Origin of the sequence: Streptomyces rubellomurinus (assembly GCF_000961885.1) — a bacterium.
Taxonomy (GTDB): Bacteria; Actinomycetota; Actinomycetes; order Streptomycetales; family Streptomycetaceae; genus Kitasatospora; species Kitasatospora rubellomurina.
Window position 1 is genome coordinate 56,200 of record NZ_JZKH01000020.1, and the last position, 42,643, is coordinate 98,842.

The following is a 42,643-nucleotide window of genomic DNA, read 5'->3' on the forward strand; positions in this document are numbered from 1 at the left end:
GCGTTGGCGGCCGGGGCGGCCCTGCCGCTCGGCCTCGCGGCGCCGGCCCGGGCGGACTCGGCCGGCACCGGAGCCGCGGGCACGGCGGGCTCGGCGGGCTCGACCGGCCCGGTGCGGCCCACGCTGCCCGCGCCGACCGGGCCGTACCCGGTGGGCACGGTCGAGCTGCACCTGGTCGACACCACCCAGCCGGACCCGGTCGCGGGCCCCGGCAAGCACCGCGAGCTGATGGCGAGCGTCTGGTACCCCGCCCGGGAGGTCGAGCGCGACGCCGCCGAGCGCTACCCGGTGGCGCCCTGGGTGCCCGCCGGCACGATGGCCGCGCTGATGGCCTCGCTGGGTGTTCCGGCGGGCCTCGTCGAGGCGCCGCTCACGGCGGGCCGCCAGGGCGCCCCGGTCCGCCGGTCGGGCCGGCCGCGGCCGGTCGTCCTGTACTCGCACGGCGCGCACAGCTACCGCGCCGACCACACCGTCATGGTGCAGGAACTCGCCAGCCACGGCTACGTGGTGGTGACGCTGGACCACACCTACGACGCCGTCACCGAGTTCCCGGACGGCCGGGTGCTCACCCCGCTGCACGACCGGAACCACCAGATGGGCCCGGCCGACTTCGCCGACGACATCCGCTACCTCCTCGACCGGATCGAGGAGTTGGCCGCCGGACACAACCCCGACGCGGACGGCCGACCGCTGCCCGAGGGCCTGAGCGAGGCGATCGACCCGCGCCGGATCGGCATGTTCGGCTGGTCCAAGGGCGGGACGGCCACCGCCCGCCTGATGCTCGCCGACCGGCGGGTGCTGGCCGGGCTGAGCCTCGACGGCCCGATGCTGCCCGACATCACCGACGACCTCGACCGGCCGTTCATGCTGATGACGGCCGTGAACACCCCCGCCGCCTCGCCCAGCGTGGCCGGCTTCTGGTCCCACCTGCGCGGCTGGCGGCTCGCCGTCCAGGCCGAGGGCGCGGCCCACCCGTCCTACGGCGACACCCAGGTGCTGGTCCCGCAGCTGGCCAAGGTGGTCGGGATGAGCGACGAGGACCTGCGCGACTGGACCGGCACCCTGGACCCGGCCCGCGCCGTCCGCATCCAGCAGGCCTACCCGCTCGCCTTCTTCGACCTCCACCTCCGGCACCGCCGAGGCCACCTGCTGGACGGCCCGTCCCGGGCCTTCCCGGAGGTGCACTTCCTGCCGTGACGGCGGGGGCCTGCCGGTGCGGCCGCGCGCCACGAGGGGTGCGCGCGGCCGCACCGACCGGCTTCAGTGTGGCTGGTCGGCGGCGGCCCGACGCAGGGACTTGACGAGCAGACTGCCCGGGTAGGCCGCGAACTCCGGGTACCGGCGCCGGTAGTAGCAGGCCCAGTAGCTCACCACGCGGCGCTCGGTCCGGCCGAAGAAGCGCGGGTTGCGGGCGATGAAGTCCCCGTAGAGCCGCCGGTGGGCGGAGGCCGGGTCGGTGAGGCCGGGCAGACCGGCCCGGACGGCTTCCAGGATCTCCAGGACGTACTCGCCGACCAGCTGGAGCACGAACGGGACGACCCAGGGCTCGGTGGAGCCGAGGACCTGCTCCAGGTGGCGCTGGCGGACCCGCCCGTCACTGTTCCGGGTGTAGAGGCAGTGCAGGATCGCCCGCTGCGTCCCGGTGAGGGACTGCTCCGGGGCGCCGGGCGGCTCGGGCAGGTGGATCCGGTACGGAATGGCGACGCGCTCGCCGCACACCTCGACCGAGAACGGCTCCATGGACGCGTACGTGGGGCTCGGGAGCCGAGCGGCGACCGCCCGCACGTCCTCCGCGAGGTGGGCCGGGAACGCCGCCACCAACTCGGCGAAGGCCTCGGGCGCGGTGGGGGGATTCTGCACAGCGGGAGCGTAGAGGACGTGGCCTCCGACCGTGGGAGCGGCCCCCGGCGCCGGGGGCCGCTCCCACGGCAGGGGCCGGGCCTACGCGGCGGCCGGGGTGAGGACCGCGAACAGGCCCCGGGCGCGGGTGCCGTCCGGGAGCTGCCAGGCGCCGGCGAGGTGGCCGGTGGCGTGCGACGGCGGGAGCGCGTCGCCGTCCTCGGCGGGGCGCAGGACACGGCGCAGGCGCAGGGTGCCGCCGTTCGGGGCGGTCAGCGCGGTGCCGTCCCGGTCGTCGGTGGCCCGCGTGGCCCCGATGGCGCCGGCGGCCCCGGCGGTCGGGGTGCCGGTGAGGCCGGGGCCGCGGTAGGAGCGGGTGACCTCGCGGCACGGGGTGTCGGAGGCGTTCTGGTCCTGGGCCGGCGCCCGGCCCTCGATCAGGGCGAGCAACTCGGCGACCAGCACCGGGTCCTGGCAGCCGTCGTAGGCCCAGCGCCGCCCGAGCACCCCGTGCTCCATGGTGCCGACGAGGGCGTGCTCCGCGCCGTCCAGCGGGGCGCCGCGGTAGCTGAGCGGCACCAGGTAGGTGACCGGCTCGGCGCCGGAGCCGTCGGTGACCGCCAGGAACTCGATCCCGACCTCGCCCTGCGGGTCGTCCAGCCGGAAGCCGCCGGCCTTGGCGAGCTCCGGCCCGCCCTCGCCGCCGCCGACGTACCAGGGGCGGGTGGGCAGCCAGGCGGTGAGCAACTCGAGCTTGGTGGGCCTGAGTTCGGTCTGGTGGATGACGGCCATGCCGGGGGTTCTCCTCCGTTGAGCTGGAGCTGCGGGGCGGGCGGTGCAGCTGATCGGGCGGTGCAGCTGATCAGGTGGTGCAGCTGACACCCTCTCATCGGCGCGCGCGGCCCCGGTCGTCCGGGGCGTCCGGGGGCCGTCTCACGGCAGGCGGCGGCCGAGCCGTGCCGCGGCCGCGGCGGCGTCGGTGCGGGGCGCCCGCGGGGCCAGGTCGGCGAGCAGGTGCCGCAGCCGGTCGCGGATCGGGCCCGGGCTGTCGGCCACCGAGCCGGTGAGGACCAGCGGCCGGCCGGGTACGGCGGTGGCGCGGACCAGGGCCGCCAGGTGGTCGGCGGCGGCGTGCGCCACGGCGAGCGCGGCGGGGTCGCCGCCGGCCGCGAGCCGGGGGACCAGCGGGGCGAGCGCGGCGAGTCGGCGCGGGGGCCCGGCGTAGGCCCAGCGGAGCAGGTCCTCGGGCGAGTCGGCGGCGCAGTGCGCGCGGACGGCGGCGCCGAGTGCGCCGCCCGGGTCGGCGTGGGCGTACCGGAGGGCCTCGCGGCCGAGCCAGAAGCCGCCGCCCTCGTCGCCGAGCAGCCAGCCGAGTCCGCCGCTGCGCGCCGTCGTGCGCCAGCCGTCGAGGCGGACGCAGATCGTGCCCGTGCCGGCGATCAGCACCGTGCCGCAGCCGTCGTCGACGCCGCCGGAGGCGAGGGCGGGCACGGCGTCGGGCACCAGGCGCACCGGGCAGCGGAGCCGGCAGGCCGTCCGGAAGCGGGCGGCGAAGGCGTCCGGATCGGCGAGGGCGGGGAGCCCGGCGAGCCCGACCAGGCAGGAGGCCACCGCGCCGGGCCCGTACGGCCCGAGCGCGGCCGCGACGGCTTCGGCCAGCCGGGCCTGCGCGTGCTCGGCGCCCTCCCCGGCGGGGTTGGCGCCGGGGGCCTCGCCGCGCCCGAGGACGGTGCCCGCGGCGTCGACGACGGCGGCGCGGGTGCGGCTGCCGCCCGCGTCGACGCCGAGGTGGAGCGCGCTCATCGGCAGGCCCTACGCGGGGTCGGACGCGGCCCGGCAGGAGCGCAGGTCGGCCAGGGCCTCGGCGGCCGTCGCCGGGGCGAAGGGCCGGAGGACGGTCGAGACGAAGGAGCGGAGGCGGGGGAACCCCGTGCCGTCCTCGGTCAGCGACCACGCGTGGTGGGTACGGGCGGTCATCGGCCGGCCCGTGGGGTTGATGCCCTGCCAGGCGAAGTCGATCGCGAGGTCGTAGCGGTCCGCCACGGGCCGGGAGAGCTTCCAGCCGGTGATGGTGTGGGAGGTGACGTCCATGGCGCGGGCCGTGGCGTCGTGCCAGGCGCCGGACTCGGTCAGGGCCGCCCGCAGTTCGGCGAGGGCTCGGGCTTCCGGGGCGGCGTCGGACACGGAGTGCTCCACGAGGATCGGGGACCGGGGATCGGGGATCGAGGCCGGCGGCCGGGCGTCGGCGCGGCCGCTTCCCGGGAGCCTACGGCGCCGAGGAGCAATCGGTGCGGAGGCACCCGGACGGCCCGGTCGGTCGTCCAGGTGCGGCCCCGGTGTCAGCCGGTCCCCGGGGCGAAGCGGGTGACGAGCGGATGACGAGCGGGTGCGCCATCGGCGGTCCGTGCGGCCGCTGCTGGTGCGGAAGGGGGCGCACGGGCCGGCGCGCGTTCTCGGCGCGCGTGATCGGAACGCGCCCTTCCGTGCTACGTCCGACAACCCGTCAAAGTTCCCGATTCGGGCGCGAAGTTGTGTGACGTGCCTTTAAGATTCCGTTAATCAACGGCGGCTTTCCGCCACTTCGCGAACTCCTTTGCGGGATCCGGGCGGTAGGCCCAACGCGGTCATGAGAGCAGGGATGACGACTACGGACGAACAGGAGAACGGCGCCGCGCGCCGGCCGGAGCGGCGGGCGGGCTTACCCGGCCGTCGCGCCGCGGCCCGGGTGGCGGCGCTCGCGGTCGGCATAGCCGGCTGCTCGCTCGCGGCGGCCCCGGCGGCCTTCCCGCAGAGCGGCGACGGGTCGGTCACGGTCAAGGTGGTGCGGGCCGTGGACGCGAGCGGGGTGTGGACGCCCGGGCTGGAGCCGGGCATGGGGGGCGTGAAGGTGGCCCTCACGGACGACGCCGGGGCGGGGATCGAGGGGGTGACGGCGGCCGATGGCACGGTGACGCTGTCGCCGGCCGGATCGAAGCTCACCGGCGGCAAGTACCGGGTGCAGGTCATGAACCCGAAGCCGGGGGTGCTGTTCCCGGCCTTCGCCTCCCGCCAGGGGCTGGCCGGAAAGCCCTACCAGCTGTCCAGCAACGAGGAGTTCGTCGACCTCTCCGGCGGCAAGGACGTGGCGTACACCACCGGCCTGTGGAACCCGGGGGACTACTGCCAGAAGAACGCGACCCTGGTGACGACCTGTCAGCACCCTCCTCGCGAGGGCAAGTCGGCGCGCTCGCTGGTCTCGTTCCCGTACGACACGCGCGGCCAGGACGGCGTCGACGCCCACGTCACGAACATCGCGACGGACGCGGAGACCGGCAACCTCTACGGCATCGCCTGGAACCGGGCCGACAAGCGGGTCTTCTCCGCCGCCGAGGCCAAGCGCACCACCGACTACGGCCCGGGCGGGCCCGGTGGGATCTACGTCACCGACCCGGCGACGAAGACCACCGCGCTGTGGACGACCGTCCCCAACGCCGGTGACACGAAGCACGGTTCGGGCACCGACGAGGGCTTCCTGGCGGCGCCCGGGAAGGAGAGCCTGGGCGGGATCAAGGTCACCGACGACGGCAAGGACCTGTTCGTCGTCAACCTCAACGACCGGAAGCTGTACCGGTACGACGCGAGCGCGGCGACCGCGGCCGCGCCGAAGGCCGCGTACCCGATCCCCGACCCGGGCTGCCCGGCGGCCGGGGACTGGCGGCCGTTCGGCCTCGGACTGCAGGACGGCGTCGGCTACCTGGGCGGCGTGTGCTCGGGCGAGTCGACGGGCAAGGCGGCCGACCTGCGGGCGGTCGTGCTGCCCTTCGACCTGGGCACCGGCGCGTTCCAGAAGCCGGTGCTGGACCAGCGCCTGGACTACAGGCGTGGCTCCACGACCGGCGCCGGCAACCCCTGCGACGGCGCCGGCTGGTTCCCCTGGCAGGACACCTTCCCGGCCACCCAGAACGGCACGAGCTGCGCCACCGGCTACATCGCCAACCCGGAACCGCAGATCGGCGAGATCGGCTTCGAGACCGACGGCTCGATGCTGGTCGCCTTCCGCGACCGCTTCGGCGACATGTCGGCGGCCGACCCGACCGGTGCCTCGATGGCCCGGGTGCTGCCCGGCGGCGACCTCGACAAGGCCTGCCTGTCGGGCGGTTCGTACGTGCTGGACACCAACGGCGGCTGCGCGCTGCCCGGTGGGCCCGGCCGGTTCTTCGACACCAGCAGCCTGGTCGGGCACCGCAACGCCGGTATGGCCGGGATGGCGCTCTCGAAGGTCGAGAACACCATCGCGCTCTCCGGGTTCGACCCGAACAACGCGGCGTTCGGCTACGGCACGATGTTCGTCCAGCGGGACGGCAAGCGCGACCCGAAGTACGGGCTGCAGCTGAACCCGCCGTACCAGACGGGGACGTACCCGCCGTTCGGCAAGGGCGCCTCGATGGGCGACCTCGAAGCGCTGTGCGACCAGGCGCCGCTGCAGATCGGCAACCGGGTCTGGTACGACCCGGAGCGCAAGGGCCTGCAGAGCCCGAGCCAGCGTCCGGTGGAGGGTGCCACCGTCCACCTCTACGACGAGTCGGGCAAGCTGGTCGGCACGACGAAGACGACGGCCCGCGGCGAGTACTACTTCGACGACTCGAACGTCGACGGCGGACTCAAGCCGAGGGCCAAGTACACCGTCAAGCTGGACAATCCGGCGGACTACGCCAAGGGCGGGCCGCTCTACCAGTGGGTGCCCACGGAGGCGAACGTCGGCGAGAACCACTTCGTCGACTCCAAGGGCGTCGTACCGGCGGGCGGGAAGTACCCCGAGAAGGCGCTGACCACCGGCGGGCCGGGCGAGAACAACCACACCTACGACTTCGGCTTCCGCCAGCAGGAGGGCGTCCTCCGGCTGCTGAAGCACGACCAGGACGGCAAGCCGCTGGCCGGCGCGAAGTTCCAGCTGTGGAAGGACTCCAACGGGACGGACGGCCTCCAGCCGACCGGCGACAAACCCGACACCAAGGTCGGCGACCCCTGCACCACCGGGGCGGACGGCCTCTGCCGGGGCAGCGGACTGCCGGGGACGTACTACTGGCAGGAGCTGAGCCCGCCCGCGGGTTACGCGGCGCCGGACTCCACGGTCTTCGGGCCGCTGGTGCTGACGCCGGACAACCTGGAGGCGGGGGCCGAGGTGACGGCCGTCAACCGGCTGATCCCGACGCCCACTCCCACGCCCACCCCGACGCCGACGCCGACCCCGACGCCGGAACCGACCACCCCGACCACCCCGGCACCCCCGGTCGAACCGGCTCCGCAGGCGCCCGCGCCCGGCGGTCGCCTGCCCAACACCGGGGCGGGCGAGGGGGTTCCGATGGCGCTGGCGGGTGCCGTGGCCTTCACCGGCCTCGGCACGGTCCTGCTGGCCGTGTCCCGCAGGCGCCGCTCCCAGCGCCGCTGAACGGGCGGACGGCCGGACCCGGTGCAAGCTGATCGGGTCTGACCGAGGCCGACCGACCCCGCTCGGGCGGGTTCCCGGACCACCGGTCCGGGAACCCGCCCGAGTGCTGTGCGCGCCCGCGCCCCGCCCGAACGTCGAGACCCGTACGACCCCTGAGGAAAGGCACGTCCATGGCCAAGCCCCCGAAGCCGAGCGCGAAGCAGGATCCGAAGCCCCGCGCGACGCCGAGCGCGAAGCCGAAGCCGAAGTCCAGCGCGACGCCGAAGCCGGGCGCGGCGTCGGCGCCGACGAAGGACTCGGCCGCCGACCGGACCCGGCCGCGCCGGCGCCGCCGCTGGCTCGGGGCGCTGGTCGCGGTCGCGGTGTGCGGCGGCGCGGCGGGCGGGCTGGCCGTCTACCGGACGGTCTCCGACGAGGCGGCTGAGCGCCCGGTGACGGTCGACGAGGCCTCTCGGCTCGCCCTGTCCCGGCTGAACCTCTACCAGGCCAGCCCGGTGGCCGTCGCCCTCACCGCCGACGAGGGCAGCGGGGTGCGGATCCAGGTGACGGGCGTCCTGGACTACCGCACCCACCACGGCGTCGGCAGCTACCGGATCACCGGCCCCGGTGGCGCGACCCCGCCCGCCCGGCAGGCCGGGCCGGCCGTCGAGCCATCGACCGGGAGCACGGCCGGAACCACGGCCGGAACCACGCCCGGCCCGCGCACCGACGAGGGTCTGATCGTCTGGGACACCGGCGGCCTCGGCCTGGCCCCCGCGCCGGCCGGGGTGCCGGGGCAGCCCTGGGAGCAGGCCGAGCACGTGCCCCGGCCCGGCTGGTCCCCGCGCTCCTACACCACGGACCCGCTCGACGCCGGCCTCCAACTGCTCGTCCAGCTCGGCGCGGACCGGCCCGACAACCCGCTGCTGCTGGCCCAGTCCGGCGCCCGCTGGCTCGGCCGGGACCGGATCGACGGGCGCGACTACGACCGCTTCGCGGGCCCGCGCGCCCAGGGCTCGGCCCCGGACGGCGGCCGCTCCCCGCTCACCTACTGGCTGGACGGCGACGGCGGCCTGCGCCGGGTCACCATGCGGATGGCGGGCCTGGGCACCCCGACCTCGATCGACTTCGGCGGGCGCGACGCCGCCGCGAAGCTCCCGGAGGCGCCGTGGGTGACGGGCTGACCCTCCGTCGGTCCGGGCTCAGCCCGCGGCGGCGTCCGCGTCCGCCTCGTCGGGGGCGTCGCTGAGCCCCAGCCGCAGGTGCTCGATGTGGTAGACGGCCTGGTCGAGCAGCGCCGCCACGTGGTTGTCGTACAGCGCGTAGACGACCGAGCGGCCGTTGCGCTGCCCGACGACCAGGCCGAGGTTGCGCAGCAGCCGCAGCTGGTGCGAGCAGGCGGACTGCTCCAGGCCGACCTCGGCGGCCAGTTCGGTGGCGGCGCAGGGCCCTTCGCGCAGGCGGGAGAGGATCAGCAGGCGCGAGGGGGTGGCCAGGGCCTGCAGGGTGGTGGCCACCCGGGCGGCGCTGACGGCGTCCAGGCGGGTGTGCGGGACGGCGATCGAGGGGGCGGCTCCATGACCCATGTCGCCAATACTACAACTCATGCATGAAGGAGCGTTCATATGTTCATGTATGGTGGGTGGGTCGTCGGCCCCGCCGTGCCCCGAAGGGTTCCCCGCTCATGTCCTCCTCCACGCTGGCCGTGCTCCCCGCACCCCCGGCCCCGCCCCGCCCGGACGTCGCACCCCGCCGCCGCACCCGGGTGTTCGCCCTGCCCGAAGCCCGCTGGGCCGCCGCCGCGACCGCGCTGTTCCTGCTCGCCCTGCCGCTCCAGCTCACCGGCGCCCCCGGCTGGGCCTGGGGCCCGCTCTACGCCCTCGCGTACGCCGCCGGCGGCTGGGAGCCCGCCTGGGCCGGCCTGCGGGCGCTGCGCGAGAGGACCCTCGACGTCGACCTGCTGATGATCGTCGCCGCGCTCGGCGCCGCCGCGGTCGGCCAGCTCATGGACGGCGCGCTGCTGATCGTCATCTTCGCCACCTCCGGCGCGCTGGAGGCGCTGGCCACCGCCCGTACCGCCGACTCGGTGCGCGGCCTGCTCGACCTCGCCCCGGCCACCGCCACCCGGCTGCTGGACGACGGCACCGAGGAGAGCGTGCCGACCGGGCGGCTGGCCGTCGGCGACACGCTCCTGGTCCGGCCCGGCGAACGGATCGGCGCGGACGGCCGGGTGCTGGACGGCGCCGGCGAGGTCGACCAGGCCACCATCACCGGCGAACCGCTGCCCGTCGCCAAGCGGGCCGGCGACGAGGTCTTCGCCGGCACCCTCAACGGCACCGGCGCCCTGCGGGTCAAGGTCGAACGGGACGCCTCGGACTCGGTGATCGCCCGGATCGTGGCGATGGTCGAGGAGGCGTCCGAGACCAAGGCGCCCACCCAGCTGTTCATCGAGAAGGTCGAGCAGCGCTACTCGCTCGGCATGGTCGCCGCGACCCTCGCCGTGTTCGCCGTGCCGCTGGCCTTCGGCGCCGCGTTCACCGGCTCGCTGCTGCGCGCCATGACCTTCATGATCGTCGCCTCGCCGTGCGCCGTCGTGCTCGCCACCATGCCGCCGCTGCTCTCCGCCATCGCCAACGCCGGGCGGCACGGCGTGCTGGTCAAGTCCGCCGTGGTGATGGAACGCCTCGGCCGGACCGACGCCGTCGCGCTCGACAAGACCGGCACCCTCACCGAGGGCACCCCGCGCGTCACCGACCTGCGCCCCCTCGCGGGCTCCGGCTTCTCCGAGGACGACCTGCTCGCCCTGGCCGCGGCCGCCGAGCACCCCAGCGAGCACCCGCTCGCCCGCGCCGTCGTGGACGCCGCCCGCACCCGCGGCCTCGCCCTGGCCGCGGCCGAGGACTTCGCCTCCACCCCCGGCGTCGGCGTCACCGCCGCCGTCGACGGCCGGATCGTCGCGGTCGGCACCCCGGCCCGGCTGATCAACGGCCGGACCGACTCCGCCGCCGCCCGCGCCGCCGTCATCGCCGCCGAACTGGAGGAGGCCGGCCGCACCGCCGTCCTGGTCGAGGCGGACGGCGTCCCGGTCGGCGTGCTCGGCATCGCCGACCGGCTGCGGCCCGACGCCGCCGCGACCGTCGCCGCCCTGGCCCGCCTCACCGGCCGCACCCCCGCGCTGCTCACCGGCGACAACCCGCGCGCCGCCGCCCACCTCGCGGCCGAGGTCGGCATCACCGACGTGCGCGCCGGGCTGCTGCCGAAGGACAAGGTCGACGCCGTCCGCGAGCAGGAGGCCGCCGGCCGCAGGGTGCTGGTCGTCGGCGACGGCGTCAACGACGCGCCCGCCCTCGCCGCCGCCCACACCGGCATCGCGATGGGCCGGGCCGGCTCCGACCTCGCCCTGGAGACCGCCGACGCCGTCATCGTGCGCGACGAACTCGCCACCGTCCCGGCCGTCGTGGCGCTCTCCCGGCGGGCCCGCTCCTTCGTCGTGCAGAACCTGGCCATCGCCTCGGTGTTCATCACCACCCTGATCGTCTGGGACCTGGTCGCCACCCTGCCGCTGCCGCTCGGCGTCCTCGGCCACGAGGGCTCCACCGTCCTCGTCGGCCTCAACGGGCTGCGCCTGCTGCGCGAATCCGCCTGGCGACGGGCCCGCGCCGACGCCGCGGCCGGGTGACCGGGGAGGTCTGCGGCCGACCGGGCAGTGCGACGAGGGCGAGCGCGGCCGCTTCGAGCGCGACCGGCAGGCCGACGCCGCTGAACGCGTTGCTCGCCGGGCTGTGAGGGGGCCTATACCCGGGCGGCCTCCTCGGTCCAGGCGCCCTCGGGGTGGTCGGTGACCGGCAGGTGCCGAACAGCGGCCCGTGCCAGCTCGGGTCCACCGGCTCGATCCGCAGCCGGTAGCCCTCGATGACGTCGGGCAGCAGCGTGCCCGGTGCGGTCGGCGCGCCGTCCCGCAGCAGCGCGGCGGCGTCGTTGAGCCAGTGCATCATCCCCTGCAGCTCCAGACCGGCCATGACCACCTCCGGGAGCCGGAAGGAGTGCCACAGGCCCACCGTGAAGGCCCAGTCCGGCACCTCCCCGCCGCCGCCCACGCCGACCACGTGCCAGCCGTACTCACGCACGTGCGCCGTCCGCGTGGCCCAGCGCCGCCGCAGGCGCGCCCGTGCGAGCACGGTCGCGGAGGCGGCGGGGTCGCAGAGCACGCAGGGGCAGGGCGGCGAGGCGGTCGTGGTGGTGGTCTCGTCGGTCACCCGGGAATCCCAGCAGACGCCGTGGGCGGGCCCGTCACCTGGGTGGATAGGGTTTCGGGCGGTCCGCGTTCGTCCGAACACCAGCCGAGAGGCACCGATGCGCCAGCTCTTCCTCGACCATGCCGAGCGGGTCGCCGCCCACGCCGGGGTGGCCACCCGGCTCGCCCTGCTCAGCGACCGCCGGCTCGCCGAGCTGGTGGCCGCCGCCGCCCCGGCCGGCTCGGGGGTCGGCGGCCGGTGCGCGGAGCTGGAGGTCGACGGCACGCCGGTCTTCGTCAAGCGGGTGCCGCTGACGGACCTCGAACTGCACCCCGAGCACGTCCGGTCGACGGCCAACCTGTTCGGCCTGCCGATGTTCTACCAGTACGGCCTGGGCTCGGCCGGGTTCGGCGCCTGGCGGGAGCTGGCCGTGCACGCGATGACCACCCACTGGGTGCTGGCGCGCGCCTACGAGGGCTTCCCGCTGACGCACCACTGGCGCGTCCTGCCCGACACCCCGCCGGAGGACTTCGCGGACGAGTTCGGCGGCGTGGACGGCGCGGTCGCGCACTGGGACGGCTCGCCCGCCGTGCGCGCCCGGCTGGAGGCGATCGGGCGGTCCACCCACAGCCTGGTGCTCTTTCTGGAGCACGTGCCGCACACCCTCGGCGCCTGGCTGTACGAGCACCGCGAGGCCGTGGCGCCGGACGGCCGGGGCACCGTGTCCACCTGGGCGGCGGACGAACTGGCGCGCGGCGCCGCCTTCATGAGGGCCCACGGCCTCGTCCACTTCGACGCCCACCTGCGCAACCTGCTCACCGACGGCCGGCGGATCCACTTCGCGGACTTCGGCCTCGCCCTCAGCGCGGACTTCGAACTCACGCGGGACGAACGGCGGTTCCTCGCCGACCACCTCGGCTACGACCACCACCACACCGCGAGCCACCTGATCCGCCACCACCTGCTCGACCGGCTGCCGCCCGGCACCGACCCGGACGGGCTGCTGCGCGCCTGGGCGGCCGGCCGCGGGCCCGCCGGCGTCCCGTCCGACCTCGCCGCGATCCTCGACCGGCACGCCCGGTCTGCCCTCGTCCTGGACGAGTTCCACCGCCGGCTGCTGACCGGGACCAAGCGGGTTCCGTACCCGGCCGCCACCCTCTCCCTTTCCCCGTCCGACGTTGAGGAAGTGACCCCGCGATGAGCGAAGCCCCCGATCCGGCCGTCCTGTACCCGGAGATCGCGCGGCACGGCAGCCTCGCCGCCGCGCTGCGGGCCCTGGCGGCGGAGCAGGGCCTGGTGCTCGACGCCGAGGCCCACGACGGCGATCCGCTGCGGCGCGCCGCGGCCGCCTCCGTGCTGCCGCACCGGGAGGCGGTGGCCGTCTCCGGCTGGGTGCACGAACGGCGCTGGTGGGTCAGCGCGTGGGCGACCAACGGGATGGTGCTCTCGGGGGTCACCGACGAGCTCGGCCAGGTCCCCGCGGTGATGGCGGCGTGGGCCCGTGGGGCGTCGGTCGACGAGATCGGGCGGATCGCCGGCTTCGACGTGCTGACCGGCCGCTTCGAGGTGCCGGACGGCAACGCCGTCGACGTGATCGCCGCGGAGTGGCAGTACCGGCTGAAGGAGGCGCGGGACACCGACTGGCCCGAGCACCTGGCACTCGTCGAAGCCGCCTACGCGGAACCGCGGTTGCGGCGGTTCTACCCCTTCACCAGCCACTGGGCGCTGCGCTTCTCCCGGCTGCCGCGCCCGTTCGTCCCGAGCTTCGCCACCCTGTCGGCGCCGAAGGGAGGCGGCACGTTCCGCGTGTCGGAGTGGGGCGCGGAGGGCTCGGCGGAGACCCGTGTGGCCACGGCGGCGGAGGCGGTCGCGATCGCCGTCGACCGAATCACGGCGGAGTTCGAGGCGGCCGGCTGACCCGCTCAGCCGCCGCCGAGCAGGGCGGCCAGGCCGGCGGTCCCGACGACCTGCGCCCGGGTGGGGAGCACCCGGCGGAGCAGCACCTCGTGGGCCTGCGCGTCCGGGTCGGCGACGCCGTCCGACAGCACGGCCAGCCGGTAGTCGCGGTCCGCCGCGTCGAGGACGGTGGACAGCACGGCGCCGCTGGTGGTGAGCCCGGCGACGACCAGGGCGCTGACGCCGCGCTCGCGCAGCCTCCGGTCCAGGCCGGTGGTGGACAGCGCGCCGAAGCGGGTCTTGCGCACGACCAGGTCGCCGTCCCGGGGCGCCAGCCGCTCGTGGACGGCGGTGGCCGGGTCCTCGTGGTGCAGGGCCCGGTACTCGGCGATCGGGGCGAAGGCCCGGTTGGCGGCCGGGACGGCGTCCCAGTCGGCCTCGGTGAAGCCGGCGCGCACGTGGACGACGGTGCCGCCGGCCGCGCGGACCTCGGCGGCGGCCCGGGCGAGCCGGTCGAGCAGGGCCTCCCGGTCGGCGTCGGCGGGGAGGGCGGCCAGCACGGCGGGCTGGCAGTCCAGGACGAGGAGGGCGGTGCTCATGCGGGGTGTCTCCTTCGTGTGGCGTGGGTGTGCGGGCGGTTGTGCGGGTGGTCAGGCGCGGTGGCCGGCCGGTTCGCGCTCCGGTGCTGACGCCAGGTCGTCGCCGCGCGGGAGCAGCAGCGGACTGGCCAGGATGAGCAGCCCGGCGGCCAGCAGCGCGGTGCGCGGGCCGGTGGCGGCGGCGAGCAGCCCGCCCAGGGCGGTGCAGACGGCGATGGACGCCTGCGAGCCGATCGACCAGGCCGTGAGGGTGCGGGCGAGGAGGTGGGCGGGGGTGCGTTCGAGCCGGTAGGTGGCGACCACCGGGGTGTGCAGGCTCATGTGCACGATGATCGCGAGCTCGACGGCCATCACGGTGGCCAGGCCGACCACGCCCGGCCGGACGAAGGCCAGGCCGATCAGCCAGACGGCGCGCAGCGTGCCGACCGTCCGGAACACCCACCGGCGGCCGTAGCGGGCCACGGCGCGCGGGGCGAGCCGGGAGCCGACCAGTCCGCCGAGGCAGGGGAGGGCGAAGGCCAGGCCGTACTGCCAGGGCGGGAAGTGGAGGTCGCGCAGCAGGAGGACGGCGAGCGGCGGTTCGGTGGCCATGATCAGGCCGGAGACCAGCAGCTGGTTGAGGTAGAGCGGCCGCAGGCCGGGATCGCCGAGGATGTGTCGCCAGCCGTCCAGCAGGCCGGCGGCCCGGACGCCCGGCCTGGTGGACGGGCGCGGCGGCGGCTCCTCCCGGCCGCGGATCGCGGTGATGCCGAGTGCGGACAGCAGGTAACTGAGCGCGTCGGCGATCACGGTGATGACCGGCCCGAGCAGGCCGATCGCCGCGCCGCCGAGCGGCGGGCCGATCGCGATCGAGCTCCAGTTGGTGGACTCGAAGCGGGAGTTGGCGACCAGCAGGTCCGCCGGGGGGACGAGGGCCTTGAGGTGCGCGCCGGAGGCCGCGCCGAACGCGATCCTGGCGGCGGCGACCACCGCCGAGACCGCCAGCAGCTGGGCGAAGCCGAGCAGGCCGAGGGCGTACGCGACGGGGATCGACGCCATGGCGGCGAACCGGACCAGGTCCGTCGCGATCATCACCGGGCGCTTGCGCCGGAACTCCACCCACGGCGCCAGCGGCACCGCGATCAGCGCGCCGACCGCCGGCCCCACCGCGGACAGCGCCGACACCTGCGCCGGGCCGGCGTCCAGCGCCAGCACGGCGATCAGCGGTAACGCCCCGAACCCCAGCCCGGACCCGTACGCGCTCACCGCGTACGCCGCCCACAGCCAGCCGAACTGCCGGCCCAGCGGCCTCCTGCGCACCATGCTCCGCACTCCCGTCCCGAACCCACCCGGACAAACCGACGTTGACCGGGGAGAGCCAACCGCCCGGCACAAGCACAGGTCAAACAACCGACGCGGCCGCGTCCCACAACCGATCGTTGTGCACTAGGGTCGGTGGGCGTGGACCTCGAAGCCGTACGCACCTTCGCCGCCGTCGCCGCAGCGGGCCAGTTCCAGAAGGCCGCCGCCGACCTCCGCCTCACCCAGCAGGCCGTCTCCAAGCGCATCGCGACGCTGGAACGCGACCTCGGCGTCCGGCTGTTCACCCGCACCCCGCGTGGGGCCGAACTCACCATCGACGGGCAGGCGTTCCTGCCGCACGCGCGCGAACTGCTGCGCGTCGCCGAGCGGGCGGTCGGCTCCGTGCGGGCCGGGCGGCGGCCGCTGCGCGTCGACGTGCTCGCCTCGCGCGGCGCGGGGGCGAGCCTGATGCGCGGCTTCCACGGCGCGTACCCCGAGATCGACCTCGACGTGGTGATGCTGTTCGACGTCGAGGCGGCCGTCACCGCGATCCGCTCCGGCGCGGTGGACGCCTCCTTCCGCGCGGTCCGCGCACCCGGCCGGCCGCTGCCCGAGGACATCGCCTCCGCCCGGGTGCTCGACGAGCCGCTGGAACTGCTCACCGGCCCCGGGCACGCGCTGGCGGGCGCGCGGTCGGTCACCCTCGACCAGCTGGTCGGGCACCGGATCTGGATGCCCGGCATCGTTCCCGGCACCGAGTGGGCCGCCTACTACGACGACCTGGTCGCCGAGTTCGGCCTCACCATCGAGGCGACCGGCCCCAACTTCGGCTCCGACGTGCTGCTCGACACCATCGCCGACACCCCGGCCCTGGCCACCTTCATGAGCGAGCGGACCAGGCTGGTCTGGCCCGCCGGCCACGACCTGCGGCGCATCCCGGTGACCGGCCCCGTGCCCGTCTACCCGCACTCGCTGCTGTGGCACCGCGACAACCCCCACCCGGCGCTGGCCACCCTCCGCGCCCACCTGGCGGCGGTCGGCGGCGGGCACGACGCCGCCGGGACGTGGCGGCCCGGGTGGGTGCTGCCGGACTGACGGCCCTTCCGGCGGGCGTCAGCCGCAGCGGTCGAGGAGGGCGTGCAGGCGGGCGGCGGGCAGCCCGGGGTTGGCGGCCGCGCCCTCGGCGGCGTCCGGGTCCGGGCCGTCCAGGAGCGCGTCGAGCACGGCGGGCGCGAGCAGCGGGTTGGCCGCGGCGGCGCGCCGGACGGGCCCGTCCGGGTCGGTGAGCAGCGCGGTGGGCGGCGCGGGGAGGGCGGGGTCGCCGGCGGCCAGGGCGCGGACCTCCGCGTCCTGGTGGCCGAGCAGGTGCGCCAGCCCGGTGCGGGGCAGGCGCGGCAGGGTGAGCAGGTACGGGCGCCGGCGCGGCAGGGCGAGGAAGGCGTCGAGGACGGCGGCGGGCGGCGCCAGCGGGTGGTTGAGCGCCAGCAGGTGGCGGACGTCCGGCTCGGGGTCGGCGGCCAGCCGGTGCACCACCTCCTCGGGCAGCAGCCGGCAGGTCGCGGCGACCCGGCGCAGCAGCGGGTGCGGGGAGTCGGCGCAGGCCGCGTACCAGGCGGTCTCCGGTTCGCGGACCATCTCGGGGACCGGGCCGACGCACTCCGCCGTGGACCGGGCCCCGCAGGCGGTGCCGCAGCCGCGCACCCGGTCGATGGCGCTGCGCTGCGGCCAGGTGCGGGGCAGCGGCTGGACCAGGGCGCGCAGCCGTACGGCCTCGTCCGGGTCCTCGGCCAGTTCGGCCAGCAGCGGCGGGTCGAGGTCGGCCCGCGCGGCGACGCGCTCGCGCACCTTCGGGTCGGGGTCGCGGGCGAGCCGGGCGACGGCGGCGGCCGGCGTGTGCGGGTTGGCGGCGAGGGACCACAGGTTGCGCCGCTCGGCGAGGCAGCGCTCGGCGACGGTGTGGGAGACGGCGTAGTTGACGAGCAGCATGTTCCGGGTGTGCCCGTCGCGGTCCGGGAGGTCGGCCTCCATCGCGGCCGGGTCCAGCTCGCGGTCGCGGCGGCGGGCCGCCGCTGCGACGGCCTCGTCCGGGTCGGCCAGCAGGGCGGCGCGCTGCTCGGGGGCCAGCCAGAGCCACAGGCCGGTGGCCTTGGCCCGCAGGGCCGGGTGCGGGTGGGTGAGCAGCGCGCGGCGGAACGCCTGCGGGATCTGGCCGGAGAACTCCAGCTCCTCGGCGATCTCGCCCGCCGTGAACCTCTGCTCGCCCGGGTGGTCCCCGTCCCGGGCCGTCAGCAGCGCCGCCAGGACGGCGTCCGGCAGCGGCTCGGGCGGGCCCAGCCGGGGCCGCGGACCGGAGGCCAGGCTGATGCGCACGAAGGCCTCCGGGTCGTCGGCCAGCCGGCCGCGCTGCTCGGGCGCGGCGCACCGGCTGCGGGCGAAGGCCCGCCGCACCGCCGACTCCGGGTGCGCCAGCACCGCCTCGACGACGTCCGGCGGCAGGGCGCGCTGCCCGCACAGGACGGGCCAGGCGGGGCGCCCGGCCGGGGCCAGCAGGCGCAGCAGGACCTCGGACGGCGCGGCCGGGTTGGCGGCCACGCCGCGCAGCAGGGCCTCGGCGAGGGGGGTGGCGGACATCGGGCCATCATCGCAGGCGCCCCGCACGGGCGGGGGCGGATATTCGGTGGCCTGCGGCGCGCGGCTGGAGTTCCATGCCCGCATGACTCCTGCCCAGCCGCTGCCGACTGCTGACGCCCCGAAGCGCTACGTCTTCCTCGACCCGGACGGGTGCGGCGGAGGCTGGGTGTTCGTCATCGTGGCCGCGCCCACCGGCGTCGTCTACCAGAACCAGTGCGGCGGCTACAGCTGCGACCAGTACGAGCAGGAGGGGTACCTCGTGCCGCTGTACGGGGCCGACCCGGACGAGGAGTTGCGGAAGATCTTCGTCGGCGAGCTGAAGGGCTGGGGCCACCGCGGCCGGGTGTGGTCGCCCGAGGTGCTGGAGCGGGTGCGCGCCGCCGTCCGGGACTTCGGCATCTACGGCTCCGGGGGCACCGACGAGCCCTTCCCGCCGTCGCTGGTGCTCGACGAGTCCCGCCTCGCCGAGGCCGCCGAGGCCTGGCTCCCGGTCCTGACCCCGGACGGGCCGGGGGTGCTGGTCTGGGAGAACTCGGACTGACGCGGTTCGTTCGGCCTCACCGCGCTTCCTTCAGGCGGCGGCGCGGCCGGTGCCGGTGATCCCGTCGAGCCGGGCCGTGAGCGGGGGCAGGTCCGCGGCGGCGCGGCCGCCGGCGACGGCGCCGCTCAGGGCGAGCGCCGCCGCGCCGAGCTCGGTGAGCGCGCGCCGCTCCCCGGCGGTGAGGCCGGTGCCGGGCAGCACGAAGCCGTTCAGCACCAGCGCGACGTCCGCGGAGACGCCCCCGGTGTCGTGGTCCGCCGGGTCCAGCTCCTGGCCGCAGGTGAGGACGGCGGCGCCGAACTCGGCCAGGTCGAAGTCGGCGGTGCGGGCGGCGAGTTCGAAGACCCACGCGGCCGCCCGTCCGGCCGCCGCCGTCGCCGCCTCCACCGCGACCAGGAGCGCGAGCCGCCGCTGGGCGTCCGGCTGCTCGCTCCCGGCCAGTTCGCGGAGCTCGCGCCGCACCCGGTCCGCGCGCTCGGCGGCGGCCCGGGCCCGGCGGGCGGGGCTCGGCGAGGCGGGCGGCTCGGGGAAGGGATTCGTCATGCCCTGCCCAACTCCCGTTCGGCGAAGCGGGTTACGGCATCGGCTGCGGCGATCGCGGGCCGGTTGTCGGTGTGCCCGGCTAGGGTGCGCGCCATGGACGTGCGCACGCTGACCGACGACCTCTCCGGGACCTTCCACGAGACCCGGGCGGCCCGCGACGCCCTCGTGGCGCGGGGCGCGGCGGTGGTCCCGGCCGTGCTGGGCCTGCTCTGCGACGTCGCGTCGCCCGTCGACTGGATCGTGCCGTCCGACGTGCTGCGCAGAGTCGGCGAGCCGGCCCTCGCGCCGCTGGTGCGGGCGGCCGAGGACGCCGGAACGCGGGAGGTGGCCCGGCGGGTGGCGTTCACGCTGGCGGGGGTGAAGGTGGCCGACCTCGCGGCCTACCTGCCGCTGCTGGACCACCCGCGCAGCGGGGTCCGGGCCTGCGCGCTGTCCGCCTTCCAGGACCGCGGCGAGGCCGCGGCCGGGTTCGTCGACCGGCTGGTCCCGCTGCTGGGGGACCGGGAGGGCACCGTCCGGGACCGGGCCGTCCTGGCCCTCCGGGGCATCGGCAGCGCGGCCGTCCCCGCACTGCGGCGGGTGCGCCGCCGCCCCGCGCCGGGCCCCCGGGTGCGGGCCGGCGCGCTGGAGGCGCTCGCGGCGATCGGCGGGCCGGCCGCGCTCGACGACCGGGACCGGGCCGCCTGGCGGCGGCTGACCGCGATCGAGCTGGCGGCCGAGCTGCCGGAGGCCATGCACGCGAGCGGGTGCTGGTACGCCGTGCCGACCACCGACCAGGAGGCCGTCCTGGCGGCCTTCGACCTCTCCGACGCCGAGCCCGTCACCCTCCGGACCGGCGAGGCGGCCTGGATCGCCGACCAGGGGTGGGTGGACCGCCGCCCGCACGAGCGCTGCGCCCGGGTCTTCGTCAGCCCCGGCCTGGACGGCTGGACGCTGGTCTTCGGCGACACCGCCGAGGACTCCCACCGGGTCGACGACGCGGACGACCCGGAGGCGGCCCTCCCGCCGGTGGTGCGGCAGCGCTGCGCGGAGCTCAGCCGCCGGTTCGGCTCGGCCCAGTGGTACGGGACGAGCTGCGCCGACGGCTGGACGGCCTGGTGCGTCGCCGAGGGCGGCGAGGTGGTGCGCCACTACGACGGGCACCTGGCGGCGGAGGAGGGCGACGACGGCCCCGGGCACCCGGCCGAGGCCGGCTACCTCCTGCCGCACCAGGACGGCTTCCCCGCCGGCGCCTTCGACGGGGTCGACCCGTACGACTCCGAGGCGTTCCTCGCCCGGCGCCGGCAGCTGAAGGAGGAGCTGGGGATCCCCGACACCTGCGACGCCTCCACCATCGCCGCCCGGCTCTCCGTCGACCCCGGCGGCCTGGGCCCGCGGGTCGCCGTCACCGGCCACGGCGTGCTCGCCCTCACCGCCTGCGGGCGGCGGCACGGCCACCCGGCGGGGGCCCTGCCGGTCTGACGCCCGCGGGTCAGGCGGCGGTCCGCAGGCTGGTCGCCTGCAGGAAGTCCCTGGTCAGCCGGGTGAACTCGGCGGGCCGCTCGGCGCGGAAGACGTGGCCGCAGTCCAGTTCGGCGTAGCTGCTGCCGGGGATCGCGGCCCGCAGCTCCCGGGCGTTCTCGACGGGCACCAGGGCGTCCTCGGCGCAGCCGACCACCAGCGTCTCGGCCTGGATCAGCGGCAGCAGGTGGCGGATGTCGAGGCGGCGGACGAGGTCGAGCTGCCGCAGGATGCCGCTGGTGGGCCGCATGACACCGGCGACGTGCTCGACCACCTCGTGGCCGACCGTGCGCAGGTGGCGGCGGCTGAGGGCGACCAGGGCGCTGTACCGGCCGAAGGCCTCGGGGTCGTGGGCGAGGTCCAGCCAGACGCCCGTGGCGGTGCGGAAGTACGGGTCCTCCGCGTGGCCGAGGCCCGCGACCAGCACGAGCCGGCGGACCAGGTCGGGGCGGGTGGCGGCCAGGGCGGCGGAGGTGACGGCGCCCAGCGAGTGGCCGACGACGTCCACCGGGCCGGGGCCGAGGCGCTGCTCCTGGCGCGCGTGCTCGATCACCGCGGCCACCTGTTCGGCGAGGACCTCGACGGTGAGGTCGGCGCCGTCGTCCTCGACGCGGGCGCTGCCGGAGAGGTCGGGCAGCAGCACGGTGTGCCGGTCGGTGAACCCGCCGCTGAGGGCGTCCCAGGTGACCGACCCGGGGCCGGTGCCGTGGACGAGCACCAGGCCGGGCCCGCTGCCTTCGGCGCGGTACTGGACGCGGGCGTTGCCGACGACGATCTCGGTCATGGTGCTTTCCTCCGGCGTGATCTGGCGGACGGTCAGACAGTCGGTGACTCTAATCGTGGCACTCGAATCGAGTCAACACTGATCGAGTGGGCTCCGATCGAGTGGGCTCTGATCGAGTGGACACTGATCGTGGGTCGGCCGCTACGATGGCGGCGTGCTGAGCTTGAGCATCCTTGGATTCCTGGCCGAAGAGCCGCTGCACGCCTACGAGCTGCGGGCCCGCATCTCCGGCCTGTCCGGCCACGTCCGCCCCGTCAGCGACGGCGCGCTCTACCCCGCGCTGAACCGGCTTCGCAAGGCCGGACACCTGGACCGCCAGGAGGAGCCCGGCCGCGGCGCCACCCCGCGCCAAGTGCTGTCCCTCACCGCCGAGGGCCAGGCAGAACTGCTGCGCCGACTCCGCGAACCCGCCGAGGTCGAGATCACCGACCGCAACTCGTTCCTCGTCCTGCTCGCCTTCCTCGGCCGGCTGCCCGACCCGGCCGACCAGGCCCGCGTGCTGCGCCGCCGACTGGAGTTCATGGACCGCCCGGCCAGCTACTTCTACGCGGACGGCAAGCCGGTGCGCGCCACCGAGATGGACGACCGCTTCCGCCGCGGCATGCTCACCCTCGCCGCAGGCACCAGCCGCGCCGACCGCGCCTGGCTGCGGGAGACGATCGCCGAACTCGACGCCGAGTCGGCAGCCCCAGGCGCGCCCTGACGCCGGTCCCGGCGGGCGGGCCCCCGTGCGGGGCCGGGGGCTGCCGTCACACTGGGAGGTGTCGGCGGAGAGTGGGGTGAAGGCGATGCCTCTTGAGGGCGAGTACGAGCCGAATCCGGCGCAGAAGCAGTGGATCCGCGAGCAGGTCGAGCTGTACGAGCGCTCGGGCGGCACGCAGGGCACGACGCTGTGGGACACGGGGCTGCCGGTCGTCATCGTCACGATGCGCGGCGCGAAGAGCGGCCGGATCCGCAAGCTCCCGCTGATGCGGGTGGAGCACGAGGGGCGGTACGCGGTGGTGGCCTCGAAGGAGGGCTTCCCGCGCCACCCGGACTGGTACTTCAACCTCAAGGCCAACCCGCAGGTCGACCTCCAGGACGGCCCCGAGAAGCGGGAAATGACGGCCCGTGAGGTCACCGGCGACGAGCGGGCCCGGTGGTGGCGGCGCGCGGTCGCCGCGTACCCGCCGTACGCCGAGTACCAGGAGCGGACCCACCGCGTGATCCCGGTCCTCGTCCTCGAAGCCCTCGAACCCCTCGAAGCCCTCGAAGCCCTCGGACCGGAATGACCGGGGCTATCCTGTGGCGATGGTGGATCGCTGAAGTCGGGGCGCTGATCCGGTCGTTGGGGTGGGTGGGGGACGGGCTGGGTGGGGAGATTCTCGGCGCTGCTGATCGGGGCCGCCGATTACGGCGAGGGCGAGTCGCTGCACTTCGTGCACCGGGACCTGGAGAAGCTGGGCGAGGCGCTGCGGGAGCGCGGGGTGGAGGTCCTCCGGCCCCGGCCGGTGGCGGGGCGCCAGGTGACGGCGAACTTCGTGAACGGCGAGGTGAACGGGTTCCTGAAGCGGGCGCGGCCGGGTGACCGGCTGCTGATCTGCCTCAGCGGGCACGGGACGCACATCGACGGGCAGGACTTCCTGGTGCCGGAGGACATCCACCCGGAGGTGCAGTACAAGTCGGGCTGTGTGGCGATCGATTGGAAGGAGCAGCTGCAGGGCACCCGGGCCGCGCAGGTGCTGATCATGATCGACGCGTGTCGGCAGGGTGTCCGGGACTACATGGCGGGCCCGGTGGGCTGGGCGTCGGGTGAGGTGCGGGCGGTCGCCGGGCGCAAGGTGGCGCGGCTGTACGCGTGTTCGCCGGGGGAGCTGGCGCGCTTCGCGCCGGCGGCGGAGCCGTCGTGGACGCAGGACGACGGTTCGTTCAGCCTGTTCTCGCGGGCGGTGCGCGACGTCCTGGTCGCGCACGACGGGCCGCTGGACCTGCAGCAGCTGTGCGAACAGGTGCAGGTGAAGGTCGAGGTGCTGCACCGCGAGACCGGGCGGAGCGGCGCGGCCCAGGCGGTCCGGCTGCTCACCGACGTCGTCCAGTCGGAGTTCGTGGTGGTGGAGGCGCGGCGGACGGCCGAGGTGCCGGAGGTGGCGGAGGCCGTCCCGGTGGAACTGTCGGTCGAACCGATCCCGGAACCGCAGTCGGGTGCCACGGACTACGCGAAGCTGGCGGCGGACGTCGTCTACCAGGTGTTCTCCTCCGGGCGGACCGAGTACCTGGAGGAGTTCGCGACCGGAGGCCCGGCGCCCGCGCTGCTCGAACTGAGCCACCGGCTGCCCGGGTGGGCGGTGGAGGCGATGTGGGCGGCGGCGGCGCGGCTGCGGCCCGTCGAGGCGCTGGTCGAGCTGGCGGCCGCCGTCCACGGGGTGGGCCAGGCCGAACTGGCCCGGCGGATGGTGGAGTCGGCGGTCGCGGCCCGCGCCGCCGGCGACCTGCTGGCGCTGCTGCTCGCGGACGACGGCCTGCCGTCCGAGCTGGTGGAGCCGTTGCGGGCGGCGGTGGTCCGGGCGGTGGGCGGCCTGCCCGCGCCGGACATCGCCGGGTTCGTCGGCAGCCTGTACGACGCCGACCGCGCCGCCACGGCGGAGCTGCTGCTGACGGCGGCGCGGCCGCTGGAGGACCTGCCGGACCTGCTGGCCGCGCTGGAGGCGGCGGGCCTGCGCAACCAGGCCGCCCGACTGGTGCTGGAGGCCGCCGAGGGCGGTGAACTGCCGGCGCTGGAAGAGTTGTTGGTCGTCCTGGCCGCGGCCGGGCGGGACCGGGACCGGGACGCCGTGCTGGCGGCGATCGCCGGTGGGGCACTGGATCGGCTGGTCGCGTGGCTGGCGGTCGCCGCGGCACGGGCGGGTGGCGGCGAGGAGGACACCGTACGGGTCCTGGAGAGCGCCGTCGCGCTGCGCGGTGACGGGCACCTGCTGCCGGACGCGCTGCGGGCGTCGGGCCTGGCGGACCACCTGCGGTGGGTGTACGCGGAGGCGGTGCGACTCGCCCCCGCGCGGCTGCACGCGCTGCTGCGGCGCCTGCACGCGGTGGGCGCGGAGCAGGACGTCCGGGCCGTCCTGGGGCGGGCGGTCGAGCCCTTCCGTCCGTTCGAGGCGGCGGCGCTGGCGGGCCTGCTCAGGACGGACGGACCGGCCGGGCTGCTCGACACCCTCTGGGCGGCGCTGCGCCGGGCGCCCGTGGACGAGGCGGCGCTCTTCCTCCGGGTGGCGGGGGAGAGCGATGACCGCCTGGTCGACGAGGCCGTGGCGGTGCTGGCGGAGTCCTGTTCGCTGACGGAGCTCGACGCCCTGGCCGAGGCCCTGGACCGGTACGGCTTCGGCGCCGCACTCGTCGACCTCCGCCGAGCCGTCCAGGTCACCCGCCCGGTGGCCGACCTGCTGACCATGGTGGAGCGCGCCCGGGACGAGGACCGGCCCGCACTGGTCGAGCGGGTGGCGTCGGTGATCCGGCTGCCGGAGGCGTACGCCGAACTCGTGGAGATGCCGGGCCGCCCGGCCCTGCGCGGGCGGATCGGCGCGCAGCTGGCGTCCGGCCTGCTCGCCCACGGCGACGACGAGGTGCGGGGCATGCTCGCCGAGCTCGCCGCACGGGACTGGAACGCCGGGGCCCGGCTGCTGCTCGGGCAGATCGCCGAGGGCGGGGACGTGGAACGGCAGGCCGGGTTCGCGGTCTGGCTGGCGGGCGAGGGGCACGGGTGGCAGGCCCGGTCCCTGCTCGACCGGGTCTGCGCCGCGCGGGATACGGCGTCCGTCACCGGGCTGGCCGCGCTGCTGCTGACGGGCCCGAGCCCCGGTCTGGGCAGGTACGTGCTGGAGGAGGCCGCCGAGAAGTGGTCGGCCGCCGAGGTGGCCGCGCTGGCCGAGTGCCTGGCCCGGGCCGGCGGGTCGATGGTCGACCAGGGCGCCGCCCACCTGCTGACCGAGGCCGTGGCCCGACGCACGCCCGCGTGGGCGGCGGAGCTGCTGCTCGGGTTGGACGCCCGGCCGCAGGAGGCGCTGACGTCGGGCGTGGACGGCGTGGTGAGGACGTACCTGGAGACGGGATCGCTCGCGGAGACACTGACGCGGATCGCGAGCCTGCGGGCCGCGAACCCCGAGCGCGCGGTGGCCCGCTGCGTCGCCGAGGTGGTGTGGGCGAACGCTCCCTGGCTGTTCGGAGCGGCTCGGGCGGACGGGTCGGGCCAGGCCACCCACTGCCTGGTGGCCGTGTTCGCGAACGGTCGGGTCGGTGACGCGATGCGGCTCTGGAACCTGCTGCCGAAGCTGCGGAGTTCCGGCAGCGAGCCCGAGGCGGAGCGGGTGCGCGACGCGGTGCTGCGCGCGATGACGCCGGAGGAAGCGGGCGCGGCTGTGGCGTTCTTCCGAGGTGGTAGCGCGGAGGACTACACAGCGGCCTGCCGGGCAGCGGGCGAACGGCCGCCGGGAGAGGTCGCGGACGCGCTGGTCCGGCTCTCCGGCATGGTGGGCGGGGCGTCGGGGCTCACCGACTGGTTGGGCCACCGGGTCGACCAGGACCGGTGCCGGGCCCTGCTGGTCGAGCTGTTCGGCCGGGGGCAGGACGCGCTGGCCGGGGACGTGCTGAAGGCCGCGCCGTGGTCCGGCTCGGGAGCGGCGATCGGCGACCTGCTCCTCGCCGTGGACGGGCAGGGGCGGGCGGCACCGGCGGTCCTGCTCGACCGGTCCGGCACCCTGGCCCCGGCGGAGGGGATCGCGCTCCTGGAAGGAGTTGTTCGGGGCGGGGCGTCGCACGATCTGCTCTACTTCCTCTTCTGCACTCTCGCGACGGCGCAGCACGCCGTCGCGATCTGGACCGGTCTGCACCGACTCGGCCGGTTCGGACTAGCGGCCCTCCTGCTCGAAAGGGTGCCCCCGGACACCGAGTTGGGGGCCTGGTACCGGGCGCTGTCCGAGAGCTTCCCGGAGATCGACCGGCCGGCGGTTTTGCGGGCGGCGGGGGCCGATCGTCCGGTCCCCGAGCTCGTCGCCTCGGTTCCGGCGGTGGCTGCGGCGTCGGGGCGGGCCAGGGTGGCCCTGGCGACGGCTGTCCTCCACCGGCCGCCCGAGGACGCCGTCGCGCTGCTGGACGCGCTGGCGACGCTGGGCGGTGACGAGGCCGAGCGGTGTGTGGCCGAGCTGTGCAAGGTCCTCGCCGCGGCGCGGCCGGCGGATGAACTCGTCCGGATCGTCGAGTCGTTGATGAACCGGGGGCGGATCGAAGAGTTCCGGATCACCACCCAGCTCCTCTACGGCGAGCCGCTGGCCCGCCTCGCCGGAGTCCTGGAGGCCGCGCCGTGGACGAACGGGCAGGCGCCGGGAGTCGCGTCGAGACTGGTCGACATGACGACCCGGAACGGGGAGGCCTCGGCCTGGCCCGCCGTCAGGTTGGACGCGGCCGGGCACCAGCGGGCCGCCGAGCGGCTGGTCGCCGAGCTGGCGGCCGTGGTGTGCGACAGCGAGTCGGCGGCGCGCCTGGTCGCGGAGCTGGCGGCCGGCGGTGTGGGGCCCGCCGTCCGTGGTCGGCTGGTCGACGTCTTCTGCCGGAGCCGTTCGGGCTGGGCGACCGGTGAATTCCTGCGCCACCTGCACTGCACCGCCGGACTGGACGCGGACGTGCGGACGGCGATCGCGGTGACGGCGGCCAGCCTGGCCGCCGACATGTCCGGACGTCGGCTGCCGGTGGTCAGGGCGGCCGTCGACCGGCCGGGGAGCCGGGAGGTGTGGAAGCGGCTCAGCGCCGAGATCGGGAAGGCGGGCGGGGAGGTGCCGAAGACGCCGCGGTTCTGGTGGCGGTCCTGAGGTTGGGCGGCCTGCGGACCTCACCCCTGGTCGGCGACGCGGAAGGTCACGCCTCGCCGCTCGCGCGGCGGGAGCGGAACGCCGCCGCCTTGACCCGGTTCTGGCAGGCCGTCGAGCAGAACTGGCGTCCGGCGTTGCGCGAGGTGTCGACGTAGACGCGGTCGCAGCGCGGGGCCGCGCAGACGCCGAGGCGGCCGCCGTAGTCGCCGCCGAGGGCCATGGTGAGGCCGGTGGCGCAGCCGGCGCTCCAGCCGGTGGCGTAGGAGTCGTCGGAGCCGTGGAAGTGGACCTGCCACGGTTCGCCGGGGGCGCGGCGGAGCTGGGGGTGGGCGCCGGTCTCGCGGATCAGGGTGTTGAGGGCGAGGGCCGCGTCGTCGAGGCGGTCGGCGGCGGCGCCTTCGAAGACGGCGCGCAGGGTACGGGCGGTGGCGGCGAGCCGGTCGGCCTGGTCGGGGCCGAGGTCCGCCCCGGCGGCGAGGGCCGCGCGGACGGCGCCCACCCGCTCGGCGCCTTCGGGGGCCAGGTAGCTACGGCCGCGGGCTTCGCCGTCGGTCAGCGCGTTGACGAGCGCGACCGAGGCGTCGAGCAGGGTGCGCATGTGACTGTCGAAGAGCACTTGACCGGTTACCTTTCGCCTGCCTACGGTGTGCGTCACTGACATTAGCTCATTCACCAGTGATGGGAGGCGCCGTGTCGCGCCCCGAACCGCTGCCCCGCTCCGTCCGGCTGCTGTTACTCGCCCGGTTCGTCAACCGGCTCGGGGCCTTCTCGCTCCCCTTCCTCACCGCGCTGATCTCCACCGGCCGCGGCGCGAGCCTGACCGTCGCCGGGCTGGTCAGCGCCGCCTTCGGGCTCGCGACCATCCCGTCGCGCCTCGCCGGCGGCCGCCTGGCCGACCGGGTCGGACGCCGGACCACCATCCTGCTCGGCCTCTGCGGTTGCGCCGCCGCCCAGTTGGCGATCGCCGCCTCCACCTCGCTCGCCTGGACGATCGCCGCAGCCGTCCTCCTCGGGCTGGCCTTCGAGCTCTACGAACCGCCGAGCCAGGCGATCCTCGGCGAATCCGTCCCGGCACGGCACCGGGTGCGCGCGTTCAGCCTGTTCAGCGCCGTGCTCGCCGCGGGCGGCATCGGCGCCGGACTGCTCGCCGCCCTGCTCGCGGGCCGGAGCCTGCGCTGGCTCTTCGTCGCCGACGCCGCGACCTGCCTGGCCTGCGCGCTGCTGATCCGGCTGGCCCTGCCCCGCGACCGTCCGGCGCCGCCCGCAGCCGCCTCGTCGGAGCGGGGCGACGCCGCCGTACGGCCGCTGCGCGACCGGGCCCTCCTGGTCGCCCTGGCCACCGGAACCGCCTACGCCCTGATCAACCAGCAGACCGTCCTGACCCTGCCGCTCGCCCTCGTCCACCAGGGCCGGCCCGCCGCGGACGCCGGGCTGCTGTTCACCGCCGCCGCGGCCACCAACGTCCTCGCCCAGCCGCTGGTCCGGCTGCCCTGGACGACCCGGCTCGCGACACCCGTGGCCCTCGCCCTCGCCCACCTCCTGCTGGCCGTGGGTCTGACCGGCTATGCCCTCGCCCGTACCCTGCCGGCGCTGCTCGCCTCGGCCGCCGTGTGGAGCCTCGGCGACCTGCTCGTCATGGGCCGCATCTACGCACTCGTCACCGACCTCGCGCCGTCCGGCGGGACCGGCCGCTACCTGGCGGTCTTCGGCCTCAGCTGGGGATTCGCCGCGACGCTCGCGCCCGTCCTCGGCACCCAGCTCCTCGGCCACGCCGGGACGACCGCGCTCTGGTCCGCGATGGCCGCGCTGTGCCTGCTGCTCGGCGCCCTGCACCTCGGGGTGACGCCGGGTCGGGCGGTCCGGCGGGGCATCAACTCTCCTACGCTTTCGCCCGGATCGCAGTGACACGCGGCTGGCGGGCCGGTCCAGACTGGTGCGCATGAACCCGGTGCGGCCGACCGAGGCCTCGAACCCGGCAGCGGAACCCCCGGACGCGCGGGCGGAGCCGGTGCGATGACAGCCTTCCGGACCGGATCGGTCGTCTCCCGGGACGGCACGGTGATCGGGTACCGCGAGCTCGGCAGCGGCCCTGCCGTGCTCCTCGTGCACGGCGGCGGCCAGGCCGCGCAGAACCTGATGCGGCTGGCGGAGGCCCCGGCCGGCACGTTCACCGCGTACGTGCCCGACCGGCGCGGCCGCGGGCTCAGCGGGCTGGCCGGCGCCGGATACGGGCTCGCCGCCGAGTGCGAGGACATCGCCGCCCTGGTCGGGCACAGCGGCGCCGAACGCGTCTTCGCCTGAGCTCGGGCGCGCTCGTCTGCCTCCGCGCCGCCCTGACGGTGCCCGGCATCGGACGGCTCGACGCCGACCTCCTGGCTGCCCCGCTACGAGGACGAACTCGCGCACGGCCGGCTCGGCTCCGCCATGCTCACCGCGATCCGGGGCACCGGCACCGCCCCCGCCTTCCTGCGCCTGCCGCCGCGCCGGCTCGTCGCCCCTTTGCTGGACCACGTGGTACGGCCCGGGGCCGGGGCCGACGCCGAGCTCCGCGCCTTCTTCGGGGCGGCGGACGAGGACCGGGCGCGCTGACCTCGTCGTGTCGGGCGTGGACACCACCCGGGCAGGCCGAGCCGGCTTCGGCGAGACTCGCCTGACCGGAGGGCGTGCAGCGGCTATTCTGAGCCGCAGTCGATCGTCGAAGTCGACGCGCGGACATGATCGTTGGGGTGACTGGGGGAATGGTGGACGAGCCGGAGATCGGTGCGGGGTCCGAGTCGCTGGTGTTCTGGGTGACCGAGGCCGAGGAGGAGGCCGAGGGCGACGGCGACAGCATGGGGCTGTTCCGCCGTGACCGGGAGGCCGTGCTGCGCAGGATCCCGATCGGGACGCTGCGGACGAACCTGGAGCAGACCGTCGACTCCCTGCAGGCGATGTTCGAGCGGATCGCCGACCGGGGCGGCCCGCTGCCGCTCAAGGAAGTGCAGCTGAGCTTCGAGGTGTCGGCCAAGGGCGGCGTGCAGCTGGTCGGCACGTCCGAGATCCAGGGGACCAGGGGGATCACCTTCGTCTTCGGCAAGTGATCGGCAAGTGATCGGTAAGTGACGGGCGGGTGGGGAGATTCTCGGCGGAGATCGTCGTCGAGCCCCCGCCCCCGCCGACCGGCTGGTTCCGCCGGAGGCGCTGACGCGCCCCACCCCGGGGCGGGGCGGATCAGGTGGCGGATCAGGTGAGCGCGAGGTCCACCGGGTGTCGGGGTTCGCGGGTGGCGAGGTCGTGGATGCCGCGGGCGGCGAAGTACTCGGCGGAGTGGCGGTTCCAGGCCCAGGAGTCGAAGGCCTGGTCCTCGTCGGCGTGGTCGATGAGCCAGGGGTACCAGAAGGACTCGAATCCGTCGTCGTCCCCCTTGGGCGGGAAGACGGCCCGGTCCACCTCGCGCACACCGAAGATGACGCCCTTGAGCACCGACCGCAGGGCGGCCGCGTACTCCTCGTCGGTGCCCTCGCGGAACTCCTCGAAGGGGCGGCCGTCGACGATGCGGTGGAGCTCGATCCGGGCCAGGAAGGTCAGGAACTCGGCCACGCCGCTGTTGACCAGGATCCGCTCCACGTTCTCGTGCGGCCCCCGGAACCAGTAGAGCCGGCCGGACTCCGGGTCGAGGAGGATGTCCTCGCCGTTGAAGTCGCCGAGGTAGAGGTAGTGGCCGAAGTCGGTGCAGAGCCGGGTGCCGAGCGATCCGGGCGCGAGGTCCTCGAAGCGCTCCCGGACGGTGGGCCGGCGCTGGTCCTCGTGCAGGTCCAGCGAGAAGAAGCCCGGCCCTTGGGGCGGCAGCCCGAGCTCGGTCACCAGCCGGCGGGTGGGCTCGTGGCCGATCCGCGCGGCCGCCCACTCGGGGGCGACCTTGCGCAGCGCCCACTCCCCGAACGCGCGCCGGGCCAACTCCGCGACGTCTTCCGCCTCCACCGCGCTGCTCCCCCGGTTGTGACCGTCGCGTCACTCTAGTGATCTGCCGGCGGGGTCGCTGCGCCGGGGCACTTCGGTCACCGGAGGAGCCGGCGGACCTCGCCCGGGGCAGGGAGGTCCGCCCGACCCTGCCCGTCCACCGTTCGGATGAACGGGCGAGCGTGTGGATGGGCGGTGGTCAGCCCTGGGGGGACAGGGCTTGGACGGTGGCGTAGGCCGGGGCCGTGGTGGTCCGGGGGAGCGAGCCGTGGGTGCGCAGGTGGGTGGCGGTGTCGACGGCTGCGCCGAGGGCGAGGCGGAAGAGGAGGGAGCCGAGGCTGGCCCGGCGGACGCCGAGGTCGGCGAGCTGGGTGAGGGAGGGGCCGTCCGGAGTGGCGAGGACGTTGAGGGGGAGGGCGGTCGCGGCCACCGCGCCCGCAATGGCGGCCGGATCGGTCAGGCCGGGGACGAAGACGCCGTCCGCGCCGGCGTCCTGGTAGGCCGCCAGGCGGGGCGCCGTCTCCGGGGCGCGGGCCCCGCCGAGCCAGTGGGTGTCGGTGCGGGCGTTGACGAAGAGCCGGGGCACGGCCGACTTGACCGCGGTGATCTTCGCCGCGTGCAGGTGCGGCGGGGTGAGGGTGCCGTCCGCGCGGCCGTCCTCCAGGTTGATGCCGACCGCGCCGGCCTCGGCGAGTTCCGCCGCGAGGTCGGCGACCTCGGCCGGGTCGTCGCTGAAACCGCCCTCGATGTCGACGGAGAGCAGGGCGGGCCCGCCGCCGATCCGGCGCGCGAGCCGCAGCGTCTCGGCGCGGGTCCGGCCGGCGCCGTCCGGCAGCCCGGCCGCGGCGGCGACGCCCAGGCTGGTGGTGCCGATCGCGGCGAAGCCGGCCGCGGCCAGGGCGGCCGCCGAGGCGTGGTCCCAGGCGTTCGGCAGCAGGAGCGGGGCGCCGGGACGGTGGTGGAGCGCGTGGAAGGCGGCGGCGGGATCGGCGGTGTTCATGACTGCTCCTTGCGGAAAAGGTCGGTGGTGGCGCCGAGACGGCCGACCGCCCCGGCGTAGTAGTCCAGCGAGCCGGCGACGTGCGCGGCGAGCAGCCGGAAGGACCAGCCCCGGCCGGGCGAACGGTCCAACTGCGCGTCGCTCAGCGCCCGGAGGCGGTCGGCCCAGATGCCGTCGAGCCGGACCAGGCGGCTGCGCGCCTCGTCGAGGTCCTCCGCGGTGAACGGCGCGAGGTCGGCCGGGGTGGTGGTCGCCGAGGCGTGCCAGTGGTCCGGCTGGGGCTCCTGGCCGGCCAGGCGGGCCTCCAACTCGGCGAGGTGGTCGACGAGATGGTCGGCGACCCGGCGGATCGCCTTGTGCGGGGTGTAGACGCGGCCGTCCACGGCGAGCGGTCGTCCGTCCCAGGCGGTCCAGGTCGCGGCGAGGTCCAGCACCCGGGCGACGGCCTCGGTGATCTGCCGGGCCGGGTCGTCCCGCTCCAGCAGGCCGGCGGCCAGCGCCATCGCCTGGGCCCGGCCGGGGCAGTGGTGCGGGCCCGCGCCGAAGGCCAGCGGGGTGCACTCGGCGGGGGCGTCCGGCTCGGCGGCGGTGACGTCGATCAGCACCACGTCCCCCGCGCGGAGGTCCAGCGCGCCGACGCGGACGTCGGCCAGCGCGCGTCGGCGCAGCGCGGTCACCGGCGGGTCCTGGCGCAGCACCTCGGCGAGGAGGGCGTCCGCGCCGCCCGGCGGGAGGCCGTCCGGCGCGGCGCGGCGGGCGTGCTCGACCAGGCGGGCGGTCGCGTCGCAGGCCTGGACGAGCAGGCCGATCCGCTGGGCGGCGGCCTCCGGGGGCCGCGGGTCGTCCTCCCGGGCGGTGAGGGCGAGCAGCCGCGAGACGGCTTCGTCGGCGGCCCGGCCCTGGGCGGGCGTGAGGGCGCTGCCGAAGTATCCGGCGGAGACGGTCAGGACGGCGGCGGCCACGGCGTCCGGCTCCGGCAGGCCCAGCTGCTCGGCCAGCACGCGGACGACCGTGTGCCGGTCGTCCGCGCCGACCGCCGAGCCGGCGGCCGCTTGCCGTAGGTCGCGCGGGTCCAGGGCGGCCAGGTCCTCGACGGCGTGGGCGCGGCGGCGGGCGTGCGTCTGCCCGTCGCCGGTGAAGCGGGCGACCGTGGCGCGCAGCCAGGCCAGGGAGCCTGCGGGCGTGTCCGCCGGGTCGGCGGCCGGTTCGGGGACCAGCAGCGGTTGGTCGAGCACCGCGCGGGCGTCGGCGTACCCGGTGACGCGGGAGGGGAGGGCGGACGGGTCGGAGATCGTCATGCGGCCCACGCTAGGTGCGGGAGACTTCGGCGGACGCCGAACCGTGGCCGGGGCATGATGGACCCATGCCCGCGCAACCCACGTCCGCGCAGTCCAGCTCCGCGCAATCCATGTCCGCGCAGCCCCTGGCCCGGCTCGCCGGGCTGCTGGCCGACCCCACCCGTGCCGCGATCTGCCTCGCCCTGTTGGACGGCCGCGCCTGGACGGCGGGCGAACTGGCCCACCACGTGGGCGTGGTGGCGTCGACCGCGAGCGAGCAGCTGTCCCGGCTGGTCGCCGGTGGGCTGCTGGTCGAGGAGCGCCAGGGCCGTCACCGCTACCTGCGGCTCGCCGGGCCCGGCACCGCCGCGCTGGTCGAGGAGCTGGCCGCGTTCGCCTCGGCGTCGTCCGCCCCGGAGCTGTCCGCCCCCGCACCCCGGCCGCGCAACCTGCGGGAGAGCGTCCGCCGCAGCGCCGAGGCGCGCGCCCGGACCTGCTACGACCACCTGGCCGGCGCCCTCGGCGTCGCCCTCGCGGACGCCCTGCTGGCCCGCGGCGTCGTCACAGACGACAGCGGCCTGGCCGTGACCGCACCGGGCCGCACCTGGCTGGCCGGCATCGGCATCGACCTGGACGGGACGCGCCGCGGCTCCCGCCCGCTGGTCCGCAGCTGCCTCGACTGGACCGAACGCCGCCCCCACCTCGCCGGCGTCCTCGGCGCCGCACTGCGCGCGCACGCGCTCGGCACCGGCTGGCTCGAACCCATCGGCATCGGCCGCGCCCTCCGGATCACCCGCCCCGGCGCCGACGCCTTCCAGGACCTGTTCGGCATCACCCTCACCTGACCGCGGCGCTGCTGGACTTCGGCTGCTCGCCGGCGCGGATTCCCTTCGCGTTCGCCGGCCGTGACACCTGGGACCCGGGAAGCACGCCGGGCCACGGATCTTCACTGGCGGCGTTCATGAACTCGGCCTGCGCCCCGTGCATTTCGAACCCCCCTCCGATCGCGACGAGAGAGCAGTCGATTACTATCCGACACACGATCACATCTTGAATGCGGCCCTGGGAGGCGTCTCGGGGCCCGACCAGGGGGGAACGCATGGCAGATCCTGATCTGGCCTTGGAGTTAAAGGTCAACCCGGCTGAATTAGACGGCTGCGGACAGAGTGCGCAGCACATCGGGGGTCTGATTCCGGGTGAGACTTCGAAGCTCACCGATCCGTGTAACCAGGCCGCCGGCACGTTGAAGGGCTGGCGCACGGCCACTGCGGTGCATGACTGCGGCGCGAACTGGAAGACGCTACTGGACAAGCTCGCCGGTGACATGAGTGACGTCGGGACCAGGCTCGCCACTTCGGCCGGTTACTACCGGCAGGTCGAGAAGGACGTCCACGGGCACTTCAAGGGGCAGGGTAGTGGTGCGGTGACTCCGGACGAACCCGATCCCTTCGGCACCGTGCTGACCCCGGCTGGTGGGAAGGCCCAGTAGTCGATGGACATCAAGACGCTCTACGACGCCAACATCAACAACATCACGAATGCGAAGAACGCGTTCGACAAGCTCTACACAGCATTCGGCCAGCACGTGGAGAGCTGGCAGCACGAGGTTGCCGACCGGCTGGCGCACTCGCACTGGACCGGAACCGCCGCTGACCGCGCCCATGCCCGGATCCGGCTCCTGGGCGCCGAGCTCCAGTCCGCGAAGCAGGAACTCGACCTCGTCAGCAAGGCGCTCGCGAAGGCTCAGTCCCACTTGGTCAATGCGCTCGACGACGCCAAGACCTCGAAGCTCACAGTGGCTCCTGACGGTGCCATCACGTGGGACAAGGAGCCCACGTCCCCGAACTACGCCGGCGCCGGTGCGGAGCAGGCGGCCATCGCGATCAGCGGCCGCATCGCGGCGGCTCTCAACGAGGCCGACCACGCGGACCAGGAGATCAGCGCGCGGCTGAACCACCTCGCGACCAACGCGAGCAACGGCACCGGCCTGGACGCCGCCACGGCGGCGAAGGACCAGGCCGCCCAGACCGCCCGCGAGCAGATACCCGCCGCGGGGACCGACCCGAACAGCGTCAAGCAGTGGTGGACCAACCTCACCGACACCGAGCAGCAGAACTTCATCCAGGACCACCCCGACCAGATCGGCGGCCTCGACGGCGTCCCCGCCGTCGCCCGGGACAAGGCGAACCGCATCAACCTCCAGCGCGGCAAGCAGGACCTCCAGCGCCAGCTCGATGGCCTCGGCCCTGAGCCGAAGAAGATGCTGAGCGTCGCGGAGTCCAACGGCGGGCCCGTCGAGAACCCCGACTACACGGAGTGGAAGAGGAAGAAGGACCTCCTTGAGGACCAGCTGAAGGGCGTCAAGAGCCTTGAGAACAGGATGGACACCAAGCTTGACGCCGACCATCCTCCCGTGTTCCTGCTGGGCTTCGACACCAAGGGCCACGGTCACGCCATCCTCGCGGTCAACAACCCGGACACCGCCGACAACGTCTCGACTTACGTCCCCGGCACCGGAGCGCGCCTCGGCAGCAGTCTCAACAGCGACATCGAGCGGTCGGACGTGATGGTCGCCTCCGCCAACAGGGCAAGCAAGAACTCGAAAACCACATCGTCGATCACCTGGGTCGGCTACGACGCTCCGCAGACGCTCGGCGAGGCCACGGACGACAAGTACGCGAGAAACGCGGAGGACAAACTGCGCAGCTTCGAGACCGGGCTCCGCGCCACACACGAAGGGAAGCCGTCCAACAACACCGTCCTCGCCCACAGCTATGGCACCACGGCCGTGGGCTACACCATGCGCGACCACGGCCTTCCGGTCGACAACGTCGTCCTGGTCGGCAGCCCGGGCTGCGGTGTCGAACACGCCAAGGATCTACAAATCGATCCGTCCCACGTGTTCGCGGCACAGAGTCAGCACGACCCGATCGGCTTCGTACCTCCTTTCGACGCCTCCGGTTTGGCGAGCAACATCGGCGAGTCCTACGCCAACCAATTCGGCGTGGGAACCGGCGACCACCACCTGATTCACGGGCGACAGACCACCGTCCCCGACTTCGGCGCGCAAGTTCTTCCCACCACCCCGGAGAAGGGCCACTCTGACTACTGGGATCGCGATTCCGCCGCCCTCCCCTACTTCGGCAGGATCATCGCCGGGGAGCCGGTCTGGAGGGCGCCGTCGTGAGGCGATCACAGTCCATTCGGGCAGCGGTCGCGCTCTTCGTGGCGATCGCCGCGATGGCACTGAACGCCTGCGGGGCGAACCCGCTGCAGGATCCCACCATGACGCTCGCCCAGGCCAGGAAGCAGATCGACAGCTACCAGGCGGACATCCTGGCGAACCTGCCGATCAAGCCCAGGTCGAACTCGGGCTCATTCAGCGACCTGGAATGCGGCGCCAACGACAACGGCCCGCACGGCCGGGAGCAGACCTGGCGTTCCGCCACCTTCGAGGACCTTCCCCTGCCCGGCAGAGCGCAAGCAGCAGCCGCCTTTCGCACCTACCTCACCGGACGGGGCTTCCAACTGGCATCGGACTCCGGCGGCGATATCGGCTGGGTCAAGCTGAAGAACCCCAAGGACGGCTTCGTCGCCATCCTGGACGGTGCGGGTGACACGAGCCGCACCTTCAGCCTGGAGGTCATCTCCCCCTGCGTCTGGCCCAACGGCACCCCACCTGCCTGACCCGCGAACCCTCGCTCCAGGCCGCACGCCACCGTCAGAGTCGGTGGCGTGGGGCCCTTGCCGAGGTGTCCGAGAGATCCCGAGAGCCGGACCGATGCGGGGGAAGGGCGCTGACCGGGGCGGGTGGGGTGGTCGGGGCGAAGTCGGTGGGCGGCCCGTCGAGGCTTGCGTCGCGGCACTGGTCGGGTGCGGTGCACAGGTCCAGGGGGACGGACTGGCCGGGTTGGGGCAGGCGGACGTGGTAGCCGACGAAGGTCACGATCTCGTCGTAGCCGAGGACGACCGTCCGCGTGTGGACGGGGCCGACGACGTACGCGGAGGCGGGGCTCACCCGGACGTCGTTCACGGCTCCGTGGAAGGCGGTGAAGACGTACGAGTCCACGCTCGGCATCGCGTTCTCGGCGGTCGGTTTGCTGATGGTCAGGCCCTCGATGGACGTGAAGGCGACGGTCATCCAGTGGGTGTCGAGGTTGTGGATGGCCACGGAGCAGACGTCGACGTCGTCGACGAGCCAGAAGGCCTCCGCCCAGGAACGGTCGTCGTCGTCCAGCACCGCCAGGGTCGCCAGCGTCGGCTTCGGGCAGCGCGGTGGCCGTACGTCCTCCGGGCTCACGGCGTCCAGGATCCACTGGGCGGACGGCGGGGCCGGCTCGGGGAGCGCGGTGCCGAAGGGGCGGCACGCCGTCACCGCGACGACCAGGACCGCCGCTGAACACACCGCACCCAGAACGCGATTCATCGCTCACCCCCGTCAGCGACCGGTGCCTCCAGCGTCCGCTGCGGTGGGCCGGCCGACAAGGCCCCGGGGTGTCTCGGATTCGTCGCAGTCCGGTCGTCCCGCTGTTGCACGGACTCCGGATCGGAGGCGGATTCGCCGTGGACCACCCGTCACCGCGGCCGGTCACCCGACCGGGGCGGGGGCTATTCTGTGGCGGCGGTCGATGGTCGAAGTCGGTGCGCTGGCATGATCGTTGGGGTGGGTGGGGGACGGCCCTGGTGGGGAGATTTTCGGCGCTGCTGATCGGTGCCAGCGCGTACGACGAGGCGCCGCTCGGGTTCGTGCTGCGGGACCTCAAGAAGCTGCGTGCGGCTTTGCAGCGGCGTGGGGTGCGGGTCGAGCTGCCCCGGCCTCCGGCGGGCTGGCCAGTCACGGCGAACTTCGTCAATGGTGAGGTGGTCGGGTTCCTGGCGCGTGCCGAGCCGGGGGAGCGGCTGCTGATCGGCCTCAGCGGGCACGGTACGCATGTGGACGGGCAGGACTACCTGGTTCCGGAGGACATCCACCCCGAGCAGCGGCCGTTGTGGAAGGGGTGCATCGCGATCGACTGGAAGCAGGAGCTGCAGGAGACCCCGGCGGCGCAGGTGTTGTTCCTGGTCGATGCGTGTCGGCAGGGGATCCGGGATGCGATGGGGCCCCCGGTGGGGTGGTCGCCGAGCAAGATGCGGGCGGTGGCGAGTCGGAAGGTCGCGCGGCTGTACGCGTGTGCGCCGGGGGAGTTGGCGCGTTTCGTGGCGTCCGGCGAGTCGACGGCACAGGCGGGTGACGGGTCGTTCAGCCTGTTCTCGCGGGCGGTGCGGGAGGTGCTGGTCTCGCACGAGGGGCCGTTGAACCTGGACGAGCTGCGGGCCGGTGTGCAGCAGCGGGTCAGCGCGCTGCACCGCGAGTACCGGAAGGCGGCTGAGTGGCCTGGCGGGTGGCCTGGGCGCGGTGCAGGCGGCGCGGCGGTGCTGACCCAGCCGCCGGACGCGGTGGCCGGCTGGCGGAGTTGCGGAGATCCTGGTACCGGGGCCTTTCCGCCTCTCCGGTGGAGATCGACCGGTCGGCGGCCCTGGTGGCGTCGGGCGCCGATCGCCCGGTTGCCGAGCTCCTCGCCCTGCCGAGGCTGACCAGGGCGCTCCTGGCGACGGCGGTCCTGTTCCGGCCGTCGCAGGACGTGGCCGAGCTGCTGGCCGGGCTCGCCGGGCCGGCCAGTCAGCCCGCCCTGGCGGAGCTGCGGCGGCTCCTGGCCGCCGTCAGGCCGGCGTCCGAACTCGACACGGTGCTGCAGATACTGATGAACCGAGGGCAGGCCGAGGACGCAGAGGGGATCGTCGACGCGCTCCTCGCGTTCGAGCCGGCCGCACGGGTCGGCGAACTCCTGGAGGCCTCCCCGTGGCCGTACGGGCCGGTGTTCTGGCCGGAAGCGGCAGGGCTGATCGCCCGCGCGACCATGGGCTCGGGGACCACGGCCGTCCTCATCGGCAATCTGCTGGACGCCGGGCACGGGCGTGCCGCCGAGCTGCTGCTCGACGAGCTCGCGACCACGGAAGCCAGCGCCTCGGACGCGGTGCGGCTGCTCGTCCGACTGGCCGCGGAGCGTGTGGGGCCCGAAGTGCGTGACCGGCTGACCGAGGGCTTCTGCGAGCGTCGTCCGAGCGAGGACGTGGCCCACTTCCTGCACCTGCTGGGCCGCCGCACCCGCCAGCTCGGCGAGGATCTGGCCAGGGCCGTCGCGGTGGCCGCGGAGACGCGCCGGGCGGACCTGGACACGATCAGGTCGGTGCTGACGGCCGAGGGCAACGAGAAGGTACTGCGGCGCATCGCGGTCGCGACCGGGGAGCTCCCGCCCGACGCCCCGCCGACCCCGCGCTGGTTCCGCCCGAAGCGCTGACCTGCAGCCGCTCGGGCTCCGGCCGACCGGCCCGCGTCCCGGCGAGGGCGGTGTCAGCTGCCCGGGTGGGAGGCCGTCCAGCCGTGTTCGAGGAGGGCGAAGGCCTCGTCGGCGGCGCGGTGTGGTTCGGGGTGTCGGAGGATGAGGCCGCGGGCTTCGAGGGCGAAATGGGCCAGGGCTGCGCAGCCGAGGTCGTCCTCGGGGGCGCCGACGGCCTCGGCGATGGCCAGTGCGAGGGCGGCTTCGTGGCGCGTCCACATGCGGTGGGCGTAGTCGCGCAGCGCGGGGGTCTCCCGCACCATGCGCGTGAAGTCGGCGAACCGCGGGTCCGTGGCGTGGACGGCGAGCTGGGTCCGGGCCAGCAGGATGTGCTCGCGCAGCGCCTGCGGGATCGACCGGCCGGGGGCGCGGTCGCGCACCGCGGCGACGAGTGCGGCTTCCAGGTCGTCGTCCTGGTCGAAGACCAGGGCTTCCTTGCTGGGGAAGTGCTTGAACAGGGTGGTCACCGAGACGTCGGCGGCGTCGGCGACGTCCTTGACGCCGACCTGGTCGTAGCCGCGGTCGAGGAAGAGTTCGAGTGCGGCGTCGGCCAGGGACTGGCGGGTCTGGGCCTTCTTGCGCTCGCGGCGCCCGGTCGGTTCGGTCACTCGTCCACCATATCGCAGGGGTGCATCGACTGTAAAAGTTGAGCCGTTGCACTTTTTGAGTGAGTGTGCTTTCTTGGTGGAGCCGGACCGGACCTCCCGGCGGCTTACTCACCTCCCTGGGGGCACTCCCATGAACCCGACCCCTGCCCGCGGCCCCCGCATCGCGATCGTCGGCGCCGGCCTCGGCGGCCTGACCTGCGCCCGGGTGCTGCAGCGGCACGGCCGCTCCGTCACCGTCCTCGAACGCGAGGCCTCCGCCGACGCCCGCCCGCAGGGCGGCACCCTCGACCTGCACGCCGACACCGGTCAGGCCGCGCTGCGGGCGGCGGGGCTCCTCGACCGGTTCCAGGCCCTCGCCCGCCCCGAAGGGGAGGAGTGGCGCGTGCTCGACTTCGCCGACGCCGCCCTGCTGGCGCATCAGGGGCCGCCCGCCGCCGGCGCAGACGGCGGCGGACGCCCGGAAATCGACCGCGGCCAACTGCGCGGACTGCTGCTGGACTCGCTCACCGAGGGCACGGTGCGGTGGGGCCGCGCCGTCACCGGGGCCACGCCGCTGCCGGACGGCACCTGCCGGCTGCGGTTCGGGGACGGCGCCACCGAGGACTTCGACCTGGTGGTCGGCGCGGACGGCGCCTGGTCGCGGATCCGCCCGGCGCTGTCGCCCGCCGTACCCCGCTACACCGGCGTCACCTTCGTCGAGACCGGATTCGACCACTGCGACACCCGCCACCCCGACCTCGCGCGGCTGGTCGGCAACGGATCGATGCTGGCGAAGGGCATCGGCAGGACCCTGGTCGCCCAGCGCAACAGCAACGGCCACATCCGCGCCTACATCGCGCTCCGCGAGCCCCGGGACTGGCACGCTGCCGCCGGTGTCGACCTCGGTGACCAACAGGCGGTGCGGGCGCACCTGTTGAGGATGTTCGACGGCTGGGACGAGCGCCTGCGCTACATCCTGCGCAACGGCGACAGCGCGTTCGTCAACCGCCCCCTGTACGTCCTGCCCGCTCCGCACACCTGGGAGCACGTCCCCGGCGTCACGTTGCTCGGCGATGCCGCGCACCTGATGCCCCCGGTCGGCCTGGGCGCCAACCTCGCCATGCTGGAAGGCGCCGACCTCGCCCACGCCCTCGTCACCGAACCCGGCATCGACGACGCCGTCCGCGCCTACGAGGGCGTCATGCTGCCGCGCTCGATCGAGGCCGCGACGGGCAGTGCGCAGGGGCTCGACCACCTCGTTCCCGCGACGGCATCCTGAGCTCGAGCCTGAGCCTGAGCCGGCACGACATCCGCGAACAGGGGTCGGCCGGTTGGCCTTGACGTCCACGTCAAGGCATAGCGTCGAGGAAGCGCCGCTGTCGCACACCCGTGGCAGCCGCACCACCCTCACCGGCCCTCACCGGCCCTCACCGGCCCTCACCGGCCCTCACAGAGCGGAACCCACCGTGACTGACTCTCGCGACCGCGCGGCCCTGATCGAGCACGATCGGCGCTTCTTCGACGCCCTGGTCGCCGGCGACGCGGCCCGTCTGGGCGAGCTGCTGGCGGACGACTTCCTCCTGGTCGGTGTCGAGGACGGTTCGGTCGTCCCCCGGTCCGCACTGCTCGACGCGGTCGCCGCCGGGGCCGTCACCTTCCCCGCCATCGAGTCCTTCCCGGAGGAGGCCGTGGTTCGCCGCATCGGCGACGTCGGCATCGTCGTCGGGCGCACCGGCATGAACTTCGTCAACTCCGATGGCACCGGCTTCGTTGCCGGAAGCCGTTACACCCACGTGTTCGCGAAGGACTCCGCCACCGGATGGCGTCTCGTCTCCGCCCAGGGCACTCGGATCACGTCCGCCGACCGGTGAGGGCCCGCCGGAGGCGGAACCGGCGCTGATCAGCCTCGTGCCCCCGGGCGCCGGCTGAAGGCGACGCGGTACGCGCTGGGGGTGAGGCCCGTCCTCCCGGAGCTGACGCACATGGCGAGGGCCGAGCTGGAGCGGATCGGCCGGGCCGGTTCGGTGATGGCGGAGTTCCCGGAAATGCTCTACCTGTACGACCGTCCGAGCATCCTCGACGCGCCGGTCAGCGCGACGGTCCTGAACCTCGCCCCGACGCCGATCGGTTCGGTCCTCGCGGAGACGGCCGCCTGACGAGGGCTCTGCGGGAGCGGCCCCGCCGAGGCTATCCTGTGGCGGCGGTCGATTCGTCGAAGTCGGCCCGCTGCCATGATCGTTGGGTGGGTGGGGGACGGCCCGGGTGGGGAGATTCTCGGCGCTGCTGATCGGGGCCAGTGCGTACGACGATGCGCCGCTGCGCTTTGTCCCGCGTGATGTCGAGCAGTTGGGTGAGGCGCTGCGGGGGCGTGGG

42 protein-coding genes (1 of these 42 cut by a window edge) are annotated in these 42,643 nt (G+C 74.9%); 25 read left to right on the forward strand and 17 right to left on the reverse strand.

Features of this window, described 5'->3' with window-relative positions:
- Positions 1-1,197, forward strand: the 3' portion of a protein-coding gene (locus VM95_RS12610) for an alpha/beta hydrolase family protein (protein ID WP_045695564.1). 87 nt of this gene lie to the left of the window's left edge; the window shows 1,197 of its 1,284 coding nt (coding positions 88-1,284); the start codon falls outside the window, past its left edge; the stop codon is at positions 1,195-1,197.
- A 63-nt stretch (positions 1,198-1,260) separates the two neighbouring features.
- Here the strand turns inward: VM95_RS12610 and VM95_RS12615 are convergent, their stop codons facing one another.
- The 4 genes from VM95_RS12615 to VM95_RS42470 form a co-directional block, all read right to left on the reverse strand.
- On the reverse strand, positions 1,261-1,860 hold the full coding sequence (locus VM95_RS12615) for a hypothetical protein (RefSeq protein ID WP_045695567.1): 600 nt from the start codon (positions 1,858-1,860) through the stop codon (positions 1,261-1,263).
- 81 nt (positions 1,861-1,941) lie between these two features.
- The gene (locus VM95_RS12620; protein WP_045695570.1) at positions 1,942-2,631 is read right to left on the reverse strand and encodes a maltokinase N-terminal cap-like domain-containing protein; all 690 of its coding nucleotides are present in this window, start codon (positions 2,629-2,631) and stop codon (positions 1,942-1,944) included.
- 141 nt (positions 2,632-2,772) lie between these two features.
- Complete coding sequence (locus VM95_RS12625) at positions 2,773-3,642, reverse strand: N-acetylglucosamine kinase (RefSeq protein ID WP_052707329.1); 870 nt, start codon at positions 3,640-3,642, stop codon at positions 2,773-2,775.
- Positions 3,643-3,651: 9 nt separating this feature from the next.
- Positions 3,652-4,023 carry a hypothetical protein gene (locus VM95_RS42470; RefSeq protein ID WP_045695573.1) on the reverse strand — a complete coding sequence of 124 codons (372 nt, stop codon included), beginning with the start codon at positions 4,021-4,023 and terminating at the stop codon, positions 3,652-3,654.
- A gap of 454 nt (positions 4,024-4,477) precedes the next feature.
- On the opposite strand from VM95_RS42470, the gene VM95_RS12635 reads away from it, so the two are divergent.
- Positions 4,478-7,267 (forward strand): SdrD B-like domain-containing protein, encoded by a 2,790-nt coding sequence (locus VM95_RS12635; protein ID WP_045695576.1) that lies wholly within the window; start codon positions 4,478-4,480, stop codon positions 7,265-7,267.
- Positions 7,268-7,437: 170 nt separating this feature from the next.
- Positions 7,438-8,430, forward strand: a complete 993-nt coding sequence (locus tag VM95_RS12640) for a hypothetical protein (protein WP_244178742.1) — start codon at positions 7,438-7,440, stop codon at positions 8,428-8,430.
- Between the two features lie 18 nt (positions 8,431-8,448).
- On the opposite strand, the gene VM95_RS12645 is transcribed toward VM95_RS12640, so the two are convergent.
- Positions 8,449-8,832, reverse strand: a complete 384-nt coding sequence (locus VM95_RS12645; RefSeq protein WP_045695579.1) for an ArsR/SmtB family transcription factor — start codon at positions 8,830-8,832, stop codon at positions 8,449-8,451.
- A 98-nt stretch (positions 8,833-8,930) separates the two neighbouring features.
- On the opposite strand from VM95_RS12645, the gene VM95_RS12650 reads away from it, so the two are divergent.
- Entirely contained in the window at positions 8,931-10,925 is a 1,995-nt protein-coding gene (locus VM95_RS12650) for a heavy metal translocating P-type ATPase (RefSeq protein ID WP_045695582.1), read from the forward strand.
- On the opposite strand, the gene VM95_RS12655 is transcribed toward VM95_RS12650, so the two are convergent.
- Positions 10,858-11,502: a DUF4262 domain-containing protein gene (locus tag VM95_RS12655; RefSeq protein ID WP_045695584.1), complete on the reverse strand. Its 645-nt coding sequence runs from the start codon at positions 11,500-11,502 to the stop codon at positions 10,858-10,860. The genes VM95_RS12650 and VM95_RS12655 overlap by 68 nt on opposite strands.
- Positions 11,503-11,599: 97 nt before the next feature.
- On the opposite strand from VM95_RS12655, the gene VM95_RS12660 reads away from it, so the two are divergent.
- The gene (locus VM95_RS12660) at positions 11,600-12,682 is read left to right on the forward strand and encodes a protein kinase family protein (protein ID WP_045695588.1); all 1,083 of its coding nucleotides are present in this window, start codon (positions 11,600-11,602) and stop codon (positions 12,680-12,682) included.
- Positions 12,679-13,398 (forward strand): DUF6193 family natural product biosynthesis protein, encoded by a 720-nt coding sequence (locus VM95_RS12665; RefSeq protein ID WP_045695591.1) that lies wholly within the window; start codon positions 12,679-12,681, stop codon positions 13,396-13,398. Before VM95_RS12660 ends, VM95_RS12665 begins: the two co-directional genes overlap by 4 nt.
- Before the next feature lie 5 nt (positions 13,399-13,403).
- Here VM95_RS12665 and VM95_RS12670 read toward each other — a convergent pair whose 3' ends face one another.
- Both VM95_RS12670 and VM95_RS12675 read right to left on the reverse strand, forming a co-directional pair.
- Positions 13,404-13,976 (reverse strand): cysteine hydrolase family protein, encoded by a 573-nt coding sequence (locus tag VM95_RS12670; protein WP_045695594.1) that lies wholly within the window; start codon positions 13,974-13,976, stop codon positions 13,404-13,406.
- 51 nt (positions 13,977-14,027) lie between these two features.
- Complete coding sequence (locus VM95_RS12675; protein ID WP_045695596.1) at positions 14,028-15,278, reverse strand: MFS transporter; 1,251 nt, start codon at positions 15,276-15,278, stop codon at positions 14,028-14,030.
- A gap of 138 nt (positions 15,279-15,416) precedes the next feature.
- Between VM95_RS12675 and VM95_RS12680 the strand changes: the two genes are divergently transcribed.
- Complete coding sequence (locus tag VM95_RS12680) at positions 15,417-16,352, forward strand: LysR family transcriptional regulator (RefSeq protein WP_045695598.1); 936 nt, start codon at positions 15,417-15,419, stop codon at positions 16,350-16,352.
- Positions 16,353-16,370: 18 nt separating this feature from the next.
- On the opposite strand, the gene VM95_RS12685 is transcribed toward VM95_RS12680, so the two are convergent.
- Positions 16,371-17,888, reverse strand: a complete 1,518-nt coding sequence (locus VM95_RS12685; RefSeq protein ID WP_045695600.1) for a hypothetical protein — start codon at positions 17,886-17,888, stop codon at positions 16,371-16,373.
- 82 nt (positions 17,889-17,970) lie between these two features.
- Here VM95_RS12685 and VM95_RS12690 point away from each other — a divergent pair, with 82 nt between their 5' ends.
- Positions 17,971-18,429: a DUF6210 family protein gene (locus tag VM95_RS12690; RefSeq protein ID WP_045695683.1), complete on the forward strand. Its 459-nt coding sequence runs from the start codon at positions 17,971-17,973 to the stop codon at positions 18,427-18,429.
- Positions 18,430-18,459: 30 nt separating this feature from the next.
- Here VM95_RS12690 and VM95_RS12695 read toward each other — a convergent pair whose 3' ends face one another.
- Positions 18,460-18,972 carry a hypothetical protein gene (locus tag VM95_RS12695; protein ID WP_045695605.1) on the reverse strand — a complete coding sequence of 171 codons (513 nt, stop codon included), beginning with the start codon at positions 18,970-18,972 and terminating at the stop codon, positions 18,460-18,462.
- Between the two features lie 93 nt (positions 18,973-19,065).
- Here VM95_RS12695 and VM95_RS38810 point away from each other — a divergent pair, with 93 nt between their 5' ends.
- On the forward strand, positions 19,066-20,433 hold the full coding sequence (locus tag VM95_RS38810; RefSeq protein WP_052707330.1) for a HEAT repeat domain-containing protein: 1,368 nt from the start codon (positions 19,066-19,068) through the stop codon (positions 20,431-20,433).
- A gap of 10 nt (positions 20,434-20,443) precedes the next feature.
- Here the strand turns inward: VM95_RS38810 and VM95_RS12705 are convergent, their stop codons facing one another.
- Entirely contained in the window at positions 20,444-21,256 is an 813-nt protein-coding gene (locus VM95_RS12705; protein WP_045695608.1) for an alpha/beta fold hydrolase, read from the reverse strand.
- Between the two features lie 154 nt (positions 21,257-21,410).
- Between VM95_RS12705 and VM95_RS12710 the strand changes: the two genes are divergently transcribed.
- From VM95_RS12710 to VM95_RS12720, 3 genes are all read left to right on the forward strand, one after another.
- Positions 21,411-21,959: a PadR family transcriptional regulator gene (locus VM95_RS12710; protein WP_045695611.1), complete on the forward strand. Its 549-nt coding sequence runs from the start codon at positions 21,411-21,413 to the stop codon at positions 21,957-21,959.
- An 85-nt stretch (positions 21,960-22,044) separates the two neighbouring features.
- On the forward strand, positions 22,045-22,527 hold the full coding sequence (locus tag VM95_RS12715; protein WP_045695691.1) for a nitroreductase family deazaflavin-dependent oxidoreductase: 483 nt from the start codon (positions 22,045-22,047) through the stop codon (positions 22,525-22,527).
- A gap of 81 nt (positions 22,528-22,608) precedes the next feature.
- Positions 22,609-27,090 (forward strand): caspase family protein, encoded by a 4,482-nt coding sequence (locus VM95_RS12720; protein WP_045695614.1) that lies wholly within the window; start codon positions 22,609-22,611, stop codon positions 27,088-27,090.
- Positions 27,091-27,136: 46 nt separating this feature from the next.
- Here the strand turns inward: VM95_RS12720 and VM95_RS12725 are convergent, their stop codons facing one another.
- Complete coding sequence (locus VM95_RS12725; protein ID WP_244178743.1) at positions 27,137-27,706, reverse strand: CGNR zinc finger domain-containing protein; 570 nt, start codon at positions 27,704-27,706, stop codon at positions 27,137-27,139.
- Positions 27,707-27,780: 74 nt separating this feature from the next.
- Between VM95_RS12725 and VM95_RS12730 the strand changes: the two genes are divergently transcribed.
- From VM95_RS12730 to VM95_RS12740, 4 genes are all read left to right on the forward strand, one after another.
- Positions 27,781-28,995, forward strand: a complete 1,215-nt coding sequence (locus tag VM95_RS12730) for an MFS transporter (protein WP_244178744.1) — start codon at positions 27,781-27,783, stop codon at positions 28,993-28,995.
- A 108-nt stretch (positions 28,996-29,103) separates the two neighbouring features.
- On the forward strand, positions 29,104-29,391 hold the full coding sequence (locus VM95_RS12735; protein WP_052707331.1) for an alpha/beta fold hydrolase: 288 nt from the start codon (positions 29,104-29,106) through the stop codon (positions 29,389-29,391).
- A gap of 123 nt (positions 29,392-29,514) precedes the next feature.
- Positions 29,515-29,679, forward strand: coding sequence for a hypothetical protein (locus VM95_RS42475; RefSeq protein ID WP_157882080.1), 165 nt, complete (start codon positions 29,515-29,517; stop codon positions 29,677-29,679).
- Positions 29,680-29,816: 137 nt separating this feature from the next.
- Positions 29,817-30,170, forward strand: a complete 354-nt coding sequence (locus VM95_RS12740) for a Pepco domain-containing protein (protein ID WP_157882081.1) — start codon at positions 29,817-29,819, stop codon at positions 30,168-30,170.
- A 142-nt stretch (positions 30,171-30,312) separates the two neighbouring features.
- On the opposite strand, the gene VM95_RS12745 is transcribed toward VM95_RS12740, so the two are convergent.
- From VM95_RS12745 to VM95_RS45465, 3 genes are all read right to left on the reverse strand, one after another.
- Positions 30,313-31,050, reverse strand: coding sequence for an SUKH-4 family immunity protein (locus VM95_RS12745; RefSeq protein WP_045695622.1), 738 nt, complete (start codon positions 31,048-31,050; stop codon positions 30,313-30,315).
- Positions 31,051-31,228: 178 nt separating this feature from the next.
- Entirely contained in the window at positions 31,229-32,029 is an 801-nt protein-coding gene (locus VM95_RS12750) for an isocitrate lyase/PEP mutase family protein (RefSeq protein ID WP_045695624.1), read from the reverse strand.
- Positions 32,026-33,327, reverse strand: coding sequence for a hypothetical protein (locus VM95_RS45465; protein WP_167352914.1), 1,302 nt, complete (start codon positions 33,325-33,327; stop codon positions 32,026-32,028). Before VM95_RS45465 ends, VM95_RS12750 begins: the two co-directional genes overlap by 4 nt.
- Positions 33,328-33,392: 65 nt before the next feature.
- Here VM95_RS45465 and VM95_RS12765 point away from each other — a divergent pair, with 65 nt between their 5' ends.
- The 4 genes from VM95_RS12765 (at position 33,393) to VM95_RS12785 (ending at position 36,993) form a co-directional block, all read left to right on the forward strand.
- Positions 33,393-34,151 carry an ArsR/SmtB family transcription factor gene (locus VM95_RS12765; protein WP_244178745.1) on the forward strand — a complete coding sequence of 253 codons (759 nt, stop codon included), beginning with the start codon at positions 33,393-33,395 and terminating at the stop codon, positions 34,149-34,151.
- A 254-nt stretch (positions 34,152-34,405) separates the two neighbouring features.
- The gene (locus VM95_RS12775; protein WP_045695629.1) at positions 34,406-34,795 is read left to right on the forward strand and encodes a WXG100 family type VII secretion target; all 390 of its coding nucleotides are present in this window, start codon (positions 34,406-34,408) and stop codon (positions 34,793-34,795) included.
- A gap of 3 nt (positions 34,796-34,798) precedes the next feature.
- Positions 34,799-36,493 carry an alpha/beta hydrolase gene (locus tag VM95_RS12780; RefSeq protein WP_052707332.1) on the forward strand — a complete coding sequence of 565 codons (1,695 nt, stop codon included), beginning with the start codon at positions 34,799-34,801 and terminating at the stop codon, positions 36,491-36,493.
- Positions 36,494-36,531: 38 nt separating this feature from the next.
- Positions 36,532-36,993 carry a hypothetical protein gene (locus VM95_RS12785; RefSeq protein WP_045695631.1) on the forward strand — a complete coding sequence of 154 codons (462 nt, stop codon included), beginning with the start codon at positions 36,532-36,534 and terminating at the stop codon, positions 36,991-36,993.
- 34 nt (positions 36,994-37,027) lie between these two features.
- On the opposite strand, the gene VM95_RS12790 is transcribed toward VM95_RS12785, so the two are convergent.
- Positions 37,028-37,732 carry a hypothetical protein gene (locus VM95_RS12790; RefSeq protein WP_157882082.1) on the reverse strand — a complete coding sequence of 235 codons (705 nt, stop codon included), beginning with the start codon at positions 37,730-37,732 and terminating at the stop codon, positions 37,028-37,030.
- 215 nt (positions 37,733-37,947) lie between these two features.
- Between VM95_RS12790 and VM95_RS12795 the strand changes: the two genes are divergently transcribed.
- Positions 37,948-38,880, forward strand: a complete 933-nt coding sequence (locus VM95_RS12795; RefSeq protein WP_157882083.1) for a caspase family protein — start codon at positions 37,948-37,950, stop codon at positions 38,878-38,880.
- Positions 38,799-39,644 carry a hypothetical protein gene (locus VM95_RS41455; protein WP_045695640.1) on the forward strand — a complete coding sequence of 282 codons (846 nt, stop codon included), beginning with the start codon at positions 38,799-38,801 and terminating at the stop codon, positions 39,642-39,644. The genes VM95_RS12795 and VM95_RS41455 overlap by 82 nt, the downstream gene beginning before the upstream one ends.
- A gap of 53 nt (positions 39,645-39,697) precedes the next feature.
- Here VM95_RS41455 and VM95_RS12805 read toward each other — a convergent pair whose 3' ends face one another.
- On the reverse strand, positions 39,698-40,291 hold the full coding sequence (locus VM95_RS12805) for a TetR/AcrR family transcriptional regulator (RefSeq protein WP_045695644.1): 594 nt from the start codon (positions 40,289-40,291) through the stop codon (positions 39,698-39,700).
- 130 nt (positions 40,292-40,421) lie between these two features.
- Between VM95_RS12805 and VM95_RS12810 the strand changes: the two genes are divergently transcribed.
- From VM95_RS12810 to VM95_RS42485, 3 genes are all read left to right on the forward strand, one after another.
- Complete coding sequence (locus VM95_RS12810) at positions 40,422-41,549, forward strand: FAD-dependent oxidoreductase (RefSeq protein WP_045695646.1); 1,128 nt, start codon at positions 40,422-40,424, stop codon at positions 41,547-41,549.
- A 187-nt stretch (positions 41,550-41,736) separates the two neighbouring features.
- Positions 41,737-42,141, forward strand: a complete 405-nt coding sequence (locus VM95_RS42480) for a YybH family protein (RefSeq protein WP_045695649.1) — start codon at positions 41,737-41,739, stop codon at positions 42,139-42,141.
- 111 nt (positions 42,142-42,252) lie between these two features.
- Entirely contained in the window at positions 42,253-42,426 is a 174-nt protein-coding gene (locus tag VM95_RS42485; protein ID WP_157882084.1) for a hypothetical protein, read from the forward strand.
- Positions 42,427-42,643 lie beyond the last annotated feature (217 nt).

Coding starts and splice junctions, on each gene's coding strand:
- VM95_RS12620 (WP_045695570.1), bottom strand. CDS start 2,631: ATGGCCGTCATCCACCAGACCGAACTCAGGCCCACCAAGCTCGAGTTG.
- VM95_RS12625 (WP_052707329.1), bottom strand. CDS start 3,642: ATGAGCGCGCTCCACCTCGGCGTCGACGCGGGCGGCAGCCGCACCCGC.
- VM95_RS12635 (WP_045695576.1), top strand. CDS start 4,478: ATGACGACTACGGACGAACAGGAGAACGGCGCCGCGCGCCGGCCGGAG.
- VM95_RS12640 (WP_244178742.1), top strand. CDS start 7,438: ATGGCCAAGCCCCCGAAGCCGAGCGCGAAGCAGGATCCGAAGCCCCGC.
- VM95_RS12645 (WP_045695579.1), bottom strand. CDS start 8,832: ATGGGTCATGGAGCCGCCCCCTCGATCGCCGTCCCGCACACCCGCCTG.
- VM95_RS12650 (WP_045695582.1), top strand. CDS start 8,931: ATGTCCTCCTCCACGCTGGCCGTGCTCCCCGCACCCCCGGCCCCGCCC.
- VM95_RS12660 (WP_045695588.1), top strand. CDS start 11,600: ATGCGCCAGCTCTTCCTCGACCATGCCGAGCGGGTCGCCGCCCACGCC.
- VM95_RS12665 (WP_045695591.1), top strand. CDS start 12,679: ATGAGCGAAGCCCCCGATCCGGCCGTCCTGTACCCGGAGATCGCGCGG.
- VM95_RS12670 (WP_045695594.1), bottom strand. CDS start 13,976: ATGAGCACCGCCCTCCTCGTCCTGGACTGCCAGCCCGCCGTGCTGGCC.
- VM95_RS12675 (WP_045695596.1), bottom strand. CDS start 15,278: ATGGTGCGCAGGAGGCCGCTGGGCCGGCAGTTCGGCTGGCTGTGGGCG.
- VM95_RS12685 (WP_045695600.1), bottom strand. CDS start 17,888: ATGTCCGCCACCCCCCTCGCCGAGGCCCTGCTGCGCGGCGTGGCCGCC.
- VM95_RS12690 (WP_045695683.1), top strand. CDS start 17,971: ATGACTCCTGCCCAGCCGCTGCCGACTGCTGACGCCCCGAAGCGCTAC.
- VM95_RS12695 (WP_045695605.1), bottom strand. CDS start 18,972: ATGACGAATCCCTTCCCCGAGCCGCCCGCCTCGCCGAGCCCCGCCCGC.
- VM95_RS38810 (WP_052707330.1), top strand. CDS start 19,066: ATGGACGTGCGCACGCTGACCGACGACCTCTCCGGGACCTTCCACGAG.
- VM95_RS12705 (WP_045695608.1), bottom strand. CDS start 21,256: ATGACCGAGATCGTCGTCGGCAACGCCCGCGTCCAGTACCGCGCCGAA.
- VM95_RS12715 (WP_045695691.1), top strand. CDS start 22,045: ATGCCTCTTGAGGGCGAGTACGAGCCGAATCCGGCGCAGAAGCAGTGG.
- VM95_RS12735 (WP_052707331.1), top strand. CDS start 29,104: ATGACAGCCTTCCGGACCGGATCGGTCGTCTCCCGGGACGGCACGGTG.
- VM95_RS42475 (WP_157882080.1), top strand. CDS start 29,515: ATGCTCACCGCGATCCGGGGCACCGGCACCGCCCCCGCCTTCCTGCGC.
- VM95_RS12750 (WP_045695624.1), bottom strand. CDS start 32,029: ATGAACACCGCCGATCCCGCCGCCGCCTTCCACGCGCTCCACCACCGT.
- VM95_RS45465 (WP_167352914.1), bottom strand. CDS start 33,327: ATGACGATCTCCGACCCGTCCGCCCTCCCCTCCCGCGTCACCGGGTAC.
- VM95_RS12765 (WP_244178745.1), top strand. CDS start 33,393: ATGCCCGCGCAACCCACGTCCGCGCAGTCCAGCTCCGCGCAATCCATG.
- VM95_RS12775 (WP_045695629.1), top strand. CDS start 34,406: ATGGCAGATCCTGATCTGGCCTTGGAGTTAAAGGTCAACCCGGCTGAA.
- VM95_RS12780 (WP_052707332.1), top strand. CDS start 34,799: ATGGACATCAAGACGCTCTACGACGCCAACATCAACAACATCACGAAT.
- VM95_RS12790 (WP_157882082.1), bottom strand. CDS start 37,732: ATGAATCGCGTTCTGGGTGCGGTGTGTTCAGCGGCGGTCCTGGTCGTC.
- VM95_RS12810 (WP_045695646.1), top strand. CDS start 40,422: ATGAACCCGACCCCTGCCCGCGGCCCCCGCATCGCGATCGTCGGCGCC.
- VM95_RS42485 (WP_157882084.1), top strand. CDS start 42,253: ATGGCGAGGGCCGAGCTGGAGCGGATCGGCCGGGCCGGTTCGGTGATG.